The sequence below is a fragment of the Pantoea sp. WEP genome (assembly GCF_041678305.1).
In the GTDB taxonomy this organism is placed as follows: Bacteria; Pseudomonadota; Gammaproteobacteria; order Enterobacterales; family Enterobacteriaceae; genus Pantoea; species Pantoea dispersa.
In genome coordinates this window covers 1,266,894-1,323,360 of sequence record NZ_JBGNXB010000001.1, presented here as the reverse complement: position 1 = coordinate 1,323,360, position 56,467 = coordinate 1,266,894, and the positions used below count along the sequence as shown (strand labels likewise).

Below are 56,467 nucleotides of genomic sequence, written 5' to 3'. Positions count from 1 at the left end.
TGTTCTTTATTAATGAATGGTTTCACCCGCTGCCGCTGTTTAAGTTGCAGATGCTGCGCCGGCGTAATTTGTCGCACGGTTTGCTGGCGCTGGCGGGTGTACTGATTCTGGCGCTGTCCGGTTCGGCGCTGCCGTCGGCCTATTTTGGTCAGGTGGAGGGGTTTCGCACACTGCAGTTCGCGCCGCTGGCGTTGACCATCGGCCTGCCACAGCTGCTGATTGCACCGCTGGTCGCCAGCCTGCTGAATATCCGCTGGATTGACTGCCGCTGGGTGCTGAGCGCCGGTGTGCTGCTGCTGGCGACCGCCTGCCTGCTCGGCATGCAGATTACCACCGACTGGGCGCGGCAAAACTTCTGGCTGATGCAGGTCTTGCAGGCGTTTGGTCAGCCGATGGTGATTCTGCCGGTGCTGATGAGCGCCACCAGCGTGGTCGCGCCGCCGGAAGGACCGTTCGCCTCCGCCATGTTCAATACCGTACGCGGCTTTGCCAGCATCGCCGCCAGCACGCTGGTGGAGTGGTTTATCAGCCATCGCGAGCAGTTTCACTCCAGCGTGCTGGTCGATCAGGCGGCCAGTCGCATCTGGCTGATGACCGCAGCGGATAGCCAGCAGGCCAGCAGCAGCCTGCCGCTGTTGGCCGACGGCAGCGCCAGCAACGCGACCAATCTCAGCGGCTTCGCCACCCTGCTGAAGCATCAGGCGATGGTGCTGAGCCTGAGCGATGCGTATCTGATGCTGATCGCTTTCGCTGTCGGGCTGTTAGTGCTGACGCTGTGCCTGGCGAAACGCGTCTGGCCACCGCAAACCCTGATTCAACCTGTTACCAAAACTCCGGAATAACTGTTATGCACGCTTTTGCTATGAAACGAACAATCCTGCTGAGCGCCCTGCTGCTGGTTTTGCTGGCGATGGCGTTCTGGCTCTGGTCAGCCATGACCGGCAACGACCATCGCACTGATGATGCCTGGGTGAATGCCGATTACACGCTGGTGGCCCCGAAGGTGTCCGGCTACATTGCCCACGTCAACGTGCAGGATAACCAGCGCGTGCGGGCTGGCGACGTGCTGGCGACGCTCGACGACCGCGACTATCGCGTGGCGCTGGAGACCGCGCGGGCCAATCTGCAGGTCAGCGACGCCAAACGGCTGAGCGCGCAGGCGCAGCTCGACCAGCAGCAGTCCACCATTGCCGAGGCCCGCGCCACGCTGGCCGCCAGTCAGGCATCGGCGCAGTATGCCGGACAGAGCGCGGCGCGCTACAACCAGCTGTACAAGAGCGGCACCATAGCCGCTGACGATCAGCAGAAAGCCAGCTCAACCCAGCGTTCCGCCGCCGCCACGGTGCGCCAGAGCGCAGCAGCGCTGGCGGCGGCCCAACAGCAGGTGAAGGTGCTTGAGGCCGCGCTGCGTCAGGCGGAGGCTGATGTCGCGGCGGCGCAGGCCAGCGTCGACCAGGCCGGGTTGAATCTCTCTTATACGCGTATTATTGCGCCGGTGGATGGCATGGTGGGTCAGCGTTCGGTGCGCGTGGGAGCCTGGGTCAGCGCGGGTACGCGTCTGCTGGCCGTGGTGCCGCTACAGCAGACTTACATCACCGCCAATTATCTGGAGACGCAGCTGGCGGATGTGCGCCCGGGCCAGAGAGTGGTGGTGAAGATTGATGCATTGCCCGGCAAGACCTTCACCGGTCACGTTGACAGTATCGCCCCCGCTACCGGCGCCACGTTTTCCGCGATTGCCCCCGATAACGCCACCGGCAACTACACTAAAGTGGTTCAGCGTTTGCCGGTGAAAATTGTGCTGGATCCGCATCAGAGCGATCTGGCGCAATTACGTGTCGGCATGTCGGCGATTCCGCAGATTGAGACCCGATGAAAATGTGAGCAACTTCTCAGAAGTGACCTATTTATTTTCGGATCGATTCCGCGTAAATTAGCGCTCGATCCTGTTTCGGGGCAGCCCGGAGCGACCTGAGTAGAAAGCGTGTAGCGATGATGAACTCCACCTTTCTCTTATTCTGTTCGGGTTACGCTGGTTTGGGATCGCCATCATTGTAACCGCTCAGAGGAGTTGTTTTGTGAAATACGCCTTGATGGGAATCTCTTTCTTCGTCTTACTTTGGGTCGGCACCTTCGTGCTGATGCTGTAAAGACGCCAGCCGGGGCGACCGCTCAGTCGCCCCGATTTGTAGTTACTCTGCTTCTTCCACCGCTTTTACCGTTCCCGGCAAAATACCGTCGGCGCGGAACATCGCTTTAATGCCACGCACCGCCTGACGAATACGATCGCTGTTTTCAATCAGGGCAAAACGCACGTGGGTATCGCCGTAGTCACCAAAGCCAATGCCCGGCGAGACGCACACTTTCGCCTCCTGCAGCAGCCGTTTGGCGAATTCGAGCGAGCCCAGATGCGCGTAATGGTCGGGGATTTTCGCCCAGACGTACATGGACGCTTTCGGCAGATCGACCATCCAGCCCGCCTCATGCAGCCCTTTCACCAGTACATCGCGCCGGCGTTTATACTGCTCGGCGATATCACGCACGCACTGCTGATCGCCCTCCAGTGCCGCAATCGCCGCCACCTGCAGCGGTGTGAAGGTGCCGTAGTCGTGATAGCTTTTGATGCGTGCCAGTGCCGCCACCAGCTCTTTGTTGCCGACCATAAAGCCGATGCGCCAGCCTGCCATGTTGTAGCTTTTTGACAGGGTAAAGAATTCCACCGCCACATCGCGCGCGCCCGGCACCTGCATAATCGAGGGCGCTTTCCAGCCATCATAGGTGATGTCAGCGTAGGCCAGATCGTGGATGACCAGCACGTTGTACTGTTTCGCCAGCGCGATGACGCGCTCGAAGAAGTCCAGCTCCACGCACTGCGATGTCGGGTTGGACGGAAAGCCGAGGATCATCATCTTCGGTTTCGGGTAGCTTTCGCGGATGGCGCGTTCCAGCTCATTGAAGAAATCGACGCCCGCGACCAGCGGCACCGAGCGCACCTGCGCGCCGGCGATCACCGCACCGTAGATGTGAATCGGGTAGCTGGGATTGGGCACCAGCACGGTGTCGCCGTGATCGAGCGTCGCCAGCATCAGGTGCGCCAGGCCCTCTTTCGAGCCGATGGTAACGATGGCTTCAGATTCCGGATCGATATCCACCTGGTAACGCTCGGCGTACCAGCGCGAAATGGCGCGGCGCAGGCGCGGAATCCCTTTGGAGGTAGAGTAGCCGTGCGTGTCTTCACGCTGTGCCACCTGACAGAGCTTTTCCACGATGTGCGGCGGTGTCGCGCCATCGGGGTTGCCCATGGAGAAATCGATGATGTCTTCGCCGCGCCGTCGCGCAGCCATCTTCAATTCAGCCGTGATGTTAAATACATAGGGGGGCAGACGTTCAATACGCGAGAAACGACGGGGTGTGCTGTTATCAGCCATGATGTCCTCTGGATTACGTTAGCGCCCGGACCGTCCGAGCGACGCTGGTCACTGCCGTGACCGAAACAAGAACATAACGCGCTGATAACAATATTGTCGAGGGGGGAACGGCAAATTTTCTTAGCCTGCTTCGTTTAAGCGCCCAAACACCCAATCGTTTACCCACTGGCCGTTGAGCCGGTAGTTATCGCGTAGCGTACCTTCCAGCGCGAAACCGTTCTTTTCCAGAATGCGCCGCGACGGCCAGTTGCCCTCAATCACCAGCGCTTTGAGTTTGTGGAAGTCGGCCTGCAGCAGGAACGTGCACAATGCCTGCAACGCTTCGCTGCCGTAGCCCTGACCGGTACAGGCGTGGCGCAGCATGTAACCCACTTCGGCCTGACGATACGGATGCCACTCGGCGCTGCAGCCAAACAGACCAATCGCTTCACCGCTGTCGCGCAGGCGCGCCACCAGGCATAGCATGTGAAAACTGCTCGGTTGCCACGGTGCCAGCCGCTCGTTAAAGCGCTGGCGGATGTCGTTTTCATCGGGGATCTCGCTCACCCAGGTCATGGTCGCGGCATCTTCATGTACCGCTTTGAAAATCTGCCAGTCTTCCGGCTGTAAACGGCTGAGGGACAAACGAGGGGTGAGTAATTGCATGGCCACGCTCCGCTATTGTGCTTACGGCAACATAGCAAACCGCATCCGTGACAACCAGTGACCGCTGCACGCTTTCAGCAATCCTCTTTTTAGCACTCAGGATTTCCTCTTTTCAGATTTCTAACCGGATAATCTGCCTTGCTCTCCTTCAGGATCGGATGTGACGGGCGGATCTGGTCGCCATAAATGGCGCCCCTACGGTGTGTCAGCGGCCAATTTTACACGGCGCGCATCTTCCAATCTGGTCGCCAAAAATGGTGCCCCTGCAGTGCATCCGCGGTCCTGTAGGGTGCGCATTCATGCGCACCGGCAGCGCGCACCTTCATATCTGGTCGCCATAAATGGTGACCCTGCAGTGCATCCGCGGTCTTGCAGGTTGCGCATTGATGCCCACCAGCAGCACGCACCTTAAAAATTGATCCAGGCTATGAGAAACGTCTGCAGCTTGCCGGGACGCTGGCGGATCGCGATCACATTTTTTATCATGTCCGCAACCTTGCCTGCTCCGGAGAACACCGTGCCTTCCCATTTCGACATGCTGCTGGCGGTGTTTGACCGCGCCGCACTGATGCTGATCTGCCTGTTCTTCCTGACCCGCACCCGCGTATTTCGTCAGCTACTGCAAAAAGATGAACACTCAATCGGCGAAAAAGCCGTGGTGACCGCCATCTTCTCGCTGTTTGCGCTGTTCAGCACCTGGTCCGGCATCAACGTAGACGGCTCACTGCTCAACGTCCGGGTGATTGCGGTGATGGCGGGCGGCATTCTGTTCGGGCCGTGGGTTGGCATTGCAACCGGCGTGATTGCCGGCGTGCACCGCTTCCTGATTGATATCGACGGCATCACCTCGGTGCCCTGTCTGATTACCAGCATCGTCGCCGGTATCGCCGCCGGCGCCATCAACCGCTTCGTCAGCAAAGAGCAGCGCTGGCGCGCCGGCATCCTCGGCGGCATGCTGTGTGAAAGCCTGACCATGCTGCTGATCGTGCTGTGGGCGAAACCGATGTCACTTGGTTTAACCATCGTGTCGGAAATTGCGCTGCCGATGATTCTCGGCGCGTCGAGCATTGGTTTGATTGTGCTGCTGGTGCAGAGCGTCGAAGGGGAAAAGGAGGCGATTGCCGCGCGTCAGGCCAAGCTGGCGCTGGAGATTGCCAACAAAACCCTGCCGCTGTTTCGTCAGGTTAATAGCGACTCGCTGCGCAAAGTGTGCGCCATCATTCGCAGCGACATCCATGCCGATGCGGTGGCGATCACTAACACCAAACAGATTCTGGCTTACGTCGGCTACGGCGAGCAGAACTACCACAACGGCGACGACGGCATCAGTCCGACCACCGCGCAGGCGATCGCCAGCGGTAAAATTATCATTAAGAATAATGATGAGGCACACCGCACCAAAGACATTCACTCAATGCTGGTGATTCCCCTTTGGGAAAAAGGGGAAGTGACCGGCACGCTGAAAATTTACTATCGCCGCGCCCATCGTATTACTGGTTCACTGAAAGAGATGGCGGTCGGTCTGTCGCAAATCATCTCGACGCAGCTGGAAGTCTCGCGTGCCGAGCAGCTGCGCGAAATGGCCAATAAAGCCGAACTGCGCGCGCTGCAAAGCAAAATCAACCCGCACTTCCTGTTTAACGCGCTGAATGCCATCTCCTCATCGATTCGCCTGAACCCGGACACGGCGCGCCAGCTGGTGATTAATTTGTCGCGCTACCTGCGTTACAACCTGGAACTCAACGACGATGAACCCATCGACATCAAAAAAGAGCTGTGGCAGGTGAAAGATTACATCGCCATTGAGCAGGCGCGGTTTGGCGACAAGCTGTCGATGATTTACGACATCGATGAGGATCTGCACTTTTCGCTGCCCAGCCTGCTGATCCAGCCGCTGGTGGAGAATGCCATCGTGCACGGTATTCAGCCCTGCCGTGGCAAAGGCGTGGTCACGCTGAGCGTGAAAGATCTGGGCGATCGCGTGCGCGTGGCGGTGCGCGATACCGGTGCCGGCATCAGCGAAGAGGTGGTCAGCCGGGTGGCGCGCAACGAAATGCCGGGCAACAAAATTGGCCTGCTGAATGTGCATCACCGGGTGAAACTGCTGTCCGGCCACGGCTTAACCATCACCCGTCATCTGCCCGGTACGGAAATCGCCTTTACCCTCAGCAAAAGTGGTCAGCGGCTGTCCGGCCCGCTCACCCCGTTAGCGGAAACCTCAGCGTGAAAGCCATTATTGTCGAAGACGAATTCCTGGCGCAGCAGGAGCTAAGCTGGATGATCCAGCAGCATAGCCAGATCAGCATCGAAGCCTGCTTTGATGATGGGCTGGAAGTGCTTAAGTATCTGCAGACTCATCGGGTGGACGTGATTTTTCTCGATATCAACATCCCGTCGCTGGACGGCATGTTGCTGGCGCAGAACATCAACCAGTTTATCCATAAGCCGCTAATTGTGTTTATCACCGCGTGGAAAGAGCACGCGGTCGAGGCCTTCGAACTGCAGGCGTTTGACTACATCCTCAAGCCTTATCACGAGTCGCGCATCATCACCATGCTGAACAAGCTGGAGGCCAGTGCACAACAGCAGCAGGCGCAGCAGCACAATCCGGCAGCCAGCGCGCCGCAAACGGTGAATTTAGTTAAAGATGAGCGCATTATCGTGACCGATATTAACGATATCTATTACGTTGAAGCGCATGAGAAGCTGACGTTTGTCTACACGCGGCGCGAAGCCTATGTGATGTCGATGGCGATCAGCGAGTTTTGCAGCCGTTTGCCTGAGTCGATGTTCTTTCGCTGCCACCGTTCCTACTGCGTTAATCTGAGCAAGATTGGCGAGATCGAACCGTGGTTTAACAACACCTATCTGGTGAAGCTGCGCGATATGGATGCGCAGGTGCCGGTGAGTCGCAGCAAGGTAAAGGCGTTTCGCCAGCTGATGCATCTTTGAAGGCGAACGGCACGGGAAGCCGTTCGCCCGTCAGATTACAGCACGCGCCCCAGCGCCTGGCGCAGATGGGCACCGGCGCCAAGCAGGCCCGGCTGGTCGTGAGTAATCATGTAGACCGGGATATCAACGAGGTAATCGCGGAAGCGGCCTTTGTCTTCAAACGCCGCACGGAAACCGGACGCTTTAAAGAACTCGAGGAAGCGCGGCACGATGCCACCGGCAATGTAGACGCCGCCAAAGGTGCCAAGGTTCAGCGCCAGGTTGCCGCCAAACCGTCCCATGATGACGCAGAACAGCGTCAGCGCGCGGCGGCAGTCAATGCAGCTGTCCTGCAGTGCCCGCTCGGTGACATCTTTGGGCTTGAGGTTTTCCGGCTCGCGCTGATCGGATTTCACAATCGCGCGATACAGGTTAACCAGTCCGGAACCCGACAGCACGCGCTCGGCAGAAACGTGACCCAGTTCGGCGCGCAGCACTTCGAGAATCGCATCCTCTTCTTCACTGTTTGGCGCGAAGTCAACGTGACCGCCCTCACCCGGCAGGCTGACCCAGCGCTTATCAACGTGCACCAGATGGCTGACGCCGAGCCCGGTGCCGGCACCGTAGATGGCAATCGGTTTATCCTGCACCGGCGTTTTGCCACCGAACTGGATGACGTCCTGTGCGGTCAGCATCGGAATCGCCATGGAAACCGCGGTGAAATCGTTGATGATTTCCAGCGTCGCAAAGCCCAGACTTTCCTTCATCTGACGCGTTGAGAAAGCCCAGTCGTGGTTGGTCATTTCCACCCAGTCGCCGGTAATCGGACAGGCGATGGCGATGCAGCCGTCGGTAATGTCCTGTTTTTGCTCATCCAGATAGTGACGGATAACTGCTTCAAGGTTGTCGTAGTCTGATGTTGAGAATGTTTTGGCCTGGGAGATGGCGCCGGTCTCCACCTCACACAAGGCGAGACGAGCGTTAGTGCCGCCCACATCGCCGACCAGGGCGTATTTTGTCATTCTTCTGCTGCTCCGCTTGGGTCATAAACAAGTGCAGGACACTATAAAAGCCTGCCAATAAAACAACAACGCTCACCTTGCACGATGAGCGTTGGTCATTCAGTGCGACGCACAGCCTGACTGTCGCCAGCCCAACTGTACAGAGGCAACTGTCCTAAACTTTGTGGCTATTTCGCTGGTGCAGCGCCGCCGTGACGGTGCGCAGCAGCGGCGGCAAATCCTGTTTCTCCATCACCACTTCAATCAGTGACAGGCAACGCGCCTGGCTGAGCAGCGCCATCACGGCGTCGAGCTGCGCCGTTTCACTGATGCGCCAGCTCTGAGCCGCACAATTCAGGCTCATCGCCTGCGGCAGCGCGGTCCAGTTCCACTGCGCGATGTCGTTGTAGCGCTGTTCCGCTCCATGGATCGCGCGTTCGACAGTGTATCCCTCATTATTCAGCAGAAAAATGATCGGGCTTAAGCCGTCGCGCTGGATCGATCCCAGTTCCTGAATGGTCAGCTGCGCCGATCCATCGCCGATGATCAGAATGACGCGCCGGTCGGGCTGCGCCGTCTGGGCACCAAAGGTGGCGGGTAAAGTATAGCCAATGGAACCCCATAAAGGTTGTACCAGCAGCTGCGCATCATGCGGTAAACGCAGCGCGGCAGCGCCAAACGCCGCCGTGCCCTGATCGGCAAGGATAATATCACCGGGCTGCAGGAAACGCTGCATCGCCTGCCAGAAAGCCTGCTGACTGATTACGGCAGCAGCAGCGGGCGGTGCATCGTCCGGCATGTCGGCCACGCCTGTAGCCCAGTGCGCGCAGTGGCGCTGATAAACCGGCAGCAGCGCGGCCAGCGCCTGCGCCATGCTCAGCGGTGCAAAGGTTTCTCCGGCGACGCTGGCATGAAACGGCTGCAGATCAATCACCCGCTGCGCCGACAGCTGCTGGGTAAACCCGGCGGTCAGGGTGTCGGTAAAACGCACGCCGACGCACAGGGTGACATCGGTGTCTTCAATTGCCGCGCGCACGGTTTCGCGGCTGCCGCTGGCGGCGTAGGTGCCGACGAAGCCCGGTTGCTGCTCATCCAGCACGCCCTTGCCCATCAGTAGCGTGGCAGCCGGAATGGCGCGCAGCGCACGCAGCTCAGCCAGCGGTGCCTGCAGCTGCCAGCGGGCAGCGAGAAAATCGGCCAGCAGCGCCACGCGCTGCGCCGGTGCCAGCAGGCGCTCCGCCGCTGCGGCAAACGCCTGCGCCACGTCGCGGTTTTCAGCCGGTACCGGGCTGGCGCTGGCTGACGGCAGCGTTACCGTGGCGGCGGCGACATCCACCGCCAGCAGCAAATAGCCCGGACGGTGCTGCTGTAGCGCGCCAGCGATGACCCGATCAATTTCAGCCACGGCGTTGTCGGCGCTCAGCACCGCGCTGGCGGCACTGACTTCCTTGGCCATGCGCAGAAAATGGCCAAAATCGCCGTCGCCGAGCGAATGATGCACGCAGTCGCCCTGCTGCTGGGCGTGGCTGGCGGGAGCGCCGACGATGTGAATAACCGGCACATATTCGGCGTAGCTGCCGGCGATGCCGTTAATCGCACTAAGTTCACCGACGCCAAAGGTGGTCAGCAGCGCGGCCGCGCCGTTGCAGCGACCGTAACCATCGGCCGCATAGGCGGCATTGAGTTCATTAGCGCAGCCGACCCAGGTAATACCGGGATGGTCAATGACGCTGTCGAGAAATTGCAGGTTGTAGTCGCCGGGTACGCCGAACAGATGGCGGATACCCGCCTGGTGCAAACGATGCAGTAAATAGTCGCCAACGTTAAGAGTGTTCATCGACCGCTCCTGTGAGGGGGAATGATCAGGAGTATTAGCGATGTGGCTGAACTGGCGAGATTTTCACCATCATCGCGCTGTCATGCATGGCAAGCATTCGTTACGACGACAGAAAATTCTGTAAGTTGCGATCTTTGCCGCGTTACGGCGCAGTGTAAACGCATACACTGCTATGCTGATGCCACTTTCTCCCACCTGAGACAGGAACGCTGCATGAGTACTTTTCCCCACGCCGAACGTTATCATCAGATGCAGTATCGCCGCAGCGGCCGCAGCGGCCTGAAGCTGCCGGCGATTTCGCTGGGTCTATGGCACAACTTTGGCGACAGCACGCGCGTCGACAACAGCCGCGCGCTGCTGCGTCACGCGTTCGATCGCGGTATTACCCATTTTGATCTGGCCAATAACTACGGGCCGCCGCCCGGTTCTGCGGAGAGCAACTTTGGCCGCATTCTGCGCGAAGATTTTCACGGCCTGCGCGACGAGCTGGTGATCTCCACCAAAGCGGGTTACACCATGTGGGACGGTCCGTACGGCGACTGGGGCTCACGCAAGTACCTGATTTCCAGCCTCGATCAAAGCCTGAAGCGCATGGGGCTGGAGTACGTGGATATCTTTTACCATCATCGTCCGGATCCGGAAACGCCGCTGGAAGAGACCATGCGCGCGCTCGATCAGGTGGTGCGTCAGGGTAAAGCGCTGTACGCGGCGATTTCGAACTACCCGGCGGATAAAGCCGCCGCCGCTATCGCCATGCTGCGCGATCTCGGCACCCCCTGCCTGATCCACCAGCCGCGCTATTCGATGTTCGAACGCACGCCGGAACAGGGTCTGCTGGACGTGCTGGGCGACAATGGCGTCGGCTGTATTGCTTTCTCGCCGCTGGCCGGTGGCGTGCTGACCGACCGCTATCTGCAGGGCATTCCGCAGGATTCGCGCATCGCCAGCGGCAGCAAATTCCTCAACGAAAACCAGCTAACGCCAGAGAAGATGGCGAAGGTGCAGCAACTGCAGGCGCTGGCACAGCAGCGCGGTCAAAAGCTGGCGCAAATGGCGCTGCGCTGGGTGCTGCGCGACACGCGCGTCACGTCGGTGCTGATTGGTGCCAGTAAAACCGCGCAGATTGATGATGCCGTCGACATGCTGAGCCAGCCTGAATTAACGGCGGACGAGATCGCCGCCATTGAGCAAATTTTGGTGTAACCGTTTACCCGCCCGGACTTTTCCGGGCGCTGTCCTTAGCAGAAAATGCTGCGCAACCTTTCGCTGGCACTTTTTCAGACTAAATCTCAAGGCGTGTCTGGTCCGATATGGCACACTAGCGCCACGGTAGCCTCGATGCTATCGATGAGGAGAAAGTATGAAACGTGCAATTTTGTTTGCCGCTTTGCTGGCAACGTTATCCCCTCTGGCGCTGCACACAGCTGAAGCCAGTAGCGCTACCATCAATCTGGCCCCTGGCGTCACGCTGCATCTCGGCGATCGCGATCGTCGCGGCTACTACTGGGACGGCGGTCGCTGGCGTGAACCGCGCTGGTGGCACGATCGCTATCAGTACAACGATCATCGCTGGTGGCGTCACGAAGAGTGGAAACGCCATCGAGCCTGGGAGCGTGAACGTGAGCGCCGCTGGCACGAGCGCGAACGTCGCGAACACTGGCGTCACGATCACCGACACGATCGGCATGACCGCCACGACCATCATCACCATTAAAAAAAATCCCGGCGCAGACGCAGCCGGGATTTTTTTATTCAGTCATTTGCTTACCAGCCGAGCGCTTCGCCCACCAGCAGATAGATATTCAGTGCCACCACCAGCACCACAATCAGACGACCGGCATTTTGCATCAGGCGTGAGTTCACCAGTTCATCGCCCATGATGTCACGGTTACCGCTGAACGACAGCAGCGGAATCAGCGCCAGCGCAATACCGAAGCTCAGCAGCACCTGGCTCATCACCAGAATGCGCGTCGGATCCCAGCCCGCCCAGATAACAATAAAGGACGGCAGCATGGTAATGGTGCGACGGAACCACAGCGGAATGTGGAAGCGGATAAAGCCCTGCATCACCACCTGGCCGGCCAGCGTGCCCACCACGGTAGAAGAGAGACCAGCCGCTACCAGACTCAGCCCGAACACAATCGCCGCCGCGTGACCCAGCAGCGGCTGCAGCGTCAGATAGGCCTGGTCGAGATCGACAATGCTGGTGTGACCGCTAAAGTGAAACGCGGCCGCTGCGGTGGCCATCATCGCCAGGTTAACGAAACCGGCGATGGTCATGGCGATCGCCACGTCGAGCTTGGTGGAGGAGTAGCGCTCCGCCTTGCTGCCTTTATTACCGTACTGCGTCAGCGCCGAGTGCAGATAAATGACGTGCGGCATAATGGTCGCGCCCAGCACGCCAGCCGCGAGGAATACCGCGTCAGAAGTGGGCAGGCTCGGCAGCGCCATGCCCACCACCAGATCGCTGACGCGCGGCTGCGAGAAGAACAGTTCAACGATATAAGCGGCGGCGACAAACAGCAGCAGCCCGCCAATCACCAGCTCCAGCGGCTTCTGTCCACGGTTCTGCAACATCAGAATCAGGAACGTGGCGATACCGGTTAACACCGCGCCCTGCAGCAGCGAGATGCCGAGCAGCAGCTTAAAGCCGAGCGCAGCCCCGATGAATTCCGCCAGATCGGTGGCCATGGCGATGATCTCCGCCTGTACCCAGTAGAACCACACCGCCGGACGCGGGAAGCGATCGCGAATATGCTCGGCGAGGTTTTTACCGGTGGCAATGCCCAGCTTGGCGGACATCAGCTGGATCAGCATCGCCATGATGTTGGCCCATACCACCACCCACAGCAGTTTGTAGCCGTACGCGGCCCCCGCCTGGATGTTGGTGGCAAAGTTGCCGGGATCGATATAACCAATGGCCGCGATGAAGGCCGGTCCCAGCAGCGCGAGCTTGATCTTTCTGGCTCCGCGAGCGGCGCGCTCGGCGGTGCGACTTTCTGACATAGTTTTGACCCTGTCCTAACGCTTGTCTGACCCATCCAGCTTACGGGGCATTCAAGGCAAGTGAAATTTGGTTATAGTTATCGCATTGATAGATGGTGCTATAAAGTATAGCCATTGCTATACCACAAGGTAAAGTTAGCGCTTGCTAAAAATTATGCAACAGGTTTCACTCTACTCCCGGGTCAAATTATAGACAATCTCTTTGTGGATATTTCTTGTAATCGTTTTGTAAACAGGTTGTGAGCGGTGAGACTAATCTGAGAAATAAAGCGATACCGAATACTTATATTGTGGTTTTGATCTCGTTTTTAAGTAACGCGTTACATAGAATACGCAGCAAAATACAACCCTCCTCAAATTTGGAGCCGATATGTCCCATATTTTGCACTTCCTTTTAGCATTGGTGGTGGTAGCCGTGCTGGCGTTACTCGTCAGTCACGATCGTAAGAGTATCCGGATTCGCTATATCGTTCAGCTGCTGGTGATTGAAGTGCTGCTGGCGTGGTTCTTCCTTAACTCCGAAGCAGGCCTTGGCTTTGTTAAAGGTTTCGCCGGGCTGTTTGATCATCTGCTCAAATATGCAGCAGAGGGTACGAATTTCGTGTTCGGTAACATGAACGAGAAAGGTCTGGCCTTCTTCTTCCTCAATGTTTTGTGCCCTATCGTCTTCATCTCGGCCCTGATCGGTATTTTGCAGCATTTCCGCATCCTGCCGTGGGTGATTCGCGCTATCGGTACCGTGCTGTCGAAGATCAACGGCATGGGCAAACTGGAATCCTTTAACGCCGTCAGCTCTCTGATTCTGGGACAGTCAGAAAACTTTATCGCCTATAAGGATATCCTCGGCAAAATGTCACAGCGCCGCATGTACACCATGGCAGCTACCGCGATGTCGACAGTGTCGATGTCGATTGTGGGCGCCTATATGACGATGCTGCAGCCAAAGTACGTGGTGGCCGCGCTGGTGCTCAACATGTTCAGTACCTTTATCGTGCTGTCGCTGATTAACCCGTACCGCGTGGAAAGCGAAGAAGACCTGCAGCTGCAGGATCTGCATAAAGGTCAGAGCTTCTTTGAGATGCTGGGTGAATACATTCTGGCCGGTTTCAAGGTGGCGATTATCGTTGCGGCGATGCTGATTGGCTTTATCGCGCTGATCTCCGGCCTCAACGCGCTGTTTGATACCATCTTCGGCATCAGCTTCCAGGGCGTGCTGGGCTATGTGTTCTATCCGTTTGCCTGGGTAATGGGCGTGCCATCCAGCGAAGCGCTGCAGGTGGGCAGCATCATGGCGACCAAGCTGGTTTCTAACGAATTCGTTGCAATGATGGACCTGCAGAAAATCGCCGGTCAGCTGTCGCCGCATGCGGAAGGCATTCTTTCGGTGTTCCTGGTCTCCTTCGCCAACTTCTCCTCAATCGGCATTGTCGCAGGCGCGATCAAAGGTCTGCATGAAGAGCAGGGTAACGTGGTATCACGTTTCGGCCTGAAACTGCTGTACGGCTCGACGCTGGTGAGCGTGCTCTCCGCCGCCATCGCCGGTCTGGTGCTGGGCTTCTGATCTACAGGGCGGGCTGCGGCTCGCCCTTCTCTTCTTTTATATACCTAAGCGTTATATCCCGCGTCAGTCAGCCTGCCGCCGCGTCACGCCCTGCTTCACCGTTTCCCGCAAACCCTTTGCACAATATCGAATTTCCGTTGTTGCCGTCTGCGCCCGTAGCTTTTCTTTCTGACCTCACCTCAGGAGAATCGCATGAGCATTCAGTTCCTCGGCATGATTGGCCACCGGCTTGCCTCAGAAATCATTCCCGCGTCCGGCACGTTGTTCGATAAAGATTACATTGCCCGCTTTGCCCGCGCCCATGAAGCGGCCGGCTTCGACCGCATCCTTGTCGGCTACTGGTCCGATCAACCCGATGGCTTTCTGGTCACCGCTCACGCAGCGGCGCATACCCAGAAGATTAAATTCCTGCTGGCGCACCGTCCGGGGTTTGTCGCGCCCACGCTGGCGGCCCGCAAGCTGGCTTCGCTCGACCATCTCACCGACGGCCGCCTGGCCGTGCACATTATCAGCGGCGGCAGCGACAGCGAACAGCGCCGCGACGGTGATTTTCTCAGCAAGGCTGAACGCTATGCGCGCACCGACGAATTTCTCAGCGTGCTGAAACAGAGCCTTGAATCGCCGCAGCCTTACGATCATCAGGGCCGGTTTTACCAGGCTGAGCAGGCTTTCTCTGCCATCAAACCGCTGCAACATAAGCTGCCGATCTATTTCGGCGGATCGTCACCGGAGGCGATTGACGTGGCGGCGCGGCATGCCGATGTCTTCGCGCTGTGGGGCGAACCGTTAAAAGGCGCGGCCGAGACGGTACGTAATGTGCGTGCGGCGGCGGCCGCGCAGGGGCGCCAGATTGCGTTTAACATCTCCTTCCGGCCTATTCTGGGTAACACCGAAAAAGAAGCCTGGGAGCGCGCCGAACATATCCGCGCCACCGCAGAGAAGCAGCTGGCGGAGACCGGCTATACCTTTGGTTTGCCGAAGCCGCAGAGTGTCGGTGCGCAGCGTCTGCTGGCGGCGGCGCATGAGAGCGAACGCCACGACAAAGTGTTGTGGACCGGCGTGGCAAAACTGGTGCAGGGCGGCTACAACTCCACCGCGCTGGTCGGCACGCCGGATCAGGTTTCTGAGGCGCTGCTGGATTATTATCGCCTCGGCATTCATAGCGTGCTGATCCGCGGATTTGACCCGCTGAATGATGCGGTGGAATACGGCCGTGAACTGCTGCCGCTGACGCGTGAAAAAGTGGCTGCGCTCAGCGCAACTGAAAAAAGGAGCGCCTGATGCGTCTCGCCGCTCTGTTTGCCGGTGTTGCGCTGGCCCTCGCGTCACTCCAGCCGCTACTGGCGGCCGATAAAGTCACGCTGCGCCTCGGCGATGTGAAAGGCGATCGTTTTGCCGCCCTGAAAGCTTCGGGCGAACTGAACAATCTGCCTTACGATCTTAAGCTCACCGCTTTTGACTCCGGCGCGCCGGTGCAGGAAGCGCTCAATGCCGGGGCGCTCGATGTTGGCTTTACCGGTGATTTGCCGTTTCTGTTTGTCTATGCGGCAGGCGCGCCGGTGAAAGCCGTGGGTGCCTGGCAGAATAATCCGGACAGCATTGCCCTGCTGACCCGCCCCGACGCCGGCATTCACCGGCTGCAGGATTTAAAAGGTAAGCAGATCGCGGTCAACCGCGGCGGCTGGGGACACTATCTGCTGCTGGGCCTGCTGGAGCGCGCTGGCCTGACGCCGCAGGATGTCACGCTGCGCTTCCTTGGACCGGTGGATGGCCGCGCGGCGCTGACGTCCGGTGCGGTCGCGGCCTGGGCGCCGTGGGAGCCCTATATCGCCACCTCGACCGCCATCGACGGTACGGTGCGCGTGCCGGACGGCGGCGGTAAAGGCATTATGTCTGGTTACTCCTACGCACTGGCCCGCAATGAAGCGTTGCAGGACGCCGGCAAGCGGGAAGCGATTGCCGACCTGCTGGCGCGACTGGCGAAGGCGCAAATCTGGGCGCAACACCATCCGCAGGAATTCGCTGGCGTGCTGAGCCAAACCCTGAATATGCCCACCGCCATTACCCGCAGCTGGATTGACGATGCGCGCATCCGCCCGCTGGTGTTTGATACGCACCTGATTGCCACGCTGCAGAAATCCGCCGACTTTTTCCATCGTTATCAGGTGTTGCCAAAGCAGGTCGATGTCAGCCAGGCGTTTGACTTCAGCCTGTCCGCCGCCGCTAACCGCATCGCCCAGCACGCGCCGGGAGACAAATCATGAGTGATTATCAGCACCATCGCCTGCGCACCTTCGTCGCCCGGCTGGCCACCCTGCTCGACAGCCAGCCGGATGAAGCGACCATTTTGCGGCAGGGCAGCGGCTGGCTGGCCGAACTGATTCGCCACGATGACTGGCTGGATGAGGCGTTTACCCAGCCCCATCCGCAGCACTATCAGCAATATCTGCTGTATGCCGATGCGCAGCAGCGCTTTTCCGTGGTGAGTTTTGTCTGGGGGCCGGGTCAGCAGACGCCGATTCACGATCACCGCGTCTGGGGCCTGATTGGCATGCTGCGCGGCGCCGAGATTTCACAATCGTGGCAGCCGGGCCCGCACGGTTTACAGGCAGAAGGTGCGCCGGTGCGGCTTGAACCCGGCAACGTGGAGGCGGTGTCGCCAACGGTCGGTGATATCCATCGCGTCAGCAACGCCTATGACGATCGCGTCTCTGTCAGTATCCACGTGTATGGCGCGAATATCGGCGCGGTTGAGCGCGCGGTCTACACCGCCGACGGCCACGAAAAGCGCTTTATTTCCGGCTACAGCAACCGTTATCTACCTAACATTTGGGACCTTTCACATGACTAAACCGGTTTTCCCGTTTCGCCAGGCGGCGGAACTGCTGGCAGCGCTGCGTCAGCAACAGGAAGTGGCGATCATTGACGTGCGCGATGAGGCGCTGTTTGCCACCGGGCACCCGCTGTTTGCCGTCAACATTCCGCTGTCAAAGCTGGAGCTGGAGCTGCTGGACCGCATTCCCCAACGTCACACCGCCATTACGCTGTATGACAACGGCGAAGGCCTGGCGCAGACCGCCGCTGAACGTCTCGCCGCGCTGGGTTATCAGCAGGTCACGCTACTGGCCGATGATTTAGCCGGCTGGCAGGCGGCTGGCGGCGAGCTGTTTATCGATGTTAATTCACCCAGCAAAGCGTTTGGCGAACTGGTGGAACATCATGCCCGCACGCCTTCGCTCTCCGCCGATGAGGTACAGACGCTGATTAGCAATGATGCCGACGTGGTGGTGCTGGATGCGCGGCGCTTTGATGAATATCACACCATGAGCATTCCGGGCGCCACCAGCGTACCGGGCGGCGAACTGGTGCTGCGCGTGCGCGATATAGCCCCCTCACCGCGCACCACAGTGATTGTGAATTGCGCCGGACGCACGCGCAGCATTATTGGCACGCAGTCGCTGGTCAATGCCGGTATTCGTAATCCGGTATTCGCGCTGCGCAACGGCACCATTGGCTGGACGCTGGCCGGTCATGCGCTGGAGCATGGGCAGAGCCGCCGCTATGGCAACGCCAGCGAAACCGCGCAACGTCAGGCCGCGAGCCAGGCACGCGCCATTGCCGATCGCGCTGGTGTGACACGCATTCCTCTGGCGACGCTGACGCGCTGGCAGCAGGAAGCACGCACCACCTACCTGTTTGACGTGCGTGATGCCGAAGAGTACGCCGCCGGTCATCTGCCGGGCAGCCGCCACGTGGCGGGCGGCCAGCTGGTACAGGAGACCGATCATTACGCCAGCGTGCGCGGTGCGCGTATCGTGCTGGTGGATGATGACGGTGTCCGCGCCAATATGACCGGCTCCTGGCTGGCGCAGCTTGGCTGGCAGGTGGCGGTGCTTGACGCATTGCAGGCCAGCGATTTCAGCGCTGTCGGTAGCTGGCAGCCGCAGGTCGCGCCGGTTGCTGCGCCGGAATCGATCTCCCCCGCGCAGCTGGCCGAGTGGCTGGCGGCTGGCGACACGCAGGTGCTGGATTTCACCACGCTCGCCAATTACCGCAACAGCCATATTCCCGGTGCGGCCTGGCTGCTGCGTTCCACCCTGCAGCAGCAGGGCAAGGCACTACTGCCCGATGCTGGCCGCTATGTGCTGACCTGCGGCAGCAGTCTGCTGGCCAGCTATGCCGTGGAGCAAATTGCCACGCTGAGCGGCAAACCGGTGCGGGTGCTGGCGGGAGGCAATGCAGCCTGGCGCGCCGCCGGTCTGCCCACCGAACAGGGCGAGCAGCGCCTGCTCTCGCCGCCCATCGATCGTTATCGCCGCCCGTACGAAGGCACCGATATTGAACCGGACGTGATGCAGGCCTATCTCGACTGGGAATATGGTCTGGTGGCGCAACTGGATCGCGACGGTACCCACGGTTTTCGCGTGCTGCAGCTGCAGCCACAGGCCGTGACGGTTTAACACGGAAAGGCGCTGCAGGTCAGCGCCATTGCGCGCAGCCAGTCGGCGAATGTAACGTCACACTGCGCAAACGGGCAGTATTATTATCGGGTTTTAAGTACGTTTGTTCTGAACGAACAGAGAATTGGTGGAGATAAGCGGGATCGAACCGCTGACCTCTTGCATGCCATGCAAGCGCTCTCCCAGCTGAGCTATACCCCCACATCTGGAATTCGTTTTTTCAGTGCAAACCGTTGGGAGCGGTTTGGTGGAGCTAAGCGGGATCGAACCGCTGACCTCTTGCATGCCATGCAAGCGCTCTCCCAGCTGAGCTATAGCCCCGTACCGAAAAAACCGCCGAGTTACCTCGACGGACGGCATAATATGAGACCGCTGTTTGAGTGTCAACGGCAAATTCTCGTTCTGCGTGCGATCGCTGAAAAAGGCGGCAACCCTGTGTCGCCGTGGCTTTTTTTTCAGCGCAGCGTGTGCTCGTCATCCCTGCCCTCAGCCGTTATCTCAACGCCGCCTCAACGGTGCGCCACGCCGAGGTTAACTTTAGGTTAAAGATGTTAGCGTCAGGCTTGTTTTCGTTAATGGTGCGTGTAAAACTTAGCGCGCTAATTAACCGGTTAGCCGTCCAGGGTATTCACTCGCTAACCGGCCAGCACGTCCTCCTTGTTTAATAAAAGAAAAGTGAACTATGTCGCTGCATACACCTAAAGAGATCGCGCAACTGGCGATTCAGGCCGGCGTGGCTAAAAGCCGTCTGCCGGTTTCCACCTTATTAATTCTTGGCTTTATGGCTGGCGCGTTTATCGCCACCGGCTTCCTGCTCGATCTGCACGTTATTAACCAGCTGCCTGCTGAATGGGGCTCGTTTGCCGGCTTCCTCGGTGCGGCGGTATTCCCGGTCGGACTGATTCTGACCGTGCTGGCGGGTGGCGAACTGCTGACCGGCAACATGATGACGCTGCCCATTGCTTGGTTCGCGCGCCGCATTAGCGGTTTCAGCGTGCTGCGTAACTGGTTTTGGGTCACCATCGCCAATTTTATTGGCAGCGTTGCGGTAGCATGGTTCTTCGGCCATCTGCTCGGCATGACCGAAGGCGACTATCTGAAGAAAACCGTGGCGATCGCCCATGCCAAAGTGAACGCCGATTTCATGCACGCGTTCATCTCCGGCATCGGCTGCAACTGGCTGGTGTGCCTGGCGGTATGGCTGGCCTTCGCCAGTAAAGATATGGTCGGCAAAATCTTCGGCATGTGGTTCCCGGTGATGGCCTTCGTGGCAATCGGTTTCCAGCACGTGGTGGCCAATATGTTTATCGTGCCTGCCGCAATTTTTGCCGGTCAGATGAGCTGGGCAGAATTTGCACCTAACGTGGTTGCGGTATTTTTAGGTAATGGTGTGGGCGGTGCGATCTTTGTCGGCCTCACCTATTTCCTCGCCTTCCGTCCGGCACAGGCGGCGGTCAGCGAAGCGCAGTAAACCGATTTTGCCTTTTGTCGCACAGCAAAAGGCATTTTCTGCCTTGATTACTTTTCCCCGTAACGTTTTGTTGTAATATGTAGAGCTAATGTATTTAACAGGGACAGCATCGTGAAAAAGGAATGGCTCACTCCCGAAGAGCTTGCGCTGGAAACGGGCTACAGTCGGCAGACGGTGAATAAATGGATCAAGCGTGAAAACTGGACGACCACGCCCAAGCCCGGTGTACAGGGCGGTAAGGCGCGATTAATCCACATTGATGAGCGTGTCAAAAGCTTCATTCAGTCCACCCGCCATGCAAACGAACCGGCGGCGAATTACGGCGCTCAGCAAAATACGTTACCTGCGTTATTAATAAATTCTGTCCAGCAAATGACGGCCACCGAACAGGAACAACTGGCGGCGCTGTTATTGCGGGAAGGGATCAGGGGCGTATTACAGCGGTTAGGAATCCAGGAAGAATAGAAAAGCCGGAAGCAGTGAGATGCTTCCGGCTTTTTTGTTGCCTGCCTTATCACAGCAGCCTGACAGGCCGCTGTTCAGCTCAATCAGGCCTGTGCTTCACGCTCCGCGATAAACGCCAGTGCTTTTTCGATACGCGCCACGCTGCGGCTGCGGCCGATGGCTTCCACCGTCACGTCGAGCCCAGGCGACTGACCGGCACCGGTTACGGCAACGCGCAGCGGCATACCGACTTTGCCCATGCCGAGCTCGAGTTGATCCGCAGCAGCCTGAATGGCGTGATGCACGTTTTCCGCATTCCAGTCGCTGTCGTTGATGGCCGCCAGCTTGTCGCGTACCACTTCCAGCGGCTGACGCGCCACCGGACGCAGATGCTTTTTCGCTGCATCCGCATCAAACGCATCAAATTCTTCATAGAAGTAGCGGCAGGACGCGGCGATTTCGACCAGCGTTTTGCAGCGCTCACCCAGCAGCGTCACCAGCTTCGCCAGCTCCGGTCCGGTACGGGTATCGATGTTCTGCTGCTCAATGTGCCACTGCAGCTGGGTCGCGACATATTCCGGCGGCAGCGTATTAATGTAGTGGTGGTTGAGCCACTGCAGTTTCTCGGTGTTGAAGGCGCTGGCCGATTTGCTCACCGCATCGAGGGTGAACAGTTCAGTCATTTCCGCCACGCTGAAAATCTCCTGATCGCCGTGCGACCAGCCGAGGCGCACCAGATAATTAAGCAGCGCTTCCGGCAGGTAGCCGTCGTCGCGATACTGCATGACGCCCACAGCACCGTGACGCTTGGACAGCTTTTTGCCGTCATCGCCGAGGATCATGGATACGTGCGCATAAGTTGGCACTTCCGCACCAATCGCTTTCAGGATGTTGATCTGACGCGGCGTGTTGTTGATATGGTCTTCACCACGAATAACGTGCGTGATGCCCATATCCCAGTCGTCGACCACCACACAGAAATTGTAGGTCGGTGAACCGTCGGTACGGCGGATGATCAGATCATCCAGTTCCTGGTTGCTGAATTCGATCGGACCACGAATCTGATCGTCAAAAATCACCGAACCGTCCTGCGGGTTGCGGAAGCGCACCACGCACGGTTCATCGGCAGCATGATGTTCATGGCTGTCGCGGCAGCGGCCGTCATAACGGGGCTTCTCGCCTTTTTCCATCTGCTCTTCACGCAGCGCGTCCAGACGCTCTTTCGAGCAATAGCATTTATAAGCAGTACCGGCTTCCAGCATTTCGTCGATAACGTCGTTATAACGGTCGAAGCGTTTGGTCTGGTAGTACGGGCCCTCATCCCAGTCGAGATTCAGCCAGTTCATCCCATCCATAATGGCTTCGATCGCTTCCGGCGTGGAGCGCTCCAGGTCGGTATCTTCGATACGCAGGACGAATTCGCCCTGGTTATGGCGAGCATAAAGCCATGAGTAAAGCGCAGTACGCGCACCACCGACGTGCAGGTAGCCCGTCGGGCTGGGTGCGAAGCGAGTTTTGATTTTCATTCAGCATTGCCTTAAATGCGCAGGTTTCGTTGTCTGGATGACAAAAAAACGGGTTAACGCGGAAAAACAGTGCGCATATTCTAGCAGGTGAGGCTGATTCCTCAATCACTGTCACGCTGGCTGCGCGGGCAGAAGTGCGTTTTTCTGCTAATAAAACCAGCACATTGGCTAAAAGCGCTGCATGATGTCTAAATTTAAAGCGAACGCACATTTATGTTTTAAAAAGCGTTGACTCACTTCGAAGGATCCCTATAATGCGACTCCACACAGCGGGGGTGATTAGCTCAGTTGGTAGAGCATCTCCCTTACAAGGAGGGGGTCGGCGGTTCGAGCCCGTCATCACCCACCACTCTTAATGAGATGGCCCGCAGTGAACAAGAGATAAGATATGGGTGATTAGCTCAGTTGGTAGAGCATCTCCCTTACAAGGAGGGGGTCGGCGGTTCGAGCCCGTCATCACCCACCATATCTTAGTCAGATGACACTCTTGTTAAGCAGTACCGAAGTGGGTGATTAGCTCAGTTGGTAGAGCATCTCCCTTACAAGGAGGGGGTCGGCGGTTCGAGCCCGTCATCACCCACCACTTCGGGTCGTTAGCTCAGTTGGTAGAGCAGTTGACTTTTAATCAATTGGTCGCAGGTTCGAATCCTGCACGACCCACCAAATTCAGGAAAAAGCGCCATCAGGGCGCTTTTTTCGTTTCTGTGCACCGATGCTGAACGTGCAGGATGAGGACCTGCTGCAGGTTCGACTGAATCGCCGGGAGCGATTCAGGCTGATGCGCCAGCATCACCCGCAGGACGAGGCCCCGGATGGGCCGAGGCATATCCTGCACGACCCACCAGATTCAGGAAAGAGCGCCCAAAGGGCGCTTTTCCGCTTCAGCTGTGAAGAAAGAACGCGCTCAGCCTGAGGCCGTACCCGCCCTATCCCCTTTCGCCCTCGTTCCTGACGAAACCTTTTCGCAAATTTAACACCTCTCACCCTCAAGCCGCAGCGGCTGCGTTCCGATAACGAAAGGGCACATTTGCAAGGAGAACGTTATGACCACCATTTCGACCAATACCAATATTGGCAGCAGCAGTACTTCCGGCTCCGGAAGCGCATCCGGCAGTAGCGATAGCGCCTCGAAAATCGCCAGCCTGACCAAACAAATCGCCAGCCTGAACGATGAACTGAAAGACATCGCGAAGGACAAAAGCCTGACCGAGAAGCAAAGAAAGGAGAAGCAGGAGACGATTAACGCGCAGATTCAGCTGCTGCAGGCGCAAATCCAGCAGTTGCAGAAGCAGGAAAAGGAGAAAGCGGAGCAGAAGCAGGAGAAACAGGAGGTTACTGCAGTGAAAGCGGATGGCATCAACCGCCCAACCGACAGCAACCAACTTGACGTTTATGTTTAAAACGCCGGATTAAGCGCGCGATCCTGCGTCAGCAGCGCCGCCTGCTGACGCACTTCCTGCCAGATAGCCTCCGCTGCCGGGGTGAGTGACCGGTTTTTGCGTTTAATCAGCATCAGGCTGCGATTGATCTCCGGATAGAGCCGGCGCACCGTTAGCTTACGTCCGGACGGCAGCGGCAGCGCCAGTGCCGGTAAGATACTGATGCCAATGCCCGCTTCCACCATCGGATAAAGCGTGGCCGGATGGCCAATCTCCTGCACCACCTGCACGTTCAGCGCCAGCCGCTGCAATGCGGCATCGACCAGCAAACGGCTGCCCGACGCGTAATCCTGCAGCACCATAGCGCGACCAGCCAGCATTGACCACTGAGCCTGCGGCACCTGCGCCAGCGCATCATCCTGATGGCACAACAGTAAAAACGGCTCCTGCAGAATCTCCTCGCTATCGAAATCCGCATCCTGCAGCGGACCGATGACGATGCCAAAATCGACTTCCGCATTGCGCACGCTCTGCAATACCCACTGCTGCACGCGGTCGTGCAGAATCACCCGAATGTCGGGGTAGCGCAGCTGGCTGCTGGCCAGACATTGCGGCATCAGATGCGCCGAGGGCGTCTGGCTGGCCGCCACGCGCACCGTGCCGCTGCGCTGCTCGCCATAGCTGCGCACATCCAGCAGCGTGGTATTCAGTTCCTCCAGCAGTCGTTCCAGCCGCGTTGCCAGTTGCTGTCCGGCTTCGCTCAGTAACACCTCGCGCGTGGTGCGATCCAGCAGCCGTACGCCCATCTCCGCTTCCAGCTCTTTAATACTGTGACTGACAGCCGACTGGCTCAGCCCAATCGCCTGCCCTGCCTGGCTGAAACTGCCGTGCTGCGCCACCGCCACAAAGGTGCGCAACTGTCGTAAGGTGTAATTCATCGATTACGCTCATAGATTAATGCAATAAATCAATTTTATTTCTAAACGCGACTGACGCACAATCAGCAACATCATTTATTACATTTAACCGGATTGTAACAATGGGCTTTTTACGACTTGACCCGATGATGGTCAAACTCATCATCACCGTGCTGCTGGCCAGCTTCTTCCCGGCCAAAGGCGGGTTTGTCGATTTCTTCGAATACCTGACCACCGCGGCCATCGCCCTGCTGTTCTTCATGCACGGTGCCAAACTGTCGCGCGAGAAGATCATCGCCGGCAGCAGCCACTGGCGGCTGCATCTGTGGATTATGTGCAGTACCTTCGTGATTTTCCCGATCCTTGGCCTGCTGCTGGTGTGGTGGCATCCGGTCAACGTCGGCGCGGAGATCTACACCGGTTTCCTCTACCTGTGTATCCTGCCGGCGACGGTGCAGTCCGCGATTGCTTTCACCTCCATGGCGGGCGGTAACGTTGCCGCGGCGGTGTGTGCTGCCTCCGCCTCCAGTCTGCTGGGCGTCTTTATTTCGCCGCTGCTGGTTAACCTGGTGATGAATGTGCACAGCGATGCGCCGGGTAACGGTCTGGAGCAGATTGGTAAAATCATGCTGCAGCTGCTGGTGCCCTTTGTGCTGGGCCACCTGGCACGCCGCTGGATTGGTGGCTGGGTGGAGAAGCATCGCAGCCTGATTGGCAAAACCGATCAAACCTCGATTCTGCTGGTGGTCTATTCGGCGTTCAGTGAAGCGGTGGTTAACGGCATCTGGCATCGCGTCGGCGTTGATACCCTGCTGTGGATTCTGGCTGGCAGCCTGCTGATTCTGTTCGTCGCACTGGCCATCAACCTTGGCGCTTCCCGGCTGTTTGGCTTTAGCCGTGCGGATGAGATTGTGGTGCTGTTTTGCGGCTCGAAAAAGAGCCTGGCAAACGGTGTACCAATGGCCAACATCCTGTTCCCGGCCAGCGCAGTGGGGATTATTGTCCTGCCGCTGATGATCTTCCATCAGGTCCAGCTGATGGTGTGCTCGTTCATTGCCCAGCGCTATAAAGCCGGCAATGAGAAGAAGCTGGCGAAGCAACAGATTGAAGCGCAGAAGTCATAAAACATCAGGCCCGCAATTGCGGGCCTGTCACTTATTCACTGCGCTTGAGCGGTTTAACTAAGCCCTGTAAGCCTTCGATTTTGATCGCCAGCGTCAGCTGCATCAGCTCACCCAGTTTGCCGGCGGGAAACTCATTTTTACGCGCAAACCACAGCAGATACTCTTCCGGCACATCGATCAGCATCCGCCCTTTGTATTTGCCAAACGGCATCGCGGTATTGGCAATCTCAACCAGCTGCTGCTTATCCATCTCAGGCGCCCAGTAACCGAATCATTTCGGCTTCATCGATCACCGCAATCCCCAGCTCCTGCGCTTTTGCCAGCTTGGAACCGGCGGCCTCACCGGCGATCAGCAGATCGGTTTTTTTCGATACGCTGCCGCTGACTTTGGCCCCCAGCGCCGTCAGCCGCGCTTTGGCATCGTCACGGTTCATCTGCGACAGCGAGCCAGTCAGTACCACGGTTTTTCCGGCAAACGGGCTGTCGATCTCTTCGGCTTTGACCACTACCACCGCCGGCCAGTGCACGCCCACCTCCTCCGTCAGCTGGCGGATCACTTCACGGTTGCTCTCCTCTTCCATGAAGTTGCGCACGTGCGCTGCCACCACTTTGCCGACGTCCTGTACCGCGATTAGCGCATCGAGATCGGCGTTCATGACCTTTTCCAGCTCGCCAAAGTGGTTCGCCAGGTTGGCCGCCGTCGCCTCGCCCACTTCGCGGATGCCGAGCGCATACAGGAAGCGCGGCAGCGTGGTGAATTTGGCTTTTTCCAGCGCATCCACCACGTTTTGCGCCGATTTGGGCCCCATGCGGTCCAGTCCGGTCAGCTTGCCGGCGGTGAGACGGAACAGGTCGGCCGGGGTTTTGACGTACTCTTTTTCCACCAGCTGGTCGATGATTTTATCGCCCATGCCGTCCACGTCCATCGCACGGCGTGAGACAAAGTGCTTCAGCGCTTCTTTACGCTGCGCGCCGCAAATCAGCCCGCCGGTACAGCGCGTTACGGCTTCGCCTTCCACACGCTCTACGTCAGAGCCGCAAACCGGACAGTGGCTGGGAAACACAATCTCGCGCGCATCCGCCGGACGCTCAGATTCCACCACGTTAACCACCTGCGGAATCACGTCACCGGCGCGACGAATCACCACTTTGTCACCGATACGCAGCCCCAGCCGGGCGATTTCATCGGCGTTGTGCAGCGTTGCATTACTGACTATCACGCCCGCGACCTGCACCGGTTCGAGGCGCGCCACCGGCGTAATCGCGCCGGTACGTCCAACCTGAAACTCGACGTCGCGCACGATCGTCATCTGCTCCTGCGCCGGGAACTTGAATGCCACCGCCCAGCGCGGTGCGCGCGCCACAAAGCCCAGCTGCTCCTGCAGCGCCTGCGAGTCGACTTTGATCACCACGCCGTCAATATCAAAGCCGAGTGACGGACGGTCCTGCTCAACCTGGCGATAAAACGCCAGCACTTCATCCGCGGTGTGCACCAGGCGAATCCGCTCGCTGACCGGTAATCCCCAGGCCTTAAACTGTTGCAGACGCTGCCAGTGGCTGGCAGGCATTTCGCCGCCCTCCAGCAGGCCAAAGCCGTAGCAGAAGAAGGTCAGCGGACGTTTCGCGGTGATACGCGGATCGAGCTGGCGCAGCGAGCCGGCCGCCGCATTACGCGGGTTGGCAAACACTTTGCCGCCGGTGCGTCGTGCTTCCTCATTCAGCTTCTCAAAGCCGCTTTCGGTCATGAATACTTCGCCGCGCACTTCTACCCGCGCCGGAATATTGTCGCCGTGCAGGCGCAGCGGAATGGCGTGAATGGTGCGCACGTTCGCCGTGATGTTTTCACCGGTGGTGCCATCGCCGCGCGTGGCGGCACGCACCAGCAGGCCGTTTTCATACAGTAAACTTACTGCCAGACCATCCAGCTTCAGCTCGCAGCAATAGGTGAGATCGTCAGTGCTTTTCAGGCGATCCTGCACGCGCTTATTGAAGGCAAGAAATCCGGCTTCATCAAAGGTGTTATCGAGCGACAGCATCGGCACTTCGTGGCGCACCTGTTCAAAGGTGGCAAGCGGTGCCGCGCCCACGCGCTGGGTGGGAGAATCCGGGGTGATTAAATCGGGATGCGCGCTCTCCAGCTCACGCAGTTCGCGCATCAATCGGTCATATTCTGCATCCGGGATTTCCGGCGTATCCATCACGTGATAGAGGTATTCGTGGTGGCGTAACGTGGTGCGCAGCGCGGTGATCTGCTCCTGAACCGATGTCATATTCTCTCGTCCGATAAAAAACCCCCGGCAAGCGGGGGTTATTTAGTTAAAGGGTGATACTGCTGGCGGCGCTTAGCCAATAACCTCGCGGATGCGTGATTTATAGGTTTCCAGCTTTTGTGGTGTCATCATGCGACGCTCATCATCCAGCACCACGCCACCGACATCATCGGCGATGCGCTGTGCCGATTGCAGCATCAGCTTAAAGTTCTGATTGGCGTCACCGTAGGACGGCACCATCATAAAGATCGAGACGCCCGGCGTGGTGAAATCGCCCATTTCATCCGGATTGAACGAACCCGGTTTAACCATGTTTGCCAGGCTGAACAGCACCGGACCGCTGCCGGCCGGGCTGAGATGGCGATGGAAAATGTTCATTTCACCAAACTGGAAGCCGGCCTGCAGAATGCCCTGCAGCAGCGCTTCACCGTTCAGTGCGCCACCGGCATGCGCGGCAACGTGCAACACCAGCACCGCTTCTTTTTTACTACCCGGCGCAGCGGGCTGCGGTTGCGGTGCAGCTTCCTGCACAGGCGCAGGTTCAGGTTGTTTAACCTCCGGCTCGGCGGCGGTAAACTCCGGTGCCGGCTGGGTGGCGGACAGCGGTTCATTATCCAGCAGCGGATCGGCCTGAATCGGTTGTGGCTGTGGCACGGGCTGCGCCACCGGCGCCTGCGGTTGTGGCGCAGGTGCAGGCTGACGTACCGGCTCATCGTCCAGCAGCGGATCGCCGCTTAACGGCGTTTCCTGGCGTGGGAACGGCTGACGCACCGGTTCCGGCGCACGCGGAGCTGCAGGTTTGGTGACCGGCGCATCGAACGGCGGCTCGTCTTCGGCATCACGCTGACGACGCACGCGTACTTCGCCGACGCCATCGTCTTCGCTGTTCAGCAGATCATCGTCATCCGCTTCTTCACGCTGTTTCAGACGTTTGTGCGGGCGATCGCGAAACACGGAAGAGCGCTCTTTACGGCTGGTCCACAGTCCGTGAAGAAGCAGCGCTATTATGGCGATCGCGCCAACAACGATTAATATCAGACGCAAATCCTGCATCATTGTATTCTCTGTTGTTCCAATACCTTGCCACCACGGCAAACTTTATCCTCTAACTGTATTTGCCCAGCTACACAAGTGCAAGTCTGTGCAGTATTTTCTGACAAATAAGATAGCTGCCCCACGCTTTTTTGCTGTTTTTTCGCGCAAAGTGCGCCTGTCACCGATAAAAAGCCAGGTTATGATGTTGGCGCCGCTACATAAAGGAGAAAGGCTCGCTATGCCCGCTGAGAATTCGGTCTCATCCATGAATGGTATTCATTATTTTGCCCAGGGCTGGAAACTGGTGCGCCTGCCCGGTATCCGCCGCTACGTCATCATCCCGCTGCTGGTGAACATTGTGCTGCTGGGCGGTGCGTTTATCTGGCTGTTTCAGCGCCTCGGCCAGTGGATTCCACAGCTGATGTCGCACGTGCCGGACTGGCTGCAGTGGCTGAGCTATCTGCTGTGGCCGCTGTCGGTAATTTCGATTGTGCTGGTATTCAGCTATTTCTTCTCCACCATCGCCAACTGGATTGCCGCGCCGTTTTGCGGCCTGCTGGCGGAGCAGCTGGAAGGACGTCTGACCGGAAAACCCCTGCCGGACAGTGGCTGGCTCGGCATGATGAAAGACATCCCGCGCATCATGAAGCGCGAGTTACAGAAGCTCGGCTACTATTTGCCGCGCGCACTGGGCCTGCTGCTGCTCTATTTTATCCCCGGCTTTGGCCAGACCGTGGCGCCGGTGTTGTGGTTTCTGTTTAGCGCCTGGATGCTATCGATACAATATTGCGACTATCCGTTCGACAACCACAAAGTCAGTTTTCCTCAGATGCGTAACGCGCTGCGTCAGCATAAAACCGCCAATATGCAGTTTGGCGCGCTGGTCAGTCTGTTCACCATGATTCCGATCCTCAATCTCGCCATCATGCCGGTCGCGGTATGCGGCGCGACCGCCATGTGGGTCGATCGCTACCGCAGCCAGCATGCGCGTCATCTATAATGCATCAAAAAGCCTTATGCATTTTTGCATCAGGCTTATGGTCGCAGGCTATATAGATATACGATTTCTTTCCTTCCGCCGGGGGTCAGAACAGGTATGCTCTGAGGGTTCCCAATATTTCATACAGTTAAGGACGGGCTATGAGTAAGATCTATGAAGACAACTCTCTGACAATTGGTCATACGCCGCTGGTTCGACTGAACCGCATCGGTAATGGACGCATTCTGGCGAAGGTCGAGTCGCGTAACCCGAGCTTCAGCGTTAAATGCCGTATCGGTGCCAATATGATTTGGGACGCAGAAAAACGCGGTATTCTGAAACCGGGCGTTGAGCTGGTAGAGCCAACCAGCGGCAACACCGGCATTGCGCTGGCCTATGTCGCCGCTGCGCGCGGCTATAAGCTGACGCTGACCATGCCTGAGACCATGTCGATTGAACGTCGCAAGCTGCTGAAAGCGCTGGGCGCCAATCTGGTGCTGACCGAAGGGCCAAAAGGCATGAAGGGCGCCATCGCTAAAGCAGAAGAGATTGTTGCCAGCGATCCGGACAAATATGTGCTGCTGCAGCAGTTCAGCAACCCGGCCAACCCGGAAATTCACGAAAAGACTACTGGCCCGGAGATCTGGGAAGACACTGACGGCGCCGTAGACGTTTTCATTGCCGGCGTGGGCACCGGCGGTACGCTGACCGGCGTGAGCCGCTACATCAAGAACACCAAAGGCAAGCAGGATTTGATCACCGTGGCCGTTGAGCCTACGGATTCCCCGGTTATCGCACAGGCGCTGGCGGGAGAAGAGATCAAACCGGGCCCGCACAAGATTCAGGGCATCGGTGCCGGTTTTATTCCGGGCAACCTTGACCTGAAACTGATTGACCGCGTGGTGGCCATCACCAATGAAGAAGCGATCAGCACCGCGCGTCAGCTGATGGAAGAGGAAGGCATTCTGGCCGGTATCTCTTCCGGTGCAGCGGTGGCGGCTGCCCTTAAGCTGCAGGAAGATGAAGCCTTCGCCAATAAAAATATCGTGGTGATTCTGCCCTCTTCCGGCGAACGCTATCTCAGTACCGCACTGTTTGCCGATCTGTTCACCGAAAAAGAGCTGCAGCAGTAAACGCCAGAGTCTGAAAATGATGAAAAAAGCACCCAAATGGGTGCTTTTTTGTGGCGCAGATCTCACTTTTACCACCGGGCAGATTGATTTCAGTGATGCGGCTCTGGTATTTAAGCAGCCAATTATTTCGGTGCCTGAAATTAATCTGCCTTTGAAGTGGATCAAGCTGAATCGATTTACTGATTTGGTGAAACGGCGAATCACGGCATAATCAGCAAAGTGACGTATTGCAGCAGTTTTGATCCGTCATCGAAAAAATGACTTTTTCATTCAAGCGCATTTTTTGGTCAGCGTGATGCCGTACCAGCGCACCTACACAGGCTAAAGTTACGGCTCCAGGCTAGACTTTAGATCCATAACACCAAACCTGATAAAGTTGGGGAAATAGAATGTTCCAGCAAGAAGTTACCATTACCGCACCTAACGGCCTCCATACCCGTCCTGCAGCTCAGTTCGTGAAAGAAGCGAAGGCTTTCCAGTCTGAAATCACCGTGACCTCTAACGGCAAATCTGCCAGCGCGAAAAGCCTGTTCAAACTGCAGACTCTGGGTCTGACTCAGGGTACGGTTGTTACGCTTTCTGCAGAAGGTGAAGACGAGCAGCAGGCGGTTGAGCATCTGGTCAAACTGATGGCTGAACTGGAGTAATTCCGCTCCGGCAAGCCATTAAACCGACTCCTTTGCCCCATTGAGTGCAATTATGTTGATCGCGGACAACCTGTCCGCGTTATTGCTTCCTTAGAGTACTGCTCCGCGACAGTGGCAACGCATTGGGTCAATGAGCCATCGTGATTAAAAGGTAGGGTTATGATTTCAGGCATTTTAGCATCACCGGGTATCGCTTTCGGCAAAGCACTGCTGCTGAAGGAAGACGAGATCGTCATCAGCCGTAAAAAGATTACTGACGACCAGGTTGAGCAGGAAGTTCAGCGCTTCCTCGACGGTCGCAGCAAAGCAGCCGGGCAGCTTGAAGCCATCCGTGTGAAAGCCGGTGAAACCTTCGGTGAAGAGAAAGCGGCGATCTTTGAAGGTCACATCATGCTGCTCGAAGACGAAGAGCTTGAGCAGGAAATCATCGACCTGATTAAAAAAGATCACGTAACCGCTGACGCCGCCGCCCACTCTGTGGTTGACGGCCAGGCGAAAGCGCTGGAAGAGCTCGACGACGAATATCTGAAAGAGCGCGCGGCTGACGTACGAGACATCGGCAAGCGTCTGCTGCAGAACATTCTGGGTCTGCATATCGTTGACCTGAGCGCCATTGCTGACGAATCCATTCTGGTGGCGAAAGATCTGACGCCATCTGAAACCGCACAGCTGAACCTGAAAAAGGTGCTGGGCTTTATTACCGATCTGGGTGGCCGTACTTCACACACCTCGATCATGGCGCGTTCGCTGGAGCTGCCAGCGATTGTCGGCACCGGTAACGTGACCGCTACCGTGAAAAACGGTGATTTCCTGATTATCGATGGCGTGAACAACAAGATTTACGTCAATCCGACCGACGACGTGCAGGAAGAGCTGAAAGCGATTCAGACGCAGTATCTGTCTGAGAAGCACGAGCTGGCGAAACTGAAAGATCTGCCAGCGATTACGCTGGACGGCCACCAGGTTGAAGTGTGCGCCAACATCGGTACCGTGCGTGATGTCGCCGGTGCTGAGCGCAACGGCGCGGAAGGTGTAGGTCTGTACCGTACTGAATTCCTGTTCATGGACCGCGATTCGCTGCCAAGCGAAGAAGAGCAGTTCCAGGCTTACAAAGCCGTGGCGGAAGCGATGGGTTCCCAGGCCGTGATCGTGCGTACCATGGACATCGGCGGCGACAAAGATCTGCCGTACATGAACCTGCCAAAAGAAGAGAACCCGTTCCTCGGCTGGCGTGCGATTCGTATCGCCATGGACCGCAAAGAGATTCTGCATGCCCAGCTGCGCGCCATTCTGCGTGCGTCTTCCTTCGGCAAACTGCGCATCATGTTCCCGATGATCATTTCGGTTGAAGAAGTGCGCTTCCTGAAGGCTGAGCTGGAGATGCTGAAGGCACAACTGCGTGAAGAAGGTAAAGCCTTTGATGAGTCCATTGAAGTGGGCATCATGGTGGAAACCCCGGCTTCCGCAGTGATTGCCCGCCATCTGGCGAAAGAAGTCGACTTCTTTAGTATTGGGACAAATGACCTGACGCAGTATACTCTGGCGGTCGATCGTGGTAATGATTTGATTTCACACCTCTATAACCCAATGACGCCATCTGTACTGGGCCTCATCAAGCAAGTGATCGACGCATCACATGCCGAAGGGAAATGGACCGGCATGTGTGGTGAGCTGGCTGGTGATGAACGTGCTACACTACTGTTACTGGGAATGGGGCTGGACGAATTCAGCATGAGTGCCATTTCAATCCCAAGCATCAAGAAGATCATTCGCAATACCAATTTCGAAGATGCGAAGGCACTGGCAGAGCAGGCTCTGGCTCAACCCACAGCGGAAGATTTGATGAACCTGGTGAACAAGTTCATCAAAGAAAAAACGCTCTGCTGATCCACGAGACGCTGGCCCCAAATTACTGCTTAGGAGAAGATCATGGGTTTGTTTTCTAAACTTTTTGGCGATAAATCAGAGAGCGCGTCAGGGACTATCGATATCGTTGCGCCTCTGTCAGGCGAAATCGTGAATATCGAAGACGTACCTGATGTGGTATTCGCAGAGAAAATCGTCGGTGATGGTATCGCCATCAAACCTACTGGCAACAAAATGGTTGCACCAGTGGATGGTACTATCGGCAAGATTTTCGAAACCAACCACGCATTTTCTATCGAGTCTGATAACGGCATCGAACTGTTCGTGCACTTCGGTATCGACACGGTAGAACTGAAAGGTGAAGGCTTCAAACGCATCGCTGAAGAAGGCCAGAAAGTGAAAAAAGGCGATGTGGTGATCGAGTTTGATCTGCCGCTGCTGGAAGAGAAAGCCAAATCCACGCTGACCCCGGTCGTGATCTCGAATATGGATGAGATCAAAGACCTGGTGAAACTCTCCGGTCAGGTTACCGTGGGCGAAACGCCGGTTATCCGCATCAGGAAGTAAACCGCGCTGATTGCGTGAAAACGGCACCCAATGGGTGCCGTTTTTGTTTGCTTCACACGCTGATGAATGATTTGCAGGCGAGCGCTTCTGGCAAAGCGCACCGTGCCTGTTTGAGGGCAGGACGACCGGGCAGAGGAGCAAAGCGTCCCGCGCCATGGATGGCGCGGGCCGAGGCCCAGGGACGGTTTATGCCGTCTTTGCGATCTGTCCGGTCGTCCTGACCGCCTGCGCCTGACGTGATGATTTACGCCTGCTTCCAGCGCGGCAGCCGCAGCGTCACTTCCAGCCCGCCTTCCGGACGGTTCAACGCCTGAACTTCGCCGTGATGGGCCAGAACCACTTTGCGCACAATCGACAGCCCCAGCCCGTAGCCTTTGCCCATTAGCGGTGAATTCACCCGAACGAACGGATCAAAGATACTCGACAGCTTCTCATCATCCACGCCCGGCCCCTGATCGCGCACGCGAATCGCCAGCCACTGATTCTCCGCCTGCAACTGCACGCTGATATGCTGCCCCTGATGCGAGAAACGCAGCGCGTTGCGCAGCACATTCTCCACGCCGCGGCGGATCAGCTCAGCATTACCGCGCACGGTGTAATCCGCGTTCTCATCCACCAGAAAATCTACGTGCACACCGGGGATCTGCGCTTCGTAGCGCACATCGGTTACCACCGCATGCAGCAGACCGGTCAGGTCAAAATACTGCTCGCCAGGCATGCTCTCATGCTCAGCGCGCGACAGCGTCAGCAGTTCGCCGATCATCTTATCCAGACGGCGCGCCTCCTCGTCGATGCGATTCAGTGAGGAGGCTACCGACTCCGGCGTCTGACGCGCCAGACCGGTGGCTAACTGCAGGCGCGCCAGCGGGGAGCGCAGCTCGTGGGAGATATCATGCAGCAGCTCTTCACGCGCTTTCACCAGCGTATCCAGCCGCTCCACCATCGCATCAAAATCCTGGGCCACAATCGACAGCTCATCATGTCGGCGGCGCATCACCGGATAGAGCCGCACCGACAAATCACCGCGCGACACGCGGGCAAACCCCTCGCGCAGCTGACGCATTGGTCGCGTCAGGTTCCACGCCAGCAGCAGACTGAACAGCAGCCCCAGCGCGCCGGCAAAGGTAAACATCGGCTCGGGGATATTCAGAATACGACGCGGGCCTCCGCCGCCCATTGAACTGTCTTCACGCAGCCCTTTTACGTCATAGCGCAGTTCGTACTCTTTACCGTCAGCGCCCTTCACCCAGCGCACAATCACCTGCGGAAACGGCCCGTGAAACGGCTGATTAAAGGTCTCGGGCGGCGCATTGTCCGGCGTAGTGGCCGGTCTGGCGTGCTGAATCACCGAGAAAAACTGGCGATCGTTCGGCTCCCAGTCGGCCATCATATCGTCGAGCGAGCTGGGGCCGCCGCGCTCCAGTACCGATACCGCCGAAGCCATTTGCAGATTAACGATCCGACGCACCGCCACAATCTCCGGCGGCTCGTGACGGTTTCCTGACAAGGTAAAGCCCAGCCACAGCAGCTGGCTGATAATCACAAACACAATCCAGAAGCCCAGCAGGATCTTCCAGAACATGCGGCCACGGTAGCTGTGTTTCATCGAATGCGATAACCAATGCTGCGCACGGTTTCAATATTCACGCTGTCTGCGGTCAGCGCAGCCAGCTTCTGACGGATATTGCTGATGTGCACGTCCACGCTGCGATCGTAAGCTTCACGCGGACGGCCCAGCCCCTTCTCCGACAGCTCATCTTTGGACACCACGCGGTCCGGTGCGCGCAGCAGCAGATCCAGCAGATTGAACTCCGACGCGGTGAGATCAAAAGCTTTGCCCTGCCACTCCGTGATACGCGTGGCCGGGTTCAGGCTGAGATCGCCCCAGCGCAGGACCTCTTTCTTATCCGGCACCGGTGCCTGATCTTCAAAGCGACGCAGCACCGCGCGCAGACGCGCCACCAGCTCGCGCGGATAGCAGGGTTTGGGCACGTAGTCATCCGCGCCCATCTCCAGGCCGATAACGCGATCGATATTGTCGCCCTTCGCCGTCAGCATAATCACCGGCAGGCGGCTGTTCTGCCGCACCTGACGTAGCACATCAATACCGCTCATATCCGGCAGCATGATGTCGAGAATCATCGCGGTGTAGTGTCCGGATAACGCCCCTTCAATCCCGGCGCTGCCGGTCAGCACCAGCTGGGTTTCAAAACCTTCGGCAATCAGGTACTGGCTCAGCATGGTGCCAAGTTCAACATCGTCATCAACAAGCAGGATTTTCATCTTTTTCTCTCGTACAAAATTGCCGCTATTTTGTCCTGAGTGCCGCGGGAAAGCAGCCGGTTTTACGCGATCCTTACAGTGACCGCGTCAGAACATGCTTAGGGAGACTATAGACAAAAATGGCCCGTACGCCGCGTCACAGGGCGCACGAAGCCAGAAACAGGCGGGAGGAACTAGCGGTGAAAAACGCCGGTGGAGAGATAGCGATCGCCGCGATCGCAGACAATGGCGACAACCACACTGCCCGGCTGCGCCGTCGCGATGCGCAATGCGCCAGCCACAGCCCCACCTGAACTGACGCCGCAGAAAATGCCTTCGCGCTGCGCCAGCGCGCGCATGGTCTCTTCTGCCTCCTGCTGCGCCATATCTATCACTTCATCCACCAGCTCCGGGCGATAAATCCCCGGCAGATAGGCCGCCGGCCAGCGACGAATACCGGGAATACTGCTGCCCTCCTGCGGCTGCAAACCAATCACTTTCACCGCCGGGGCAAACTCTTTCAGATAGCGTCCGACGCCGCTGATGGTGCCGGTGGTGCCCATGCTGGAGACAAAATGTGTCATATGACCGTGGCTTTGCTGCCAGATCTCCGGACCGGTGGTGAGATAATGGCCGAGCGGGTTGTCGGGATTATTAAACTGATCCAGCACTTTGCCTTCACCGCGCTGCGCCATGGCCTGCGCCAGATCGCGTGCGCCCTCCATGCCCTGCTCGCGTGTCACCAAAACCAGCTCAGCCCCGTAGGCGCGCATCGCATCCTGACGCTCCTGGCTCATGTTCTCCGGCATCAGCAGGCGTAACCGGTAGCCTTTCAGCGCGGCAATCATCGCCAGCGCAATGCCGGTATTGCCGCTGGTGGCCTCAATCAGCGTGTCGCCGGGCTGGATTTCACCCCGCAACTCAGCGTGGTGGATCATCGACCAGGCCGCGCGATCTTTCACCGAACCTGCCGGATTGTTGCCTTCCAGCTTGAGCCAGATTTCACTGCCGTTATCCGGCGTCAGGCGCTGCAACTTAATCAGCGGCGTATTGCCGATGGTGTTTTCCAGAGTGGTCACGGTGTCATTCCAGCCGAAAGGAGTACAAATAAATCGGGCGGGAAAATCCCGCCCGAAGGAGTGACAAAAATATCAGGCGCTTTCGGCAAAGGCAACCGGGCGCAGCGGCGTGGTGCCCTGGTAGATACGTGCCTGTTGCAGACCAACAAACAGCCGTTCGCCACGGATCGGCGCCGTCTGTTCACCGGCAAACACTACCGAGATTGGCTCGCTCTGCCAGCCGACGGGCTGAACCACCAGCTGCCAGAAGTGGCCACGCGGACTGATCTCCAGCACCTGCACCGGTAACGGCGTCTCCAGGCTACTCTGGCGTGACACGTCCACTTCCCACGGACGCAGGAACAGCTCCACGTCGCCCTGATGCGCTGGCGTATAGCCCAGCGGCCAGCGATGCGCGCCCACATGGAACTGCGAGCCGTGCACTTCGCCGTCAAAGCGGTTCACTTCGCCGAGGAACTCCAGCACGAAGCGGGTCGCGGGTTCGCGCCACACGTCATCCGGTGCGCCCACCTGCTCAATATTGCCCTGACTCATTACCACCACGCTATCCGCCACTTCCATCGCTTCTTCCTGGTCGTGGGTCACAAACACGCTGGTAAATTTCAGCTCTTCATGCAGCTGACGCAGCCAGCGGCGCAGCTCTTTACGCACCTGGGCATCCAGCGCGCCAAACGGTTCGTCCAGCAGCAGAATCTGCGGCTCAACCGCCAGCGCACGCGCCAGCGCCACGCGCTGTTTCTGCCCACCGGAGAGCTGAGCCGGGTAGCGGTTGGCCAGATGTGCCAGCTGTACCATCTCCAGCAGACGGGTAACGCGCTGCTTAATTTCGGCGCTGTTCGGACGCTCGCGGCGCGGCAGCACCGTCAGGCCAAAGGCGATGTTGTCGAACACCGTCATATGGCGGAACAGCGCATAGTGCTGAAACACAAAGCCGACCTGACGATCGCGTGCGTGCGTGCGGCTGACGTCTTTGCCATGAAAATGGATCTGCCCGCTGTTCTGGTGCTCCAGCCCGGCGATAATGCGCAGCAGCGTGGTTTTACCTGAACCGGAAGGTCCGAGCAGCGCCACCATCTTGCCGGAAGGAATATCCAGAGAGATATCGTTCAGCACCGGCGTGCGGCCAAATGCTTTATTAATGTGTTTAATCTCAATGCTCATGATTTTCCTCCTGTTGGCGCTTCTGCTGATGCTCTAATCGCCACTGCACCACACTTTTCAGAAACAGCGTCACAATTGCCATCAGGGTTAGCAGCGCGGCGGCGGTAAAAGCGCCCACGGTGTTGTAATCCTGATGCAGTAATTCCACCTGTAAAGGTAAGGTATAGGTTTCGCCGCGAATCGAGCCGGACACTACCGATACCGCACCAAATTCGCCGATGGCGCGCGCGTTGGTCAGCACCACTCCGTACAGCAGCGCCCAGCGGATATTTGGCAGCGTCACGCGGCGGAACATCTGCCAGCCAGACGCGCCCAGCAGCACGGCGGCTTCATCTTCGTGGCTGCCCTGGCTCAGCATCACCGGCACCAGCTCGCGCACCACAAACGGACAGGTAACGAAAATCGTCGCCAGCACCATACCCGGCCAGGCAAACATCACCTGGATGTTGTGCGCATCAAGCCAGCCGCCAGCCGGGCCGTTCACGCCCCAGAACAGCAGATACATCAGACCGGCCACCACCGGCGACACGGCAAACGGAATATCAAACAGCGTCAGCAGCAGCTGGCGACCGGGGAAAGTGAAGCGCGTCACCAGCCAGGCCAGCAGCGTGCCGAACACCAGGTTTACCGGCACGGTAATCAGCGCCACCAGCACCGTCAGCCAGATAGCATGCAGCATGTCCCCATCCTGCAGGTTGCTAAAGGCCTTGCCGATGCCCTGCCCCAGCGCCTCCCAGAAGATGGAAACCATCGGCACCACCAGCAGGCCAATCGATACCAGCACACCAATGCCGATCAGCAGCCATTTGCCCCAGTTCACCGGCTGACGCTCGGCATGATTGATCTGTGAAATCTCAGCCATCAGTGACCTCCCAGACGGCGGCCAAAGCGGCTCTGCAGAGTGTTAATCGCAAACAGCAGCAGCAACGACGCCGCGAGGATCACCGAAGCGATGGCGCTGGCGGCCGGATAATCAAACTCCTGCAGGCGAACAAAAATCATCAGCGAGGTCACTTCAGTTTTCCAGGCGATGTTACCGGCGATAAAGATCACCGCGCCAAATTCACCGAGGCTGCGGGTAAACGACAGCGCGGTCCCGGCCAGCAGCGCCGGCGCGACTTCCGGCAGCACCACGCGCCGGAAACTCTGCCACGGCGTGGCACCGAGGGTTTCCGCCGCTTCCTCATACTCCGGGCCTAACTCTTCCAGCACCGGCTGCACGGTACGCACCACAAACGGAATGCTGGTGAACGCCATCGCCACCGCGATACCGAGCCAGGTGTAAGACACTTTGATATCAAAATGCGCCAGCCACTGACCGTACCAGCCGTTAACCGAAAACAGTCCGGCCAGCGTCAGGCCGGCCACCGCCGTCGGCAGCGCAAACGGCAGGTCCATCAGGCCATCCAGCAGCGTACGGCCGGGAAAGCGATAGCGGGTCAGAATCCACGCCATCAGCATGCCAAACACCGCGTTAAACAGCGAGGCCACGCCCGCTGACAGCAGCGTGACTTTATACGCCGCCACCAGTTGCGGATTGCTGATCACCTGCCAGTACTGCGCCAGCGTCATCTGCGACAACTGCATGATCAGCGCGCTGATCGGCAGCAGCAGAATCAGGCAGGTAAACAGCAGGCTGGTGCCGAGGCTGAGACCAAAACCGGGCAGAACGCGTTTCTGTGCAGAAGCCAACATCAGCCGCGCCCCGCTGCCAGTAATTTATCCAGCTCACCGCCGCTGGCGAAGTGGGTTTTCATCACCTGCGGCCAGCCGCCAAACGCGTCATTAACATTGAACAGCGCAGTCTGCGGGAAGCGATCTTTCTGCTTCGCCATCAGCTGCGGGTTATTCACGCGATAGTAAAAGCCGGTGATGATTTTCTGCGCCTGCGGCGTGTAGAGGTAGTTAAGATAGGCTTTCGCCGCTTCCGCCGTGCCGTTGTGTTCGACGTTCTTATCGACCCACGCGACCGGGAATTCAGCGAGAATATTGGTTTTCGGCACAATCACTTCGTATTGGTCTTTACCGTACTGATTACGGATATTGTTCACTTCCGATTCAAAGCTGATCAGCACATCGCCGAGCCCGCGCTCGGCAAAGGTGGTAGTGGCACCACGGCCGCCGGTATCAAACACTTCGACGTTTTTCAGGAACCTGGTCATAAACGCTTCGGTTTTGGCTTGATCTTTGCCGTCCGCCTGGTCGGCAGCGCCCCACGCGGCCAGATAAGTGTAACGGCCGTTACCGGAGGTTTTCGGATTCGGGAAAATCAGCTTCACGTTATCGCGCGCCAGATCGGCCCAGTCGTGAATCTGCTTTGGATTCCCCTTGCGCACCAGGAACGCCATGGTGGAATAAAACGGTGAGCTGCTGTTGGGCAGACGACTCTGCCAGTCGGCCGGGATCAGGTTGCCTTTGTCGTGCAGCACCTGCACATCGGTCACCTGATTATAGGTCACGACATCGGCACGCAGCCCCTGCAAAATGGCCAGCGCCTGTTTTGAGGAGCCCGCATGTGACTGTTTAATGGTCAGCTTGTCGTCAGGGTGCGCCGCGTCCCACTGCTGTTCAAACGGCGCATTCAGGGCAACAAACAGTTCACGTGACACATCGTAAGAGCTATTGAGCAGCTCTGTTGCCTGTGCCGCGCCCGCTAAACTCAGCGACAGCGCTATACCGCCAAGCCATTTTTTCGAAACCGAACGTGTCATGCTGCACCCTGAGAAATGGAGTTCGAGCCTATGCCATTAGATGCTGTCAGTGTATTTATAACTCTGGCGAAAGCTGTAACGGTTTTATATATCGTTTAGGGATTTCAAAGTCTAAAAAGGCATAAGCCAGCGGCAGAGTTTATGCGCAGGGCGGGATTAACTGAGCCGCGTCAAGCGGGGATGTGGTGCGCACGGCGGCGCACCGGTAAAACGCGATGGATTAACGTGACAGCGCCTGCAGCGCCGTCAGCGAAGGGGCAAAGAAGTAGCTGCCGCTCACCGGTTTGGTGAACCGTAACATGGCATCCATCATGCCGTCGCGCTCGCCAAACATGCTCAGCAGCTGCTGCTCGATGTTATACAGGCGATGACAGTACGAAATAAAATAGAGACCGTGGCGACCACTGGCGGTGCCGTACGGCAGGCTCTGGCGCAGAATCTTCAGGCCTTTGCCCGCTTCTTTCAAATCCACGCGACTCAGGTGCGACGTCGCCGGCCGCTGATCGTCCGGCAGCTCTTCATTGTCCTGTTTGGTGCGGCCAATAATCGCTTCCTGCTTATCAATCGCCAGCCGGTTGAACTGCGGCAGGTTGTGCTCCCAGCGCTGGGTAAACACATAGCTGCCGCCGGCATCCGCGCCATCAGCAATGATCGCCACCTGCTGGCGCGCCTCGCCCTGCGGGTTTTCGGTGCCATCAACAAAACCGGAAAGATCGCGATCTTCGACCCAGCGGAAACCGTGCGTCTCTTCTTCAATGGCGACCGCGCCGGCGAACGCCGTCAGCGCCGCCTGCGCCAGCGAAAAGTTCACGTCGTGACGCAGCGACTGAATATGGATCAACAGATCGCGCTGGGTCGCCGGTGCCGCACCTTTGCCGAGCGGCGTGAAAGCTTTGAGTTCGGGAGCTGAGTCGGTGCCCTGCAGATCGCGCCACAGCGCATCACCAAAGGCGATGACCGCACCAAGACCGGCGTCCGGGAATTGCTGCTGCAGCGCAGCCAGCTGCTGCAGAAAGGCGTGGCAACCCTGACGCAGCGCAGCGAGGTCTCCGGTGGCGCGGGCTTCCAGCCAAATGGCGAAACGGCGGTGCTCCAGCAGGATCCCGCTCTGAAACTGAGACATGACAATGCTCTCCGGCATAAAAGTTAACGGCGTTTTTTCGCCGGTATCATACCGGAAAGCCCTGCGCAGAAGATGCGTTAACGCAATTTTTTCGCTGGTTAACGCTGCCAGACGATCTTACTGATTTTCCAGCTTTTTAACGTATCATCTGACGGCATCAGCCCGGTCGGACCGTGCCACTCGCCGCTGTAGATATAGGCGATATGCTGACTACCCGGCGCGCGGCACTCAACATCGCGCACATCCAGCCCGGCAACCATTTTGCAGTTATCAAACGCTTTGCTGAATTTATCGCTGAACGCATCACCGATTTTACTGCCGTCGGCGCTGCGCGCGTCGCTATCGAGCACTTCAATGCGCTCGACGCTGCGCTGGCCATTGATCACCAGCTTAACCTTACCGTCATCCAGCGCCTGCCAGAAATCCACCACCTGCCCGTTCTGCGTGCGCATGCCCTGACGCAGCTGATAATCATTGTTCAGCGCGGCGCTAATGGCGGACTCAGACATTGCCGTGTTGCTGTTCAGCCCGGCGACGCCCTGCTCGGTGACGGTGAGCGAACTGCCAAACCAGCTGAACGGATTGAGCGCCGACCAGTGATAGCTGAGCGGATTGTACCAGTGACTTTCGCTGGTGCTGGCAGAGGAAGAGGAACCGGAACTGGCGCAACCGGCCAGCACCAGGGCGCTGACCAGCAGGGCGGGACGAACAACTTTCATGCAAACTCCTTTCTTTTGTGCCGACTGGCGTGCCTGTTGGAGTCGCAAACCGGCAAAAAGTTTATTCGCTGTGCTGCATGGCGGGCAGAAACCCGGCCGCGCGACGCGTGGAATCAGTATTCACGGTCTTCAATCAGGCGTTTGCCCAGCAGCAGCGAGTCGACCGGCTCGTAATCCAGCTTCTCGTAGAAAGCCACCACCTGATCGTTCTCTTCGCGCACCATCAGGTGGATTTTCGGGCAGCCGCGCGCAATCAGCTTTTTCTCCAGCCTGTTCATCAGCGCATTGGCAAATCCCCGGCCCTGATAATCAGGATGCACCGCCAGATAGTAGGCGGAGCCGCGATGACCATCGTAGCCGCCCATCAGCGTGCCCACGACCTCGCCGCCTACTTCAGCCACCAGAAACAGCTCCGGGTCATGGTTCATTTTGCGTTCGATGTCGAGTTCCGGATCGTTCCACGGCCGTAACAGATCGCAACGCTCCCAGAGCGTAATGACTTCTTCAAAATCTTCCTGGCGGAAGGAGCGGATTTCCATCGGCGTTACCCTGCAATGAGGCACAATTCGCTGATTATCACGCATTCTTTGCCAGGCGCAACCCTCGCAGGGCGCAACGGCTGAAAAAAACGGCTAAATAGCGATTCGCGGCCTGAAATACAAAGTAATGTCCTGAAATGGTTCGGCAGTCGCCGCCGGACGGCGCTTAAGCTATAACACGGGACAGGTTTACTCTCAGGGACATGTTAATGAACAAGATTTCACTGTTGCGGCGCCTGACCAATCGCCGCCAGCTGATCCTCTCCGGCCTGGCGCTGGCGGTGCTGTCGCCGCGCGCGGTCCAGGCGCAGGAAACGCGCGCGGCAGTGCCCGTCAGCGCACGTCATACGCCGCCGAAACCGGCCACCAGCGGCAAGCGCATTGTGATGATCGATCCCGGTCACGGCGGCATTGATTCTGGCGCGGTGGGTCAGGAAGGCTCAGAAGAGAAGCACATCGTACTGGAGATCGCCAACACCGTGCGTACGCTGCTGCAGAACCACCCGAAGGTGGAAGTGCGGCTGACGCGCGACAGCGACCACTTTATTCCGCTTTATCAGCGCGTGGAGATTGCGCACCAGCACGGCGCCAACCTGTTTATGTCGATTCACGCCGACGGCTACACCAGCCCGGAAGCCAACGGTGCATCGGTGTTTGCCCTCTCCAATCGCGGTGCCAGCAGCGCCATGGCGCGCTATATGTCGCAGCGCGAAAACGACGCCGATAAAGTGGGCGGCGCGGCAGTGCAGGAAAAAGATAATTACCTTAACCAGATCCTGTTCGACCTGGTGCAGACCGATACCATCCGCAACAGCCTGACGCTGGGTAAACACGTGCTGGACCAGATTCGCCCGGTGCATCACCTGCACAGCCAGCACACCGAGCAGGCGGCGTTCGCGGTGCTAAAATCCCCGTCGATCCCGTCGGTGCTGGTGGAAACCTCGTTTATCACCAACCCGCGTGAAGAACAGCTGTTGGGCACCACGGCGTTTCGCCAGAAAATTGCCCGGGCGATTGCCGACGGTATCGTCAATTACTTTGATGAGTACGATCGTCGCCAGGCCTGATAGCGTTTTGTGCTAGAATCGCGGCAAATTTTTGCAATGAGTGAGCCATGAGCAATCCCGATATTTCGCGCGTCAAAGCCTATCTGCTGGCGCTGCAGGATGACATTTGCGCCGGTCTGGCGGCGGAAGACGGCAGCGCCAGCTTTGCCGAAGACACCTGGCAACGCCCCGGCGGCGGCGGCGGACGCAGCCGCGTGCTGCGTAATGGCAAGGTGTTCGAGCAGGCTGGGGTTAATTTCTCCCATGTGTATGGCGAGCAGATGCCCGCGTCAGCCACCGCGCACCGCCCGGAGCTGGCAGGTCGCAGCTTCGAAGCGATGGGCGTGTCGCTGGTGGTACATCCGGAAAATCCGTATGTGCCAACCAGCCACGCCAACGTGCGCTTTTTCATTGCTGAAAAGCCGGGCGCCGATCCGGTCTGGTGGTTTGGTGGCGGTTTCGATCTCACTCCTTATTACGGTTTCACAGAAGATGCCCGGCACTGGCATCAGACCGCGTTCGATCTGTGCCAGCCGTTTGGCGACGACGTCTATGCGCGCTACAAAAAGTGGTGTGACGACTACTTCTTCCTGAAACACCGCAACGAGCAGCGCGGCATTGGCGGCCTGTTTTTTGATGATTTGAATACGCCGGATTTTGACCACTGTTTTGATTTCATGCAGGCGGTCGGCAACGGTTTCATGCAAGCCTATCAGCCGATTGTAGCGAAGCGCAAAGAGCTGGCGTGGGGCGAGCGCGAGCGTCAGTTCCAGCTTTACCGCCGGGGCCGCTACGTTGAGTTCAATCTGGTGTGGGATCGCGGCACGCTGTTCGGTTTGCAGACCGGCGGTCGCACCGAATCGATTCTGATGTCGATGCCGCCGCTGGTGCGCTGGGAATATGATTATCAACCCGCCGACGACTCCCCGGAAGCCGCGCTGACCCGCGATTTCCTGCCGGTGCAGGACTGGCTGGGGCTGGAAAAATAAGCCAGGTGCGCATTCATGCGCACCCTGCGGAATAACCCGATAAAACGCGCCCCGTGGGGTCGCCCTGCCGGTCACAACGGCTCGGTCTGCGCCTCCACCACCGCCAGCGCCACCATGTTAACAATACGTCGCACCGAGGCGATGCGCGTCAGCACATGCACCGGCTTGCGGATGCCCATCAGTACCGGCCCCACCGTCACCCCTTCCGAACAGGACACGCGCAGCAGGTTGTAGCTGATGCGTGCGGCCTCAACGTTCGGCATGATCAGCAGATTGGCGGTACCTTTCAGCGGGCTGTCCGGCATCAGCTCGCGACGAATACTCTCCACCAGCGCTGCATCGCCGTGCATCTCGCCGTCAATTTCCAGCTCCGGCGCTCGCTGCTGAATCAGCGCCAGCGCCTCGCGCATCTTCCGCGCGCCGGGAGCGTTCGAAGTGCCGAAACTGGAGTGCGACAGCAGCGCCACGCGCGGTTCGATGCCGAAACGCCGCACGGTTTCTGCCGCCAGCAGCGTGATATCCGCCAGCTGCTCAGCGCTGGGATCCTCATTCACATAGGTATCGGCGATAAACGTGTTGCCGCTCGGCAGCAGCAGTGCGTTCATCGCCCCGGCGACCTTGACGTCATCGCGTAAGCCAAACACCTTCTCCACCACATCGTAATGTTCACGGTAGTCGCCGATGGTACCGCAAATCATCGCGTCCGCTTCGCCGCGATGCACCATGATGGCGCCGATCAGCGTGGGATTGCCAATCACCGCGCGCTGGGCGGTTTCCGGCGTGACGCCGCGCCGCTTCATCAGCTGATAATATTCATTCCAGTACTCCTTAAAGCGCGGGTCGGACTCGTTGTTCACGATCTCAAAATCACGCCCGGCCTCGATTTTCAGCCCCTGCTTCTGCAAACGCATGGCAATCACGTTGGGACGACCAATCAGGATCGGCTTCGCCAGCCCGAGCGACACCAGCTCCTGAGTGGCGTGCAGCACCCGCACCTCTTCGCCTTCCGCCAGCACCACGCGCTGCGGCGCTTTGCGCGCCTGCGAGAAGATCGGCTTCATGAACAGATTGGTTTTATACACGAACTCGGTGAGCTGCTCGCGGTAGGCGTCAAAGTCAGCAATCGGTCGCGTCGCCACGCCGGAATCCATCGCTGCTCTGGCGACGGCCGGGGCTATCTGCACAATCAAACGCGGATCGAACGGTTTGGGAATCAGGTATTCCGGGCCAAAGCTCAGATCCTGATCGTCGTAAGCGGACGCTACCACGTCGCTCTGTTCCGCCTGCGCCAGAGCGGCAATCGCATGTACCGCCGCCAGCTTCATCTCTTTGTTGATGGCGGTGGCACCCACGTCCAGCGCGCCGCGGAAGATGAACGGGAAGCACAGCACGTTATTCACCTGATTGGGGAAATCCGAGCGCCCGGTGCAGATAATCGCATCCGGCCGCACCTGCTTCGCCAGCGGCGGCATAATCTCCGGCTCCGGATTGGCCAGCGCCAGAATCAGCGGATTTGGTGCCATCTTCTGCACCATCTCTGGCGTCAGCGCTTTCGGACCGGAGCAGCCGAGAAAAATATCCGCGCCGCCAATTACCTCATCCAGCGTGCGCGCCCCGCTATCTTCCACGGCATAGGCGGCTTTGGTCGGCGTCATGTCCGCTTCGCGATCGCGGTAAATCACCCCTTTTGAATCACACACCACGATATTTTTCTGCTGCATGCCAAGCGCCACCAGCAGATTGAGGCAGGCAATGGCTGACGCGCCGGCGCCCGACACCACCAGCCGCACGTCGGCAATCGCCTTATTCACGATGCTCAGGCCGTTAAGCACTGCCGCGGTACAGATGATGGCGGTGCCGTGCTGATCGTCATGAAACACCGGAATCTGCATGCGCTGCCGCAGCTGCTGCTCAATGTAAAAACACTCCGGCGCTTTAATGTCCTCAAGGTTGATGCCGCCGAACGTCGGTTCCAGCGCGGCGATCACCTCAATCAGCTTATCCGGGTCGTGCTCGTCGATTTCGATGTCGAACACATCAATGCCGGCAAACTTTTTGAACAGCACGCCCTTGCCTTCCATCACTGGCTTGCCGGCCAGCGCGCCAATATTACCGAGCCCCAGCACCGCCGTGCCGTTGGAGATCACCGCCACCAGATTGCCGCGCGCGGTGTATTTGTGCGCGGCCAGCGGATCGGCGGCAATTTCCAGACAGGGTGCCGCCACACCGGGCGAATAGGCCAGTGCCAGATCGCGCTGCGTCGCCAGCGGCTTAGTGGGTGACACCTGAATTTTTCCGGGGGTGGGATATTGGTGAAAATCGAGCGCGCTTTGCTTCAGTTGATCGTCCATCAGACATCCTTTTGCACGGCTGAAAAGCCCTCAGTATAAGAACGCGCGGCGCAAAAGATGGTGAAGGCGCTCAAAGAACGCACAGTCGCCAGGGCACGGATTGCCACGGCTTCGCCTGCGGCTTTGGGACAGCCTGCTATGCTTAAGGGTGGCAAAACGCTGAGCTGAACCGATCAGGCAGGCCTGACTATCAGAAACGCGCCCCGACGTCACAATCAGAGAAAACGCATTTTCTTCATCCGGCGTCTGTTGCACTGTGTGGAACCTCCCTTCCCCGATAAGGGCGCACCTAAGACGATGACTGCCCAGGTGCCTGTTTTGCCCACATTATTGCTAATCAAGGAGTTAAGCGATGAACCAGCTAGATGCATTAAAACAGTTCACCACCGTGGTGGCGGACAGCGGCGATATCGAATCCATTCGCCATTACCATCCGGAAGATGCCACCACTAACCCATCCCTGATCCTCAAAGCTGCCGGCCTCGACGCTTACAAACACCTGATTGATGACGCCATTGAGTACGCGAAAAAACAGGGCGGCAGCAAAGAGACGCAAATCATCAACGCCAGCGATAAAGTGGCGATCAACCTCGGTATGGAAATTCTGAAAAGCGTACCGGGCCGTGTTTCGACCGAAGTGGATGCGCGCCTCTCTTTCGATCGTGGCATGTGTGTGACCAAAGCGGAGAAGCTGGTCCGCCTGTATGAAGAGAACGGCATCGACCGCTCACGTATTCTGATCAAACTGGCGTCCACCTGGGAAGGCATCAAAGCGGCGGAAGAGCTGGAGAAGAACGGCATCAACTGTAACCTGACGCTGCTGTTCTCCTTCGCCCAGGCGCGCGCCTGTGCCGAAGCCGGCGTATTCCTGATTTCGCCATTTGTCGGCCGAATCTACGACTGGTACAACACGCGCAAACCGCTCGACCCGTATGTGGTCGACGAAGACCCGGGCGTTAAATCGGTGCGTCGTATTTACGACTACTACAAAAAGCACCGTTACAACACCGTCATCATGGGTGCCAGCTTCCGTAAAGTGGAGCAGATTGTGGCGCTGGCCGGCTGCGATCGCCTGACCATCTCCCCGAACCTGCTGGAAGAGCTGGCCAATAGCGAAGCACCGGTGGAGCGCAAACTGGAGCCATCAACCGAGGGCTTCCACCAGCCGGCACCGCTCTCCGAAGCGGAGTTCCGCTGGGAGCATAACCAGGATGCGATGGCCGTGGAGAAACTGTCCGACGGTATCCGCCAGTTTGCCGTCGACCAGCAGAAGCTGGAAGACGTGCTGGCCGCCCGCCTGTAATCCTGAACTCACCTTCTGCCGGACGGGTTGCGGCCCGTCCGCTTTTGCCCAATTACAAGGGAGAACCCTATGTCTTCACGCAGAGAGTTGGCTAACGCGATCCGCGCCCTGAGCATGGATGCGGTACAGAAAGCAAATTCCGGCCACCCAGGTATGCCGATGGGCATGGCTGATATCGCCGAAGTGCTGTGGCGCGACTTCCTGAAGCACAACCCGACCAACCCGGCCTGGGCGGATCGCGATCGCTTCATTCTGTCTAACGGGCATGGCTCGATGCTGCTGTACAGCCTGCTGCATCTCACCGGCTATGATCTGCCGCTGGAAGAGCTGAAAAACTTCCGCCAGCTGCACTCAAAAACGCCGGGCCACCCGGAAATTGGCTATACGCCGGGCGTTGAAACCACCACCGGCCCGCTCGGCCAGGGGCTGGCCAACGCCGTCGGTCTGGCGATTGCCGAGCGCACGCTGGCGGCCCAGTTCAACCAGCCGGGCCACGATATCGTCGACCACTTTACCTATGTATTTATGGGCGACGGCTGTCTGATGGAAGGCATCTCGCACGAAGTCTGTTCGCTGGCCGGCACGCTGGGCCTCGGCAAACTGATTGGCTTCTACGATCACAACGGTATCTCCATCGACGGCGAAACCGAAGGCTGGTTTACCGACGACACCCACAAGCGCTTTGAAGCTTATAACTGGCACGTGGTGGGCAGCGCCGAAGGCATCGACGGCCACGATCCGGACGCCATCGCGGCGGCCATCAAAGAAGCGCAAAGCGTCACCGACAAGCCTTCGCTGATCATCTGCCGCACGGTAATCGGCTTTGGCTCGCCAAACAAAGCCGGCAAAGAGGAGTCGCACGGGGCCGCGCTGGGCGAAGAGGAAGTGGCGCTGACGCGTAAACAGCTCGGCTGGAATTACGGTCCGTTTGAGATCCCGCAGGATATTTATCAGCAGTGGGATGCCAGAGAAGCCGGGGCCGCGCAGGAGAAATCCTGGGAAGAGAAGTTCACGGCTTATCAGCAGGCGCATCCGCAGCTGGCGGACGAATTCAGCCGCCGCCTGAAGGGCGAAATGCCGGCTGACTGGGAAAACAAAACCAGCCAGTTCATTCGCGATCTGCAGGCTAACCCGCAGAAGATCGCCAGCCGCAAAGCCTCACAGAACACGCTGGAAGCCTTCGGTAAACTGCTGCCGGAGTTCCTCGGCGGTTCCGCCGACCTCGCGCCCAGCAACCTCACCATCTGGTCCGGTTCGAAGCCGATCAAAGAGGATCACGCCGGTAACTACATTCATTACGGCGTACGCGAATTTGGCATGACGGCGATTGCCAACGGTATCGCGCATCACGGTGGTTTTGTGCCTTATACTGCCACCTTCCTGATGTTCGTCGAATACGCGCGTAACGCAGCGCGCATGGCCGCCCTGATGAAAGCGCGCCAGATTATGGTCTACACCCACGACTCAATTGGTCTGGGCGAAGATGGCCCGACGCACCAGCCGGTTGAACAGCTGGCCAGCCTGCGCGTGACGCCAAACTTCAGCACCTGGCGACCGTGCGATCAGGTCGAGACCGCCGTGGCGTGGAAAGCGGCGATTGAGCGCCATCACGGTCCGACCGCGCTGATTCTGTCGCGTCAGAACCTGCTGCAGCCGGAGCGCAGCGCGCAACAGGTAGAGAACATCGCGCGCGGTGGCTACATCCTCAAGGATTGTGACGGCACGCCGGACGTCATCCTGATTGCCACCGGTTCCGAAGTGGAGATCACGCTGGGCGCCGAAGCGAAACTCAGCGCCGACGGCCACAAGGTGCGAGTGGTGTCGCTGCCGAGCACTGACGTGTTTGATAAACAGGACGTGGCCTATCGTGAATCGGTGCTGCCTTCCACCGTGCGCGCGCGCGTGGCGGTTGAAGCCGGTATCGCCGACTACTGGTACAAATACGTCGGCATCGACGGCAAAATTGTCGGCATGACCACCTTCGGCGAATCGGCGCCAGCCGGCAAGCTGTTCCCGGCCTTTGGCTTTACCGTCGAGAACGTGGTGAGCCACGCCGAATCGCTGCTTAAGCCTGCCTGAGTGTCTGGCCCTTTCCCGCTACCGGGAGAGGGCCGTTTTATTTCACAGCCTGATACAGAAAAAAATCCGCCCCGCCCCCTTCCCGCTTTGCGCAAACTGATTACTATAGGTTTTCCTCCGATTCCTATAGCGGACGCTTTCCCGTTGAAAAAACGTACTCCTTTTTTACTGGCCTTAATGGTTGCCGTGCTGCCCTTTACCAGCGCGGCGCAGGTATCGCCCGATCCGCTGCTGGCCTCGCAGATTGTTGATCGCTATGCCGAGCATATTTTCTATGGCAGCGGTGCAACCGGCATGGCGCTGGTGGCAATTGACGGTAACCAGCGCGTGTTCGCCAGCTTTGGCGAAACCCGTCCCGGCAATAATGTGCGCCCACAGCAGGACTCACTGATCCGTATCGCCTCGCTGAGCAAACTGATGACCAGCGAAGTGATGGTGAAGATGGCCGAGCGCGGCCAGATTCGCCTTGACGATACGCTGAGCAAATACGCGCCGCCGGGTGCCCGCGTACCGACTTACAACGGCCAGCCGATTCGGCTGATCAATCTCGCCACCCACACCAGCAGCCTGCCGCGCGAGCAGCCGGGCGGCAAACCGCATCGTCCGGTGTTTGTCTGGCCAACCAAAGCGGATCGCTGGCAGTGGCTGCGCGGTGCACAGCTAAAAGCCGCGCCGGGCACGCAGGCGGCTTACTCCAACCTCGCCTTCGATCTGCTGGGCGACGCGCTGGCTAAAGCCGCCGGTATGCCTTATCCGGCCCTGCTGCAGCAGCTGGTAACGCGTCCGCTCGGCATGAAGGACACCACCTTCACGCCATCACCGGACCAGTGTCAGCGCCTGATGATCGCCGAAAAAGGGGCCAGCCCGTGCAATAACACGCTGGCAGCCATCGGCAGCGGCGGCGTGTACTCCACGCCGGACGATATGGGACGCTGGATGCAGCAGTTCCTCAACTCGGCGGTGAATCACCGCACGCCACAAATCGATCGGCTGCAAACGCTGATTTATCGCCGCGACCAGCTGACTAAAGTGGAAGGCATGGACGTGCCAGGACGCGCCGACGCGCTGGGCATGGGCTGGGTTTACATGGCACCGAAGGCGGGCCATCCGGGCATCATTCAGAAAACCGGCGGCGGCGGCGGCTTCATCACCTACATGGCGATGGTGCCACAGCACAACGTCGGCGTATTTGTGGTCGTAACGCGCTCGCCGCTGACCCGCTTCACCCCGATGAGCGATGGCGTCAACAACATGCTGGCTGAGCTGGTGGGCAACCAGACGGGCTCACCGATGATGATCGGCAATATTCGCTAAGTCTTTGGCAAGCAGCCCGCTTGCCTTCCACCACGCGAACGCTCCCCTAAATCATTCGTGCTGCAGGAAGGCGGCAACTGAATGAATCCCCGGGAGCTTACATCAGTAAGTGACCGGGGTGAAAGAAGGCGGCCAACGCCCCTGCAGTGCGAAGGATGACGGGGATTACTGAGTCACCCAGAGGGTGGGCCAGTCATCACTACTATGCCAGGCGTCACAGGTCTTTTCTTCCGCATACTCCGCCAGCACGAAAGCATTACCATTAAACTGCCAGCGTGTGGCCACACCGCAGTCGCCTAAACCGCGCCCTTTACTGAAGGTATACAGCTGGCCGTTACTGGCATCGAACTCGGCGTTCACCAGCTCCAGCTGATTATCAGTGCGCGACGGCGGGGTAAACGGCAGGTTGAGCGTGATGCCGCGCGACACATACGGCTGGCTGCGCGTGACTTCAAACGCCAGATCGATCACGTTGTAGGCCCCGGTTTCGCAGCTTATCAGCAGCAGCGCTTTGCTGTCGGTGAGTGGCGCAACGCTGACTTCCCGCCGCAGCGGATCGAGCGAGCAGTTATCGGTATTGACACGCCAGGTTCCGTAATCGATCAGGCCGGTGGTTTCCTGCTGCGTCAGCGGCGCGGGTGCGGGCATTGGTGCCGGCAGCTGTGGAATTGAGGGCGGCGGTGGCACATCCCACTGCACGCGATCACCGCGCTTTACCCAGGCGCTGGCACCGTTAACCCGCCCCTGTACGTCATCCATCAGCAGCAGCGCCGCTTTCATACCGCGCAGCGGAATACTGGCGCTGGCTTTATAGGTGAGCTGTAAATTGCTGGCATCCAGCGTCTGGGCGAGAAATTCGTCGATGGCGATGGCGTTGCTGGTGGCCAGATGATGCGGCTCCACCGTCCAGTGTTTGAGGTCCGGATTGAGGCGGCGCTGGTCGAGCAGCAGGTTGTCTTTAAGCGCCGCGCCCGGCAATGCACCGCTGTAGGCGCTGCCGTAATCAATGCGCAGCAGCGGCCGATCGTTGACCCCGGCGTGACGCGAAATCGTCATCACCAGGCCATTATCGCCAGGAAAACTGCGTGCCACGCAGAACGCCGCGTTGTTGCAGGTGATCTGCCAGTCGGAAAACGACTTTTGCAGCGGCTCGGCCTGTACGCTGGCGATCAGCAGAAAGGGCAATAAAAGCAGCGACTTCATCCAATACGACATGAAAAAAAACGATCCCCGATTCCTTGAAAGAAAATGATAGCGCAATGCATGCGCGGTCATCAGGCCGAAACTGTGAAGTGGCCTGAAAAGCGAAGTTAACTGCTGAAAAAGCCGTCGCCTTATGAGCGATCTGGGTGGAATAGCGCAACAGCTCCATCATCCGGTGCGGCTGATTTCTGCTCAATCGGATTCGTCGGACAATTTTTACCCCCTTCACAAAACGGTCAAATACACACAAACGGTCATAAGCGGTCATGCTATGGTGCTGGCAGAGCGTTAACGCTGTGCACGGCCTCTCTCATTCCCTCGCGTAATAACGCGCATTTATGTGAATGCGATCACTCAAATTTGAAATAAAGAGATCTCATTTACATAAAAAATTCAATGAAAATCACCTTAATGTCGCCGGGCCAGTTGGTCGCTGCGGACTCGTGCCCAGCCCACATTTTCACATTCCGGCATCCAGTAATTTATAGCCATCGGAGGGAAGTCATGTTGCCGATTGAAAGACAGCAGCGAATTATTGACGAGCTTAATTTAAATGGTCGGGTCATTGTCGCTGAATTAGTCACGCTGTGTCAGGTTTCGCAGGAAACCATTCGCCGTGATTTAACGCAGCTGGAGAAACGTGGCGTATTACAGCGCAGTCACGGTGGTGCAGTACCAGCCAAACGACAGGCCGCCAACATTCAGGGAAATACACGCGGTATTAACGAGTATGAATTATCTTTTCGCCAGCGCATGAATGAAAACGTCGAGGCCAAGATGGCGATAGCCAAACGGGCACTCGATTTTATCAGCCCCGGTGATTGTTTATTACTCGACAGTAGTACCACCTGCTGGTATCTGGCACGACAGCTACCGGATATTGAATTAACGGTGTTAACCAATTCTATCAGAATCGTCCAGACCCTTGCAGCGCGCGGCAGTATCCGCACCATCTGCCTGGGTGGAGAATATTCTGACCGTTATGAAGATTTCCACGGCGTCGTCGCAGAGCAGCCGCTACGGGAATTTCAGATCAATAAGATCTTTTTTTCCTGCAGCAGTTTGGGCAATGACGGTTATTTACGCGAAGGTAACGAAAACAACGCACATTTAAAACAGCAAATGTTGTTAGCGGCAGAAAGAAAACATCTGCTGCTGGACGGCAGTAAATTTCTGCGCCCCTCATTCGCGCGTATTTGTCATTACCGCGATGTGGATTTTCTCATCACTGACCAATTAAAAGACAAAGAGCTGGAACAAGAACTGGCGTGGAACGGCGTCAATATTATTGATTGCTCGCAACGCAGCCATTCGATGCAGCTAATAAAAAATTAATCCGGAGTCTTTATGAAAAAACATCTTATCGCCTGTTCTCTGCTTGCCCTGTTTGCCGCCGCTGGCGCGCAGGCCGCTGACAAAATCCGCATGGGCATCGTGGTAAAAATTGGCGGTATTCCGTGGTTCAACGCCATGGAAGCGGGCATCAAAAGTGAAGCGGCAAAACGCGGCATCGACGCGTGGATGGTCGGGCCAACCGCCGCTGACCCGGCGCTGCAGGTGCGCGCGATTGAAGATTTGATTGCGCAGAAGGTCGATATCATCGGCGTGGTGCCAAACGACCCGAAAGTGCTTGAGCCAGTGCTGAAGCGCGCGCGGGAAGCCGGGATCATGGTGATTACTCACGAATCGCCCGGCCAGAAAGACGCCAACTGGGATTTCGAGCTGGTCGATGCGCCGACCCACGGCATCAACCATATGAAAGCGCTGGCAAAATGCATGCATGAAGAAGGCAAATACGCCATGTATGTCGGCAGCCTGACGGTGCCACTGCATCAGGAGTGGACCGACGCCGCGCTCAACTACCAGAAACAGCACTATCCGAAGATGCAGCTGGTGACCGACAAGTTCGGCGTCGGCGAATCGCTGGATGACTCCATCCGCACCACCAACGAGCTGATGTCTAAATACCCGGATCTGAAAGGCATTATGGCCTTTGGTTCTCAGGGACCGATTGGCGCCGGCCGCGCGGTCATGAACCGCAACAAGATCGATCAGGTGTGCGTCATCGGCGCCTTCAGCCCGGGCCAGGGCGCGTCGCTGGTACAGCGCGGTGCCATCAAGGGCGGTTATATCTGGAATCCGCAGACCGCCGGTGAAGTATTTGTGCGTATCGCCGACATGATGGAGAAAAAAGAGCCGATCACCGACGGCATGACCATTGAAGGGCTGGGCAAAGTGAAGGTGGATGAGGCGACGCACACCATTCTCGGTAACAACACCGAAAGTCTCGATAAAGAGAACCTGCCAAAACTGGTGAAAATGGGGCTGTAACATGCAAGAGGTCACTCCACAGACGCTGAT

General features: G+C 58.0%; 53 protein-coding genes, 6 tRNA genes and 1 other RNA gene (2 of these 60 only partly in view). 35 read left to right on the top strand and 25 right to left on the bottom strand.

Going from position 1 to position 56,467, the window contains the following annotated elements:
- The 3 genes from ABVR31_RS06055 to ypdK form a co-directional block, all read left to right on the top strand.
- Positions 1–842 carry the 3' portion of an MFS transporter gene (locus tag ABVR31_RS06055; protein ID WP_371221198.1) on the top strand. It extends 760 nt beyond the left edge of the window, so 842 of the gene's 1,602 nt are visible here — the last part of the coding sequence; its start codon lies off the left edge, out of view; it ends in the stop codon at positions 840–842.
- A gap of 5 nt (positions 843–847) precedes the next feature.
- Positions 848–1,876, top strand: coding sequence for an HlyD family secretion protein (locus tag ABVR31_RS06050; protein ID WP_125311816.1), 1,029 nt, complete (start codon positions 848–850; stop codon positions 1,874–1,876).
- Between the two features lie 202 nt (positions 1,877–2,078).
- Positions 2,079–2,150 (top strand): membrane protein YpdK, encoded by a 72-nt coding sequence (gene ypdK / locus ABVR31_RS06045; protein ID WP_006120362.1) that lies wholly within the window; start codon positions 2,079–2,081, stop codon positions 2,148–2,150.
- A gap of 42 nt (positions 2,151–2,192) precedes the next feature.
- Here the strand turns inward: ypdK and alaC are convergent, their stop codons facing one another.
- Positions 2,193–3,428, bottom strand: coding sequence for an alanine transaminase (gene alaC, locus ABVR31_RS06040; RefSeq protein WP_059012156.1), 1,236 nt, complete (start codon positions 3,426–3,428; stop codon positions 2,193–2,195).
- Positions 3,429–3,548: 120 nt separating this feature from the next.
- Positions 3,549–4,073 carry a GNAT family N-acetyltransferase gene (locus tag ABVR31_RS06035; RefSeq protein WP_031280018.1) on the bottom strand — a complete coding sequence of 175 codons (525 nt, stop codon included), beginning with the start codon at positions 4,071–4,073 and terminating at the stop codon, positions 3,549–3,551.
- 535 nt (positions 4,074–4,608) lie between these two features.
- Between ABVR31_RS06035 and ABVR31_RS06030 the strand changes: the two genes are divergently transcribed.
- Complete coding sequence (locus tag ABVR31_RS06030) at positions 4,609–6,300, top strand: sensor histidine kinase (protein WP_276523021.1); 1,692 nt, start codon at positions 4,609–4,611, stop codon at positions 6,298–6,300.
- A complete protein-coding gene (locus ABVR31_RS06025) occupies positions 6,297–7,025 on the top strand; it encodes a LytTR family DNA-binding domain-containing protein (protein WP_021508252.1) in 729 nt (242 codons plus the stop codon). Before ABVR31_RS06030 ends, ABVR31_RS06025 begins: the two co-directional genes overlap by 4 nt.
- 35 nt (positions 7,026–7,060) lie before the next feature.
- On the opposite strand, the gene glk is transcribed toward ABVR31_RS06025, so the two are convergent.
- Positions 7,061–8,026 carry a glucokinase gene (glk, locus tag ABVR31_RS06020; RefSeq protein ID WP_021508251.1) on the bottom strand — a complete coding sequence of 322 codons (966 nt, stop codon included), beginning with the start codon at positions 8,024–8,026 and terminating at the stop codon, positions 7,061–7,063.
- Positions 8,027–8,180: 154 nt separating this feature from the next.
- On the bottom strand, positions 8,181–9,842 hold the full coding sequence (locus ABVR31_RS06015; RefSeq protein ID WP_288422154.1) for an alpha-keto acid decarboxylase family protein: 1,662 nt from the start codon (positions 9,840–9,842) through the stop codon (positions 8,181–8,183).
- A gap of 213 nt (positions 9,843–10,055) precedes the next feature.
- On the opposite strand from ABVR31_RS06015, the gene mgrA reads away from it, so the two are divergent.
- Complete coding sequence (gene mgrA, locus ABVR31_RS06010; protein ID WP_021508249.1) at positions 10,056–11,045, top strand: L-glyceraldehyde 3-phosphate reductase; 990 nt, start codon at positions 10,056–10,058, stop codon at positions 11,043–11,045.
- A 157-nt stretch (positions 11,046–11,202) separates the two neighbouring features.
- Positions 11,203–11,556 (top strand): DUF2502 domain-containing protein, encoded by a 354-nt coding sequence (locus ABVR31_RS06005; RefSeq protein ID WP_058758363.1) that lies wholly within the window; start codon positions 11,203–11,205, stop codon positions 11,554–11,556.
- Positions 11,557–11,606: 50 nt separating this feature from the next.
- Here the strand turns inward: ABVR31_RS06005 and ABVR31_RS06000 are convergent, their stop codons facing one another.
- Positions 11,607–12,848 (bottom strand): Nramp family divalent metal transporter, encoded by a 1,242-nt coding sequence (locus ABVR31_RS06000; protein ID WP_372772091.1) that lies wholly within the window; start codon positions 12,846–12,848, stop codon positions 11,607–11,609.
- Between the two features lie 370 nt (positions 12,849–13,218).
- Here ABVR31_RS06000 and ABVR31_RS05995 point away from each other — a divergent pair, with 370 nt between their 5' ends.
- The 5 genes from ABVR31_RS05995 to ABVR31_RS05975 all read left to right on the top strand — a co-directional run bounded on the left by ABVR31_RS05995 (position 13,219) and on the right by ABVR31_RS05975 (position 18,869).
- Positions 13,219–14,409 carry a NupC/NupG family nucleoside CNT transporter gene (locus ABVR31_RS05995; protein ID WP_141496629.1) on the top strand — a complete coding sequence of 397 codons (1,191 nt, stop codon included), beginning with the start codon at positions 13,219–13,221 and terminating at the stop codon, positions 14,407–14,409.
- A gap of 192 nt (positions 14,410–14,601) precedes the next feature.
- Positions 14,602–15,690 carry an LLM class flavin-dependent oxidoreductase gene (locus ABVR31_RS05990; protein WP_021508245.1) on the top strand — a complete coding sequence of 363 codons (1,089 nt, stop codon included), beginning with the start codon at positions 14,602–14,604 and terminating at the stop codon, positions 15,688–15,690.
- The gene (locus ABVR31_RS05985) at positions 15,690–16,673 is read left to right on the top strand and encodes an ABC transporter substrate-binding protein (protein WP_059012165.1); all 984 of its coding nucleotides are present in this window, start codon (positions 15,690–15,692) and stop codon (positions 16,671–16,673) included. The genes ABVR31_RS05990 and ABVR31_RS05985 overlap by 1 nt, the downstream gene beginning before the upstream one ends.
- Entirely contained in the window at positions 16,670–17,260 is a 591-nt protein-coding gene (locus ABVR31_RS05980; RefSeq protein WP_159378597.1) for a cysteine dioxygenase, read from the top strand. The genes ABVR31_RS05985 and ABVR31_RS05980 overlap by 4 nt, the downstream gene beginning before the upstream one ends.
- The gene (locus ABVR31_RS05975) at positions 17,253–18,869 is read left to right on the top strand and encodes a rhodanese homology domain-containing protein (protein ID WP_372772088.1); all 1,617 of its coding nucleotides are present in this window, start codon (positions 17,253–17,255) and stop codon (positions 18,867–18,869) included. The genes ABVR31_RS05980 and ABVR31_RS05975 overlap by 8 nt, the downstream gene beginning before the upstream one ends.
- Before the next feature lie 125 nt (positions 18,870–18,994).
- Here ABVR31_RS05975 and ABVR31_RS05970 read toward each other — a convergent pair.
- Together ABVR31_RS05970 and ABVR31_RS05965 are read right to left on the bottom strand one after the other, a co-directional pair.
- Positions 18,995–19,070: transfer RNA gene (locus ABVR31_RS05970), tRNA-Ala, on the bottom strand.
- Positions 19,071–19,114: 44 nt separating this feature from the next.
- A tRNA-Ala gene (locus ABVR31_RS05965) sits at positions 19,115–19,190 on the bottom strand.
- A 361-nt stretch (positions 19,191–19,551) separates the two neighbouring features.
- On the opposite strand from ABVR31_RS05965, the gene ABVR31_RS05960 reads away from it, so the two are divergent.
- Together ABVR31_RS05960 and ABVR31_RS05955 are read left to right on the top strand one after the other, a co-directional pair.
- Entirely contained in the window at positions 19,552–20,340 is a 789-nt protein-coding gene (locus tag ABVR31_RS05960; RefSeq protein ID WP_021508241.1) for a formate/nitrite transporter family protein, read from the top strand.
- 111 nt (positions 20,341–20,451) lie between these two features.
- Complete coding sequence (locus ABVR31_RS05955; protein ID WP_058758359.1) at positions 20,452–20,805, top strand: YfeC-like transcriptional regulator; 354 nt, start codon at positions 20,452–20,454, stop codon at positions 20,803–20,805.
- Between the two features lie 83 nt (positions 20,806–20,888).
- Here ABVR31_RS05955 and gltX read toward each other — a convergent pair whose 3' ends face one another.
- On the bottom strand, positions 20,889–22,310 hold the full coding sequence (gltX, locus tag ABVR31_RS05950) for a glutamate--tRNA ligase (protein ID WP_288422164.1): 1,422 nt from the start codon (positions 22,308–22,310) through the stop codon (positions 20,889–20,891).
- Between the two features lie 273 nt (positions 22,311–22,583).
- On the opposite strand from gltX, the gene ABVR31_RS05945 reads away from it, so the two are divergent.
- The 6 genes from ABVR31_RS05945 (at position 22,584) to ABVR31_RS05920 (ending at position 23,710) form a co-directional block, all read left to right on the top strand.
- Positions 22,584–22,659, top strand: a tRNA-Val gene (locus tag ABVR31_RS05945).
- A gap of 41 nt (positions 22,660–22,700) precedes the next feature.
- Positions 22,701–22,776: transfer RNA gene (locus ABVR31_RS05940), tRNA-Val, on the top strand.
- Positions 22,777–22,817: 41 nt separating this feature from the next.
- Positions 22,818–22,893 (top strand) — tRNA-Val (locus ABVR31_RS05935).
- Between the two features lie 4 nt (positions 22,894–22,897).
- Positions 22,898–22,973, top strand: a tRNA-Lys gene (locus ABVR31_RS05930).
- 44 nt (positions 22,974–23,017) lie between these two features.
- Positions 23,018–23,154: non-coding RNA, RtT sRNA (locus tag ABVR31_RS05925), on the top strand.
- A 199-nt stretch (positions 23,155–23,353) separates the two neighbouring features.
- Complete coding sequence (locus tag ABVR31_RS05920) at positions 23,354–23,710, top strand: FlxA-like family protein (RefSeq protein WP_141496624.1); 357 nt, start codon at positions 23,354–23,356, stop codon at positions 23,708–23,710.
- Here the strand turns inward: ABVR31_RS05920 and ABVR31_RS05915 are convergent.
- Complete coding sequence (locus tag ABVR31_RS05915) at positions 23,707–24,627, bottom strand: LysR family transcriptional regulator (protein WP_021508089.1); 921 nt, start codon at positions 24,625–24,627, stop codon at positions 23,707–23,709. The genes ABVR31_RS05920 and ABVR31_RS05915 overlap by 4 nt on opposite strands.
- Before the next feature lie 101 nt (positions 24,628–24,728).
- Between ABVR31_RS05915 and ABVR31_RS05910 the strand changes: the two genes are divergently transcribed.
- On the top strand, positions 24,729–25,730 hold the full coding sequence (locus tag ABVR31_RS05910) for a bile acid:sodium symporter family protein (protein ID WP_021508088.1): 1,002 nt from the start codon (positions 24,729–24,731) through the stop codon (positions 25,728–25,730).
- A gap of 31 nt (positions 25,731–25,761) precedes the next feature.
- Here ABVR31_RS05910 and ABVR31_RS05905 read toward each other — a convergent pair whose 3' ends face one another.
- From ABVR31_RS05905 to zipA, 3 genes are all read right to left on the bottom strand, one after another.
- Positions 25,762–25,980, bottom strand: coding sequence for a DUF3820 family protein (locus ABVR31_RS05905; RefSeq protein ID WP_021508087.1), 219 nt, complete (start codon positions 25,978–25,980; stop codon positions 25,762–25,764).
- A gap of 1 nt (position 25,981) precedes the next feature.
- The gene (ligA, locus tag ABVR31_RS05900) at positions 25,982–28,000 is read right to left on the bottom strand and encodes an NAD-dependent DNA ligase LigA (protein WP_215480571.1); all 2,019 of its coding nucleotides are present in this window, start codon (positions 27,998–28,000) and stop codon (positions 25,982–25,984) included.
- 72 nt (positions 28,001–28,072) lie between these two features.
- Positions 28,073–29,056: a cell division protein ZipA gene (gene zipA, locus ABVR31_RS05895; protein WP_371221971.1), complete on the bottom strand. Its 984-nt coding sequence runs from the start codon at positions 29,054–29,056 to the stop codon at positions 28,073–28,075.
- Between the two features lie 217 nt (positions 29,057–29,273).
- Here zipA and cysZ point away from each other — a divergent pair, with 217 nt between their 5' ends.
- From cysZ to crr, 6 genes are all read left to right on the top strand, one after another.
- Positions 29,274–30,035, top strand: a complete 762-nt coding sequence (cysZ, locus tag ABVR31_RS05890; protein ID WP_127834407.1) for a sulfate transporter CysZ — start codon at positions 29,274–29,276, stop codon at positions 30,033–30,035.
- Between the two features lie 140 nt (positions 30,036–30,175).
- Positions 30,176–31,147, top strand: coding sequence for a cysteine synthase A (cysK, locus tag ABVR31_RS05885; RefSeq protein ID WP_021508083.1), 972 nt, complete (start codon positions 30,176–30,178; stop codon positions 31,145–31,147).
- 16 nt (positions 31,148–31,163) lie between these two features.
- Positions 31,164–31,358: a hypothetical protein gene (locus ABVR31_RS05880; protein WP_021508082.1), complete on the top strand. Its 195-nt coding sequence runs from the start codon at positions 31,164–31,166 to the stop codon at positions 31,356–31,358.
- Positions 31,359–31,536: 178 nt separating this feature from the next.
- On the top strand, positions 31,537–31,794 hold the full coding sequence (gene ptsH, locus ABVR31_RS05875; protein ID WP_007889063.1) for a phosphocarrier protein Hpr: 258 nt from the start codon (positions 31,537–31,539) through the stop codon (positions 31,792–31,794).
- A gap of 159 nt (positions 31,795–31,953) precedes the next feature.
- On the top strand, positions 31,954–33,681 hold the full coding sequence (gene ptsI / locus ABVR31_RS05870; RefSeq protein WP_125309124.1) for a phosphoenolpyruvate-protein phosphotransferase PtsI: 1,728 nt from the start codon (positions 31,954–31,956) through the stop codon (positions 33,679–33,681).
- Positions 33,682–33,723: 42 nt separating this feature from the next.
- Positions 33,724–34,227, top strand: a complete 504-nt coding sequence (gene crr, locus ABVR31_RS05865) for a PTS glucose transporter subunit IIA (RefSeq protein ID WP_010617547.1) — start codon at positions 33,724–33,726, stop codon at positions 34,225–34,227.
- A 244-nt stretch (positions 34,228–34,471) separates the two neighbouring features.
- On the opposite strand, the gene ABVR31_RS05860 is transcribed toward crr, so the two are convergent.
- The 10 genes from ABVR31_RS05860 to ABVR31_RS05815 all read right to left on the bottom strand — a co-directional run bounded on the left by ABVR31_RS05860 (position 34,472) and on the right by ABVR31_RS05815 (position 43,821).
- A complete protein-coding gene (locus tag ABVR31_RS05860; protein ID WP_372772081.1) occupies positions 34,472–35,833 on the bottom strand; it encodes an ATP-binding protein in 1,362 nt (453 codons plus the stop codon).
- Positions 35,830–36,510 (bottom strand): response regulator transcription factor, encoded by a 681-nt coding sequence (locus ABVR31_RS05855; RefSeq protein ID WP_021508079.1) that lies wholly within the window; start codon positions 36,508–36,510, stop codon positions 35,830–35,832. The genes ABVR31_RS05860 and ABVR31_RS05855 overlap by 4 nt, the downstream gene beginning before the upstream one ends.
- A 173-nt stretch (positions 36,511–36,683) precedes the next feature.
- Entirely contained in the window at positions 36,684–37,568 is an 885-nt protein-coding gene (cysM, locus tag ABVR31_RS05850) for a cysteine synthase CysM (RefSeq protein ID WP_372772079.1), read from the bottom strand.
- Between the two features lie 72 nt (positions 37,569–37,640).
- Positions 37,641–38,729, bottom strand: coding sequence for a sulfate/thiosulfate ABC transporter ATP-binding protein CysA (gene cysA / locus ABVR31_RS05845; RefSeq protein ID WP_058770811.1), 1,089 nt, complete (start codon positions 38,727–38,729; stop codon positions 37,641–37,643).
- The gene (cysW, locus tag ABVR31_RS05840; protein WP_021508076.1) at positions 38,719–39,591 is read right to left on the bottom strand and encodes a sulfate/thiosulfate ABC transporter permease CysW; all 873 of its coding nucleotides are present in this window, start codon (positions 39,589–39,591) and stop codon (positions 38,719–38,721) included. The genes cysA and cysW overlap by 11 nt, the downstream gene beginning before the upstream one ends.
- Positions 39,591–40,424: a sulfate/thiosulfate ABC transporter permease CysT gene (cysT, locus tag ABVR31_RS05835; RefSeq protein ID WP_021508075.1), complete on the bottom strand. Its 834-nt coding sequence runs from the start codon at positions 40,422–40,424 to the stop codon at positions 39,591–39,593. Before cysT ends, cysW begins: the two co-directional genes overlap by 1 nt.
- Positions 40,424–41,440: a sulfate ABC transporter substrate-binding protein gene (locus tag ABVR31_RS05830; protein WP_372772076.1), complete on the bottom strand. Its 1,017-nt coding sequence runs from the start codon at positions 41,438–41,440 to the stop codon at positions 40,424–40,426. Before ABVR31_RS05830 ends, cysT begins: the two co-directional genes overlap by 1 nt.
- A 220-nt stretch (positions 41,441–41,660) precedes the next feature.
- Positions 41,661–42,563, bottom strand: a complete 903-nt coding sequence (locus ABVR31_RS05825; RefSeq protein ID WP_222951764.1) for a Dyp-type peroxidase — start codon at positions 42,561–42,563, stop codon at positions 41,661–41,663.
- A gap of 98 nt (positions 42,564–42,661) precedes the next feature.
- Positions 42,662–43,282 carry an RpoE-regulated lipoprotein gene (locus ABVR31_RS05820; protein WP_058770813.1) on the bottom strand — a complete coding sequence of 207 codons (621 nt, stop codon included), beginning with the start codon at positions 43,280–43,282 and terminating at the stop codon, positions 42,662–42,664.
- A gap of 113 nt (positions 43,283–43,395) precedes the next feature.
- Entirely contained in the window at positions 43,396–43,821 is a 426-nt protein-coding gene (locus ABVR31_RS05815; protein ID WP_021508071.1) for a GNAT family acetyltransferase, read from the bottom strand.
- Between the two features lie 209 nt (positions 43,822–44,030).
- On the opposite strand from ABVR31_RS05815, the gene amiA reads away from it, so the two are divergent.
- Positions 44,031–44,888: an N-acetylmuramoyl-L-alanine amidase AmiA gene (gene amiA / locus ABVR31_RS05810; protein WP_021508070.1), complete on the top strand. Its 858-nt coding sequence runs from the start codon at positions 44,031–44,033 to the stop codon at positions 44,886–44,888.
- A gap of 47 nt (positions 44,889–44,935) precedes the next feature.
- Positions 44,936–45,856, top strand: a complete 921-nt coding sequence (hemF, locus tag ABVR31_RS05805) for an oxygen-dependent coproporphyrinogen oxidase (protein WP_215800772.1) — start codon at positions 44,936–44,938, stop codon at positions 45,854–45,856.
- 71 nt (positions 45,857–45,927) lie between these two features.
- Here the strand turns inward: hemF and maeB are convergent, their stop codons facing one another.
- A complete protein-coding gene (maeB, locus tag ABVR31_RS05800; RefSeq protein ID WP_372772073.1) occupies positions 45,928–48,207 on the bottom strand; it encodes an NADP-dependent oxaloacetate-decarboxylating malate dehydrogenase in 2,280 nt (759 codons plus the stop codon).
- 352 nt (positions 48,208–48,559) lie between these two features.
- Here maeB and tal point away from each other — a divergent pair, with 352 nt between their 5' ends.
- From tal to ampH, 3 genes are all read left to right on the top strand, one after another.
- On the top strand, positions 48,560–49,510 hold the full coding sequence (gene tal / locus ABVR31_RS05795) for a transaldolase (protein WP_021508067.1): 951 nt from the start codon (positions 48,560–48,562) through the stop codon (positions 49,508–49,510).
- Between the two features lie 69 nt (positions 49,511–49,579).
- Positions 49,580–51,589 (top strand): transketolase, encoded by a 2,010-nt coding sequence (gene tkt, locus ABVR31_RS05790; protein WP_031279807.1) that lies wholly within the window; start codon positions 49,580–49,582, stop codon positions 51,587–51,589.
- A 144-nt stretch (positions 51,590–51,733) separates the two neighbouring features.
- Positions 51,734–52,903 (top strand): D-alanyl-D-alanine-carboxypeptidase/endopeptidase AmpH, encoded by a 1,170-nt coding sequence (gene ampH, locus ABVR31_RS05785; protein WP_372772070.1) that lies wholly within the window; start codon positions 51,734–51,736, stop codon positions 52,901–52,903.
- 165 nt (positions 52,904–53,068) lie between these two features.
- On the opposite strand, the gene ABVR31_RS05780 is transcribed toward ampH, so the two are convergent.
- On the bottom strand, positions 53,069–53,995 hold the full coding sequence (locus tag ABVR31_RS05780) for a DUF1176 domain-containing protein (protein ID WP_288422187.1): 927 nt from the start codon (positions 53,993–53,995) through the stop codon (positions 53,069–53,071).
- The gene (locus ABVR31_RS05775; RefSeq protein WP_238561673.1) at positions 53,970–54,374 is read right to left on the bottom strand and encodes a hypothetical protein; all 405 of its coding nucleotides are present in this window, start codon (positions 54,372–54,374) and stop codon (positions 53,970–53,972) included. The genes ABVR31_RS05780 and ABVR31_RS05775 overlap by 26 nt, the downstream gene beginning before the upstream one ends.
- Before the next feature lie 236 nt (positions 54,375–54,610).
- On the opposite strand from ABVR31_RS05775, the gene ABVR31_RS05770 reads away from it, so the two are divergent.
- The 3 genes in view from ABVR31_RS05770 to ABVR31_RS05760 are tightly spaced (at most 12 nt apart) and all read left to right on the top strand, a layout consistent with a single transcriptional unit that may run on beyond the window.
- Positions 54,611–55,441: a DeoR/GlpR family DNA-binding transcription regulator gene (locus ABVR31_RS05770; RefSeq protein WP_021508063.1), complete on the top strand. Its 831-nt coding sequence runs from the start codon at positions 54,611–54,613 to the stop codon at positions 55,439–55,441.
- Between the two features lie 12 nt (positions 55,442–55,453).
- Entirely contained in the window at positions 55,454–56,437 is a 984-nt protein-coding gene (locus ABVR31_RS05765; protein WP_058758342.1) for a substrate-binding domain-containing protein, read from the top strand.
- A gap of 1 nt (position 56,438) precedes the next feature.
- On the top strand, positions 56,439–56,467 hold the beginning of the coding sequence (locus tag ABVR31_RS05760) for a sugar ABC transporter ATP-binding protein (protein WP_288422190.1). Its footprint extends 1,477 nt past the window's final position; the window shows 29 of its 1,506 coding nt (coding positions 1–29); its start codon is at positions 56,439–56,441; its stop codon lies off the right edge, out of view.

Bases quoted from the DNA above. Each gene is read 5' to 3' on its own strand.
- ABVR31_RS06050 (WP_125311816.1), top strand. From the start codon at position 848: ATGCACGCTTTTGCTATGAAACGAACAATCCTGCTGAGCGCCCTGCTG.
- alaC (WP_059012156.1), bottom strand. From the start codon at position 3,428: ATGGCTGATAACAGCACACCCCGTCGTTTCTCGCGTATTGAACGTCTG.
- ABVR31_RS06035 (WP_031280018.1), bottom strand. From the start codon at position 4,073: ATGCAATTACTCACCCCTCGTTTGTCCCTCAGCCGTTTACAGCCGGAA.
- ABVR31_RS06030 (WP_276523021.1), top strand. From the start codon at position 4,609: ATGCTGCTGGCGGTGTTTGACCGCGCCGCACTGATGCTGATCTGCCTG.
- glk (WP_021508251.1), bottom strand. From the start codon at position 8,026: ATGACAAAATACGCCCTGGTCGGCGATGTGGGCGGCACTAACGCTCGT.
- ABVR31_RS06015 (WP_288422154.1), bottom strand. From the start codon at position 9,842: ATGAACACTCTTAACGTTGGCGACTATTTACTGCATCGTTTGCACCAG.
- mgrA (WP_021508249.1), top strand. From the start codon at position 10,056: ATGAGTACTTTTCCCCACGCCGAACGTTATCATCAGATGCAGTATCGC.
- ABVR31_RS06005 (WP_058758363.1), top strand. From the start codon at position 11,203: ATGAAACGTGCAATTTTGTTTGCCGCTTTGCTGGCAACGTTATCCCCT.
- ABVR31_RS06000 (WP_372772091.1), bottom strand. From the start codon at position 12,848: ATGTCAGAAAGTCGCACCGCCGAGCGCGCCGCTCGCGGAGCCAGAAAG.
- ABVR31_RS05995 (WP_141496629.1), top strand. From the start codon at position 13,219: ATGTCCCATATTTTGCACTTCCTTTTAGCATTGGTGGTGGTAGCCGTG.
- ABVR31_RS05990 (WP_021508245.1), top strand. From the start codon at position 14,602: ATGAGCATTCAGTTCCTCGGCATGATTGGCCACCGGCTTGCCTCAGAA.
- ABVR31_RS05985 (WP_059012165.1), top strand. From the start codon at position 15,690: ATGCGTCTCGCCGCTCTGTTTGCCGGTGTTGCGCTGGCCCTCGCGTCA.
- ABVR31_RS05980 (WP_159378597.1), top strand. From the start codon at position 16,670: ATGAGTGATTATCAGCACCATCGCCTGCGCACCTTCGTCGCCCGGCTG.
- ABVR31_RS05975 (WP_372772088.1), top strand. From the start codon at position 17,253: ATGACTAAACCGGTTTTCCCGTTTCGCCAGGCGGCGGAACTGCTGGCA.
- ABVR31_RS05960 (WP_021508241.1), top strand. From the start codon at position 19,552: ATGTCGCTGCATACACCTAAAGAGATCGCGCAACTGGCGATTCAGGCC.
- gltX (WP_288422164.1), bottom strand. From the start codon at position 22,310: ATGAAAATCAAAACTCGCTTCGCACCCAGCCCGACGGGCTACCTGCAC.
- ABVR31_RS05920 (WP_141496624.1), top strand. From the start codon at position 23,354: ATGACCACCATTTCGACCAATACCAATATTGGCAGCAGCAGTACTTCC.
- ABVR31_RS05915 (WP_021508089.1), bottom strand. From the start codon at position 24,627: ATGAATTACACCTTACGACAGTTGCGCACCTTTGTGGCGGTGGCGCAG.
- ABVR31_RS05910 (WP_021508088.1), top strand. From the start codon at position 24,729: ATGGGCTTTTTACGACTTGACCCGATGATGGTCAAACTCATCATCACC.
- ABVR31_RS05905 (WP_021508087.1), bottom strand. From the start codon at position 25,980: ATGGATAAGCAGCAGCTGGTTGAGATTGCCAATACCGCGATGCCGTTT.
- ligA (WP_215480571.1), bottom strand. From the start codon at position 28,000: ATGACATCGGTTCAGGAGCAGATCACCGCGCTGCGCACCACGTTACGC.
- zipA (WP_371221971.1), bottom strand. From the start codon at position 29,056: ATGATGCAGGATTTGCGTCTGATATTAATCGTTGTTGGCGCGATCGCC.
- cysZ (WP_127834407.1), top strand. From the start codon at position 29,274: ATGCCCGCTGAGAATTCGGTCTCATCCATGAATGGTATTCATTATTTT.
- cysK (WP_021508083.1), top strand. From the start codon at position 30,176: ATGAGTAAGATCTATGAAGACAACTCTCTGACAATTGGTCATACGCCG.
- ABVR31_RS05880 (WP_021508082.1), top strand. From the start codon at position 31,164: ATGATGAAAAAAGCACCCAAATGGGTGCTTTTTTGTGGCGCAGATCTC.
- ptsH (WP_007889063.1), top strand. From the start codon at position 31,537: ATGTTCCAGCAAGAAGTTACCATTACCGCACCTAACGGCCTCCATACC.
- ptsI (WP_125309124.1), top strand. From the start codon at position 31,954: ATGATTTCAGGCATTTTAGCATCACCGGGTATCGCTTTCGGCAAAGCA.
- crr (WP_010617547.1), top strand. From the start codon at position 33,724: ATGGGTTTGTTTTCTAAACTTTTTGGCGATAAATCAGAGAGCGCGTCA.
- ABVR31_RS05860 (WP_372772081.1), bottom strand. From the start codon at position 35,833: ATGAAACACAGCTACCGTGGCCGCATGTTCTGGAAGATCCTGCTGGGC.
- ABVR31_RS05855 (WP_021508079.1), bottom strand. From the start codon at position 36,510: ATGAAAATCCTGCTTGTTGATGACGATGTTGAACTTGGCACCATGCTG.
- cysA (WP_058770811.1), bottom strand. From the start codon at position 38,729: ATGAGCATTGAGATTAAACACATTAATAAAGCATTTGGCCGCACGCCG.
- cysW (WP_021508076.1), bottom strand. From the start codon at position 39,591: ATGGCTGAGATTTCACAGATCAATCATGCCGAGCGTCAGCCGGTGAAC.
- cysT (WP_021508075.1), bottom strand. From the start codon at position 40,424: ATGTTGGCTTCTGCACAGAAACGCGTTCTGCCCGGTTTTGGTCTCAGC.
- ABVR31_RS05830 (WP_372772076.1), bottom strand. From the start codon at position 41,440: ATGACACGTTCGGTTTCGAAAAAATGGCTTGGCGGTATAGCGCTGTCG.
- ABVR31_RS05825 (WP_222951764.1), bottom strand. From the start codon at position 42,563: ATGTCTCAGTTTCAGAGCGGGATCCTGCTGGAGCACCGCCGTTTCGCC.
- ABVR31_RS05820 (WP_058770813.1), bottom strand. From the start codon at position 43,282: ATGAAAGTTGTTCGTCCCGCCCTGCTGGTCAGCGCCCTGGTGCTGGCC.
- ABVR31_RS05815 (WP_021508071.1), bottom strand. From the start codon at position 43,821: ATGGAAATCCGCTCCTTCCGCCAGGAAGATTTTGAAGAAGTCATTACG.
- amiA (WP_021508070.1), top strand. From the start codon at position 44,031: ATGAACAAGATTTCACTGTTGCGGCGCCTGACCAATCGCCGCCAGCTG.
- hemF (WP_215800772.1), top strand. From the start codon at position 44,936: ATGAGCAATCCCGATATTTCGCGCGTCAAAGCCTATCTGCTGGCGCTG.
- maeB (WP_372772073.1), bottom strand. From the start codon at position 48,207: ATGGACGATCAACTGAAGCAAAGCGCGCTCGATTTTCACCAATATCCC.
- tal (WP_021508067.1), top strand. From the start codon at position 48,560: ATGAACCAGCTAGATGCATTAAAACAGTTCACCACCGTGGTGGCGGAC.
- tkt (WP_031279807.1), top strand. From the start codon at position 49,580: ATGTCTTCACGCAGAGAGTTGGCTAACGCGATCCGCGCCCTGAGCATG.
- ABVR31_RS05775 (WP_238561673.1), bottom strand. From the start codon at position 54,374: ATGACCGCTTATGACCGTTTGTGTGTATTTGACCGTTTTGTGAAGGGG.
- ABVR31_RS05770 (WP_021508063.1), top strand. From the start codon at position 54,611: ATGTTGCCGATTGAAAGACAGCAGCGAATTATTGACGAGCTTAATTTA.
- ABVR31_RS05765 (WP_058758342.1), top strand. From the start codon at position 55,454: ATGAAAAAACATCTTATCGCCTGTTCTCTGCTTGCCCTGTTTGCCGCC.